General features: G+C 42.8%; 47 protein-coding genes, 1 other RNA gene and 1 pseudogene. 16 read left to right on the top strand and 33 right to left on the bottom strand.

Annotation, left to right across the window (positions count from 1 at the left end; translation table 11 throughout):
* Nucleotides 1–56 precede the first annotated feature (56 nt).
* Entirely contained in the window at nt 57–1,718 is a 1,662-nt protein-coding gene (locus JMW90_RS10460) for an ABC1 kinase family protein (protein ID WP_201563940.1), read from the top strand.
* 184 nt (nt 1,719–1,902) lie between these two features.
* Here the strand turns inward: JMW90_RS10460 and ruvB are convergent, their stop codons facing one another.
* The 5 genes from ruvB to JMW90_RS10435 all read right to left on the bottom strand — a co-directional run bounded on the left by ruvB (nt 1,903) and on the right by JMW90_RS10435 (nt 7,167).
* A complete protein-coding gene (gene ruvB / locus JMW90_RS10455; protein WP_041753397.1) occupies nt 1,903–2,883 on the bottom strand; it encodes a Holliday junction branch migration DNA helicase RuvB in 981 nt (326 codons plus the stop codon).
* A gap of 187 nt (nt 2,884–3,070) precedes the next feature.
* Complete coding sequence (gene ruvA / locus JMW90_RS10450) at nt 3,071–3,694, bottom strand: Holliday junction branch migration protein RuvA (RefSeq protein ID WP_011513034.1); 624 nt, start codon at nt 3,692–3,694, stop codon at nt 3,071–3,073.
* An 85-nt stretch (nt 3,695–3,779) separates the two neighbouring features.
* Nucleotides 3,780–4,817 carry a class II fructose-bisphosphate aldolase gene (gene fba / locus JMW90_RS10445; RefSeq protein ID WP_201563938.1) on the bottom strand — a complete coding sequence of 346 codons (1,038 nt, stop codon included), beginning with the start codon at nt 4,815–4,817 and terminating at the stop codon, nt 3,780–3,782.
* 500 nt (nt 4,818–5,317) lie between these two features.
* On the bottom strand, nt 5,318–5,704 hold the full coding sequence (locus JMW90_RS10440; protein ID WP_201563936.1) for a hypothetical protein: 387 nt from the start codon (nt 5,702–5,704) through the stop codon (nt 5,318–5,320).
* Between the two features lie 260 nt (nt 5,705–5,964).
* Entirely contained in the window at nt 5,965–7,167 is a 1,203-nt protein-coding gene (locus JMW90_RS10435; protein ID WP_201563934.1) for a phosphoglycerate kinase, read from the bottom strand.
* Between the two features lie 311 nt (nt 7,168–7,478).
* On the opposite strand from JMW90_RS10435, the gene JMW90_RS10430 reads away from it, so the two are divergent.
* Nucleotides 7,479–7,808, top strand: coding sequence for a TraR/DksA family transcriptional regulator (locus tag JMW90_RS10430; RefSeq protein WP_201563932.1), 330 nt, complete (start codon nt 7,479–7,481; stop codon nt 7,806–7,808).
* Between the two features lie 27 nt (nt 7,809–7,835).
* Here the strand turns inward: JMW90_RS10430 and JMW90_RS10425 are convergent, their stop codons facing one another.
* Together JMW90_RS10425 and JMW90_RS10420 are read right to left on the bottom strand one after the other, a co-directional pair.
* Nucleotides 7,836–8,516 carry a thiamine phosphate synthase gene (locus tag JMW90_RS10425; RefSeq protein ID WP_201563930.1) on the bottom strand — a complete coding sequence of 227 codons (681 nt, stop codon included), beginning with the start codon at nt 8,514–8,516 and terminating at the stop codon, nt 7,836–7,838.
* A gap of 112 nt (nt 8,517–8,628) precedes the next feature.
* Nucleotides 8,629–9,723, bottom strand: a complete 1,095-nt coding sequence (locus JMW90_RS10420) for a serine hydrolase (RefSeq protein WP_201563928.1) — start codon at nt 9,721–9,723, stop codon at nt 8,629–8,631.
* 416 nt (nt 9,724–10,139) lie between these two features.
* Between JMW90_RS10420 and JMW90_RS10415 the strand changes: the two genes are divergently transcribed.
* The 3 genes from JMW90_RS10415 to JMW90_RS10405 all read left to right on the top strand — a co-directional run bounded on the left by JMW90_RS10415 (nt 10,140) and on the right by JMW90_RS10405 (nt 14,581).
* A complete protein-coding gene (locus JMW90_RS10415; RefSeq protein WP_201563926.1) occupies nt 10,140–10,775 on the top strand; it encodes a response regulator in 636 nt (211 codons plus the stop codon).
* 42 nt (nt 10,776–10,817) lie between these two features.
* The gene (locus JMW90_RS10410) at nt 10,818–12,548 is read left to right on the top strand and encodes a sensor histidine kinase (protein WP_201563924.1); all 1,731 of its coding nucleotides are present in this window, start codon (nt 10,818–10,820) and stop codon (nt 12,546–12,548) included.
* 311 nt (nt 12,549–12,859) lie between these two features.
* Nucleotides 12,860–14,581, top strand: a complete 1,722-nt coding sequence (locus tag JMW90_RS10405) for a sigma 54-interacting transcriptional regulator (protein WP_201563922.1) — start codon at nt 12,860–12,862, stop codon at nt 14,579–14,581.
* Between the two features lie 163 nt (nt 14,582–14,744).
* On the opposite strand, the gene JMW90_RS10400 is transcribed toward JMW90_RS10405, so the two are convergent.
* A complete protein-coding gene (locus tag JMW90_RS10400) occupies nt 14,745–16,328 on the bottom strand; it encodes a S41 family peptidase (RefSeq protein ID WP_201563920.1) in 1,584 nt (527 codons plus the stop codon).
* A gap of 244 nt (nt 16,329–16,572) precedes the next feature.
* On the bottom strand, nt 16,573–18,231 hold the full coding sequence (gene gpmI, locus JMW90_RS10395) for a 2,3-bisphosphoglycerate-independent phosphoglycerate mutase (protein ID WP_201563918.1): 1,659 nt from the start codon (nt 18,229–18,231) through the stop codon (nt 16,573–16,575).
* A gap of 236 nt (nt 18,232–18,467) precedes the next feature.
* Here gpmI and ssrS point away from each other — a divergent pair.
* Nucleotides 18,468–18,663: non-coding RNA, 6S RNA (gene ssrS, locus JMW90_RS10390), on the top strand.
* A gap of 135 nt (nt 18,664–18,798) precedes the next feature.
* On the opposite strand, the gene JMW90_RS10385 is transcribed toward ssrS, so the two are convergent.
* Nucleotides 18,799–19,428: an FxsA family protein gene (locus JMW90_RS10385; RefSeq protein WP_201563916.1), complete on the bottom strand. Its 630-nt coding sequence runs from the start codon at nt 19,426–19,428 to the stop codon at nt 18,799–18,801.
* A gap of 153 nt (nt 19,429–19,581) precedes the next feature.
* Between JMW90_RS10385 and ruvC the strand changes: the two genes are divergently transcribed.
* Nucleotides 19,582–20,166 (top strand): crossover junction endodeoxyribonuclease RuvC, encoded by a 585-nt coding sequence (ruvC, locus tag JMW90_RS10380; RefSeq protein WP_011513021.1) that lies wholly within the window; start codon nt 19,582–19,584, stop codon nt 20,164–20,166.
* Nucleotides 20,167–20,298: 132 nt separating this feature from the next.
* Here the strand turns inward: ruvC and JMW90_RS10375 are convergent, their stop codons facing one another.
* The 5 genes from JMW90_RS10375 to JMW90_RS10355 form a co-directional block, all read right to left on the bottom strand.
* A complete protein-coding gene (locus tag JMW90_RS10375; protein WP_201563914.1) occupies nt 20,299–21,186 on the bottom strand; it encodes a DUF4377 domain-containing protein in 888 nt (295 codons plus the stop codon).
* Between the two features lie 646 nt (nt 21,187–21,832).
* The gene (locus JMW90_RS10370; RefSeq protein WP_201563912.1) at nt 21,833–22,495 is read right to left on the bottom strand and encodes a glutathione S-transferase family protein; all 663 of its coding nucleotides are present in this window, start codon (nt 22,493–22,495) and stop codon (nt 21,833–21,835) included.
* Between the two features lie 282 nt (nt 22,496–22,777).
* Complete coding sequence (locus JMW90_RS10365) at nt 22,778–23,416, bottom strand: peroxiredoxin (protein WP_201563910.1); 639 nt, start codon at nt 23,414–23,416, stop codon at nt 22,778–22,780.
* Between the two features lie 261 nt (nt 23,417–23,677).
* Nucleotides 23,678–24,433 (bottom strand): phospholipase D family protein, encoded by a 756-nt coding sequence (locus tag JMW90_RS10360; protein ID WP_201563908.1) that lies wholly within the window; start codon nt 24,431–24,433, stop codon nt 23,678–23,680.
* A 143-nt stretch (nt 24,434–24,576) separates the two neighbouring features.
* Entirely contained in the window at nt 24,577–26,316 is a 1,740-nt protein-coding gene (locus tag JMW90_RS10355) for a glutamine--tRNA ligase/YqeY domain fusion protein (RefSeq protein WP_201563906.1), read from the bottom strand.
* Nucleotides 26,317–26,712: 396 nt separating this feature from the next.
* Here JMW90_RS10355 and JMW90_RS10350 point away from each other — a divergent pair, with 396 nt between their 5' ends.
* Complete coding sequence (locus tag JMW90_RS10350) at nt 26,713–27,228, top strand: peptidylprolyl isomerase (RefSeq protein ID WP_201563904.1); 516 nt, start codon at nt 26,713–26,715, stop codon at nt 27,226–27,228.
* 61 nt (nt 27,229–27,289) lie between these two features.
* Entirely contained in the window at nt 27,290–28,138 is an 849-nt protein-coding gene (locus JMW90_RS10345; protein ID WP_201563902.1) for a UDP-2,3-diacylglucosamine diphosphatase, read from the top strand.
* A 137-nt stretch (nt 28,139–28,275) separates the two neighbouring features.
* On the opposite strand, the gene JMW90_RS10340 is transcribed toward JMW90_RS10345, so the two are convergent.
* The 3 genes from JMW90_RS10340 to surE all read right to left on the bottom strand — a co-directional run bounded on the left by JMW90_RS10340 (nt 28,276) and on the right by surE (nt 31,402).
* Nucleotides 28,276–29,580, bottom strand: a complete 1,305-nt coding sequence (locus tag JMW90_RS10340; RefSeq protein WP_201563900.1) for a lytic murein transglycosylase — start codon at nt 29,578–29,580, stop codon at nt 28,276–28,278.
* Between the two features lie 85 nt (nt 29,581–29,665).
* The gene (locus JMW90_RS10335; protein ID WP_201563898.1) at nt 29,666–30,469 is read right to left on the bottom strand and encodes a M23 family metallopeptidase; all 804 of its coding nucleotides are present in this window, start codon (nt 30,467–30,469) and stop codon (nt 29,666–29,668) included.
* 123 nt (nt 30,470–30,592) lie between these two features.
* A complete protein-coding gene (gene surE, locus JMW90_RS10330; RefSeq protein ID WP_201563896.1) occupies nt 30,593–31,402 on the bottom strand; it encodes a 5'/3'-nucleotidase SurE in 810 nt (269 codons plus the stop codon).
* 532 nt (nt 31,403–31,934) lie between these two features.
* Here surE and JMW90_RS10325 point away from each other — a divergent pair.
* Both JMW90_RS10325 and JMW90_RS10320 read left to right on the top strand, forming a co-directional pair.
* On the top strand, nt 31,935–32,369 hold the full coding sequence (locus tag JMW90_RS10325; protein ID WP_201563894.1) for an MCR_0457 family protein: 435 nt from the start codon (nt 31,935–31,937) through the stop codon (nt 32,367–32,369).
* Nucleotides 32,370–32,847: 478 nt separating this feature from the next.
* Nucleotides 32,848–34,014 (top strand): D-alanyl-D-alanine carboxypeptidase family protein, encoded by a 1,167-nt coding sequence (locus JMW90_RS10320; protein WP_201563892.1) that lies wholly within the window; start codon nt 32,848–32,850, stop codon nt 34,012–34,014.
* A 244-nt stretch (nt 34,015–34,258) separates the two neighbouring features.
* Here JMW90_RS10320 and JMW90_RS10315 read toward each other — a convergent pair whose 3' ends face one another.
* From JMW90_RS10315 to JMW90_RS10260, 12 genes are all read right to left on the bottom strand, one after another.
* Nucleotides 34,259–36,115, bottom strand: coding sequence for a sensor histidine kinase (locus JMW90_RS10315; protein ID WP_201563889.1), 1,857 nt, complete (start codon nt 36,113–36,115; stop codon nt 34,259–34,261).
* A gap of 219 nt (nt 36,116–36,334) precedes the next feature.
* Complete coding sequence (gene der / locus JMW90_RS10310; RefSeq protein ID WP_201563887.1) at nt 36,335–37,777, bottom strand: ribosome biogenesis GTPase Der; 1,443 nt, start codon at nt 37,775–37,777, stop codon at nt 36,335–36,337.
* Between the two features lie 447 nt (nt 37,778–38,224).
* Nucleotides 38,225–39,433: an outer membrane protein assembly factor BamB gene (gene bamB / locus JMW90_RS10305; protein WP_201563885.1), complete on the bottom strand. Its 1,209-nt coding sequence runs from the start codon at nt 39,431–39,433 to the stop codon at nt 38,225–38,227.
* A gap of 222 nt (nt 39,434–39,655) precedes the next feature.
* Entirely contained in the window at nt 39,656–40,450 is a 795-nt protein-coding gene (locus tag JMW90_RS10300; protein WP_201563882.1) for a YfgM family protein, read from the bottom strand.
* A gap of 51 nt (nt 40,451–40,501) precedes the next feature.
* Complete coding sequence (hisS, locus tag JMW90_RS10295; protein ID WP_201563954.1) at nt 40,502–41,806, bottom strand: histidine--tRNA ligase; 1,305 nt, start codon at nt 41,804–41,806, stop codon at nt 40,502–40,504.
* Between the two features lie 64 nt (nt 41,807–41,870).
* Nucleotides 41,871–42,986, bottom strand: coding sequence for a flavodoxin-dependent (E)-4-hydroxy-3-methylbut-2-enyl-diphosphate synthase (gene ispG, locus JMW90_RS10290; RefSeq protein WP_201563880.1), 1,116 nt, complete (start codon nt 42,984–42,986; stop codon nt 41,871–41,873).
* Between the two features lie 91 nt (nt 42,987–43,077).
* Entirely contained in the window at nt 43,078–43,893 is an 816-nt protein-coding gene (locus tag JMW90_RS10285; protein ID WP_201563877.1) for a helix-turn-helix domain-containing protein, read from the bottom strand.
* Nucleotides 43,890–44,825 carry a type IV pilus biogenesis/stability protein PilW gene (pilW, locus tag JMW90_RS10280; protein ID WP_227691937.1) on the bottom strand — a complete coding sequence of 312 codons (936 nt, stop codon included), beginning with the start codon at nt 44,823–44,825 and terminating at the stop codon, nt 43,890–43,892. Before pilW ends, JMW90_RS10285 begins: the two co-directional genes overlap by 4 nt.
* Before the next feature lie 348 nt (nt 44,826–45,173).
* The gene (rlmN, locus tag JMW90_RS10275; protein WP_201563871.1) at nt 45,174–46,403 is read right to left on the bottom strand and encodes a dual-specificity RNA methyltransferase RlmN; all 1,230 of its coding nucleotides are present in this window, start codon (nt 46,401–46,403) and stop codon (nt 45,174–45,176) included.
* Between the two features lie 417 nt (nt 46,404–46,820).
* Nucleotides 46,821–47,252, bottom strand: coding sequence for a nucleoside-diphosphate kinase (gene ndk, locus JMW90_RS10270; RefSeq protein WP_201563868.1), 432 nt, complete (start codon nt 47,250–47,252; stop codon nt 46,821–46,823).
* A 330-nt stretch (nt 47,253–47,582) separates the two neighbouring features.
* The gene (locus JMW90_RS10265) at nt 47,583–48,872 is read right to left on the bottom strand and encodes an adenylosuccinate synthase (protein ID WP_201563865.1); all 1,290 of its coding nucleotides are present in this window, start codon (nt 48,870–48,872) and stop codon (nt 47,583–47,585) included.
* A 186-nt stretch (nt 48,873–49,058) separates the two neighbouring features.
* Entirely contained in the window at nt 49,059–50,366 is a 1,308-nt protein-coding gene (locus JMW90_RS10260; RefSeq protein WP_201563863.1) for an ATP phosphoribosyltransferase regulatory subunit, read from the bottom strand.
* 511 nt (nt 50,367–50,877) lie between these two features.
* Here JMW90_RS10260 and JMW90_RS10255 point away from each other — a divergent pair.
* Both JMW90_RS10255 and corA read left to right on the top strand, forming a co-directional pair.
* Nucleotides 50,878–51,267, top strand: coding sequence for a DUF2237 family protein (locus JMW90_RS10255; RefSeq protein WP_201563860.1), 390 nt, complete (start codon nt 50,878–50,880; stop codon nt 51,265–51,267).
* A 60-nt stretch (nt 51,268–51,327) separates the two neighbouring features.
* A complete protein-coding gene (gene corA / locus JMW90_RS10250; protein WP_201563857.1) occupies nt 51,328–52,542 on the top strand; it encodes a magnesium/cobalt transporter CorA in 1,215 nt (404 codons plus the stop codon).
* A gap of 219 nt (nt 52,543–52,761) precedes the next feature.
* On the opposite strand, the gene JMW90_RS10245 is transcribed toward corA, so the two are convergent.
* From JMW90_RS10245 to JMW90_RS10235, 3 genes and pseudogenes are all read right to left on the bottom strand, one after another.
* On the bottom strand, nt 52,762–53,280 hold the full coding sequence (locus JMW90_RS10245; protein WP_201563854.1) for a phosphate-starvation-inducible protein PsiE: 519 nt from the start codon (nt 53,278–53,280) through the stop codon (nt 52,762–52,764).
* A 128-nt stretch (nt 53,281–53,408) separates the two neighbouring features.
* The gene (folD, locus tag JMW90_RS10240) at nt 53,409–54,296 is read right to left on the bottom strand and encodes a bifunctional methylenetetrahydrofolate dehydrogenase/methenyltetrahydrofolate cyclohydrolase FolD (RefSeq protein WP_201563852.1); all 888 of its coding nucleotides are present in this window, start codon (nt 54,294–54,296) and stop codon (nt 53,409–53,411) included.
* A gap of 200 nt (nt 54,297–54,496) precedes the next feature.
* Nucleotides 54,497–54,952 (bottom strand): annotated as a pseudogene (locus tag JMW90_RS10235) (IS5 family transposase); the annotation flags it as partial.
* A gap of 147 nt (nt 54,953–55,099) precedes the next feature.
* Between JMW90_RS10235 and JMW90_RS10230 the strand changes: the two are divergent.
* The 3 genes from JMW90_RS10230 to JMW90_RS10220 form a co-directional block, all read left to right on the top strand.
* On the top strand, nt 55,100–55,873 hold the full coding sequence (locus JMW90_RS10230) for an AAC(3) family N-acetyltransferase (RefSeq protein ID WP_201563848.1): 774 nt from the start codon (nt 55,100–55,102) through the stop codon (nt 55,871–55,873).
* Nucleotides 55,874–55,875: 2 nt separating this feature from the next.
* Nucleotides 55,876–57,180 (top strand): DUF4910 domain-containing protein, encoded by a 1,305-nt coding sequence (locus JMW90_RS10225; protein WP_201563846.1) that lies wholly within the window; start codon nt 55,876–55,878, stop codon nt 57,178–57,180.
* Between the two features lie 154 nt (nt 57,181–57,334).
* Nucleotides 57,335–57,671, top strand: a 337-nt coding sequence (locus JMW90_RS10220) for a helix-turn-helix domain-containing protein (protein ID WP_201563844.1), incomplete at its 3' end; no start/stop codon positions are given.

The raw sequence follows: 57,671 nt of genomic DNA, 5'->3' as shown, positions 1-57,671 counted from the left end.
GTGATTAGTCACAGCACCTACCCTATTTTCGTCTTTATCTAGAGTACTTATACCTCATGTTATTATCTCATCGCGCCCGTTTACTTGAGCTTTGGCGTATCGCCGCCACGTATCGTATTGACACGCACCTGTCTGTCGAAGAGGCGCCGCAACTACAAGCCTTGGTGCGCTTAATCCGTATGCATCCAGCGGCATGGGGTAAAAAGCATCAGCCTAATGCCATTAAGTACGCGCTTGAAGATATGGGGACGCTTTTTTTAAAGCTGGGACAATTACTCTCGACGCGTCGTGACCTTATGCCACCTGAGATTATCGCGCAACTTATTCAACTGCAAGATAAAGTCAAACCTTTTGACTCTGCGGTTGCTATGATGCAAATCGAAGATACTAAGCATGGTCTTGGGCAATCTATTGAGACTTTATTTGCGCGTTTTGATATCAAGCCTTTAGCAGCAGCATCTATTGCCCAAGTCCATACGGCAGCCCTGCATGATGGTCGTGAGGTGGTGGTCAAAGTGGTTCGCCCTGATATTCGCACGACCATCGTGGCAGATTTTGAATTGCTAAGAGAACTCGCCAATTGGGCATCGGCGCGTATTGAAGCCGCACGTGCCATACATATCATCGATATCGTCGAAGACTATCGGCAAGTCATGCTGAACGAGTTGGATTTGACCTTAGAGGCAGACAATACGACGCAGATGCGCAATAACTTTTTGGGCTCGGCCTTGATGTATGTGCCAGAAGTGTACGATGCTACCAAAAACGTCATGGTCATGGAGCGTATCCAAGGTGTTCCTATCTCGCAAATTGAGGTATTCGATCAGTTGGGCTATGACCGTGCGGCGCTGGCAGAAAAAGGCTTAACCATATTTTTTACTCAAGTATTCCGTGATAACTTTTTCCATGCTGATATGCATCCCGGCAATGTCTTTGTAGAGACGCCGCCAGTCAATACCCTAACTGCAAATATGGCAGCCGTTGACTTGGGTCATGAGCCGCGTTATATCGGTCTTGATTGCGCCATCATGGGCACCTTATCAAAAGACGATCAGCTTATCGTCGCACGAATGCTATTGTCCGTGATGAACAATAATTTTACGGCGATGGTCGATATTGTCAGCCGCGCCGGTTGGATACCGCCGAATACCGACAAGCATGCTTTGATGCGTGACATGAAACGCACTGTCGGTCCGATGCTACAAAAATCCATTAACGATATCGACTTTGCCGGTGTGTTAATGCAGATTTTAGATATCGCCCGCCGCCATCATATGAGTATTCCGCCGCAACTCATGCTACTACTTAAAACCTTGGTACACGTGGAAGGACTTGGTCGCGACTTGTATCCTAATCTTGATATCTGGTCACTTGCCAAGCCAATCCTAAGCAGCTGGATTAAAGAGCAGCTCGATCCGATGCGTAATTTGCAACAGCTACGTCAGCAATTGCCTGAGATTTTATTATCAACGACTGATATCCCAAAACTGTTAGATCAAGGGTTACAGAGCCTTGCAGCGCAAGGATCACGTCAAGACAGTCAATTGCGGGAAATTCAACAAATCCGTGCTGATATGCTAAATGACCGTCGTCGAGATTGGTTGGCGCTGGCCGGATTTGCTATTTTCATAGCCATTGCGACACAAGTGATCGGTTGGCTATCACCTATTTTTTATCTCTTAGCGATTTTGGCAGTCGTGTGGCGCATTTTAGCCTAAACCGTTAATAGCTTTGACTAGAAGACTTCTGACAATAACAAATACTTATTAAAAACAGATACGCATAAGCGTTTGGCTTGAGCCTTTACACACTATTTAATAGATACTATAAAAAATAAAACAAAGAAAATGCGCCTACATTTAATTAGAATATTAAAAGTAGGCGCATTTTCTTCGCTAGCTTTTATAGCATCTGGTCAATCGCCATCTGCGTCAATACACGACCACGTGCAGTCCGCAGTACATAGCCTTGTTGGATAAGGTATGGCTCAATTACATCCTCTAACGTACCGCGATCTTCAGCCATCGCCGCTGCCACGGCTTCAACGCCTGCAGGTCCACCATCAAAGCGTTCATGCAATATTTCGATATAACGTCTATCCAAATGATCAAGACCACGTCTATCGACTGCTAGCATATCGAGCGCACTGCCAGCTATAGCACCATTGATACTGCCATCGCCTCGAACTTGAGCATAATCACGCACACGGCGTAATAAACGGTTGGCAATCCTTGGCGTACCACGAGCGCGGCGTGCAATCTCAACAGCACCATCCTCACTCATCGGTACGCGCATCAAACGAGCAGCGCGGCTAACGATCGTAGTCAAATCTGCAATATTATAAAACTCAAGTCGCTGTACAATACCAAAGCGATCTCTCAGTGGTGACGTTAATAGCCCTGCTCGCGTAGTCGCCGCAACTAACGTAAATGGGGGTAAATCAAGCTTAATAGACCGTGCTGCCGGTCCTTCGCCGATCATGATATCCAGCTGGAAATCTTCCATCGCTGGATAAAGGATTTCTTCAATCACAGGACTTAAACGGTGAATCTCATCGATAAATAAGACATCGCCGGCTTCCAAATTGGTCAGCATGGCGGCCAAATCACCGGCGCGCTCAAGCACAGGTCCTGATGTTGAACGTAAATTACCACCCATCTCACGAGCAATAATATTAGCAAGGGTTGTTTTCCCTAAGCCTGGTGGTCCAAAGATGAGCGTATGATCCAATGCCTCATCACGCGCCCGTGCTGCTTGAATAAAGACTTCCATCTGCTCGCGTACTACCGGCTGACCGATATATTCCGCCAATAATGCTGGTCGAATATTGGCATCAGGGGCATCCGCTGCCCCTTCTAGCGGATTAATCAAACGATCTTGCATCATAGTTTTTGCCATTATATTTAAAGCATTGTTTTTAAAAGATTAGGTAACAAATAGCATAACCAAACGCTGCGCATAAGTCATGCAAAACATCATAAAGCACTGGCTAAAACGAAAATAAGCGACATCTAATGTCGCTTATTTTTAATCGCTGTTTTTTTAATTAATGTTGTGTTGAAAGATACTCTTATTTAAAACTCTGAAACTGCTGCAGCGTCGCTTTTAACAAGCTCTGTGTATCTGCAAATGTCTCGCCATTACTTTTTGCCGCCTTAATGGCTTGCTGCGCTTCTCTTTCTTTATAGCCCAAGCTAATCAACGCGCCTTCAACTTCAGCAATGATACTGCCTTCAGCGGATATTGGTGCCGGCTGCATAGCAAATTCTAAATGACTGCTGTCGACTTCAATATTTTTCAGCTTATCTTTTAGCTCAATTAATAAACGCTGAGCGGTCTTTTTACCGATACCTGGGATACGTGTCAAGGCATCTTCTGAATCTTGCTCGACATGCATTTTTAGCTCAGCGGCTGACATCGCAGATAGCATTGCTAAAGCCATTTTTGCGCCGACGCCATTGATTTTAATCAGCTGGCGAAAGACATCACGCTCTTTACGGTCAATAAAACCATAAAGCAGCTGCGCATCTTCACGCACATGGAAATGTGTCCAAATACTCGCCTGCTCATTGAGGCGCAACTGGCAGAATGACGGCAATGGCAACTCAATATCATAGCCGACGCCAGAGGTGGTCATGACACAGGCAGTCGGTGCCATCAAATACTGCACCTGTCCATTAATCAATCCAATCATAATCCACGACCTCTTATACAGACTATTATAAAAAATGAGCTAAGCCATGACCTAGACATCAAGCACTATCTTTTACCCTCTAAGCTTACGGGTAAAAATTAACCATACCTTCAAGACTGATTGGACGAATCTTATGCGCTTGACCCGCTGACCCAAAGGCTTCAAAACGATTGGCACAGATATCTGACATCGCAACCATAGAGGCTTTGAAATATTTACGTGGATCAAATTCACTCGGATTTTCTGCAAGGAATTTACGGATAGCACCCGTTGATGCCAAACGTAAATCGGTATCAATGTTTACTTTACGCACGCCATACTTAATCGCTTCAACGATTTGCTCAACGGGCACACCATAGGTCTCACCAATATTACCACCATTTTCATTGATGATTTTTAGCCACTCTTGCGGTACTGATGATGAGCCATGCATGACCAGATGCGTATTAGGAATACGCGCATGAATCTCTTTTACACGCTCAATCGATAAGATATCGCCTGTCGGTGGACGGGTAAATTTATAAGCGCCATGACTGGTACCGATAGCAATCGCTAAGGCATCAACGTTGGTGTCTTTCACAAACTGTTCAGCTTCATCAGCGCTGGTCAATAGCTGCTCATGATCCAATACGCCTTCTGCGCCAGAACCGTCTTCTTCGCCTGCCATACCCGTCTCTAAACTGCCCAAACAGCCAATCTCACCTTCGACTGAAACACCGCAAGCATGAGCCATTTTCACCACTTCACGGGTGACGCTAGCATTGTAATCATAATCCATTGGCGTTTTGCCGTCTGTACCAAGTGAGCCATCCATCATCACTGACGAGAAGCCAAGCTGAATTGAGCGCTGGCAGATAGCAGGTGACATACCATGGTCTTGATGCATCACGACTGGAATATGTGGCCACTCTTCAATAGCAGCAATAATCAGATGACGCAAAAATGCTGAGCCTGCATAACTACGTGCACCCGCACTGGCTTGTACAATCACAGGAGAGTCACAAGCGTCAGCCGCCATCATGATGGCACGCATCTGCTCTAAATTATTGACGTTATAAGCAGGGACACCGTAGCCGTGTTCAGCAGCATGATCCAAAAGTTGACGTAAAGATATTAAAGCCATAAAACGCTCTCTGGTTATATTTTAAAAACAGTATTTTAAAAATAGTATTTTGAAGATGATACGAAGACATCATTTTTAACAATACGACGCTGCGACGTTTACTTTGCAACCTAGCTTTACAATGAAGATTGTATTATAAGCCAGTAAAAAGCCCTGTTTTTCGCTCGTCATTATTACGCCGTGATTATAGCAAAAATTACTGCCGCTTCGTAGCGCTTAGCCGACTATTTGTTAGTCTGTTTGGTTTTTCTATCTGGCTTGCATAACTAGGCGATTAATTTCGTTGATAAAAAGTCATAACCCAGTTTTTATAAACGAAATCGGTTATTTTTGTCCATAAAAAAAGCCTTGGTAATCACCAAAGCTTTTGTATGTTTTAAGAACTTATAAAACAACTCGTCAGGCAATAGTCTTCCACTATTATATTAATGAATAGACTGCGCTTTATGTTGCTTAATTTTAAATGACTTAGCCTTTATACGACTTAGCATTTATACAACTTAGTACTGTTGTTCTGCATCGACAGCGACATCATTTGCGCCGTCAGCAACTGCGTCAGCACCGTCAGCAACGGCTGATGCAGTACCTTCAACGACATTGCTTGTGCCTTCAGCAATAGCATCACCAGTTTCTTCTAATGCATTAGTGGCAGCAACACCAGCAACTTCAGCGTTTTCTGCAGCTTCAGCGCCCGCTTCTTGGGCAGCGACTTCAGCAGCAGCAGCAGCGGCTTCTGTATTCGCAGCAGCTTCTTCTGTGTTAGCAGCAGCATCTTCGCCAGCAGACTCAGCAGCAGCATCGGTTTTATCTTGTGTTTCTTGGCTACATGCAGTGATTGCAAAAGTACCAGCAAGAACACTAGCAAGTAATAAATGACGTTTTAACATAATAAATCCCTCATAAATAAAGCATGTCAAATACATGGTTTGCGCTATTTTATAGAGTGCAAATTGGACATGCAATAACAATTTTCAGTATAGAAACAAATAATTACCACTTAATAATAATCGATGACAATTCGAACTTATTGCCTTGAAAACAATAAGATATGAATAGTAGCCAAAATATTATCCGTACAGCGTACCTTAGATACTGCGGCTAAGTTGTACGGCTAATGTTACTCATCTGCTGAAGTATCGTTAAAAGGTTATGCATTAATCTGTAAAGCAGCAACCGCTGGCAAGACTTTGCCTTCTACAAACTCTAAGAACGCACCGCCACCCGTTGACATATAGCTGACGCCATCCGCTACTTGATATTTATCAATTGCAGCAAGTGTATCGCCGCCGCCTGCGATAGAAAAACCTTGGCTATTTTTGACCGCTTCTGCCACTATCTGAGTCCCATGACCAAACGCATCCACTTCAAAAACGCCTACTGGACCATTCCATAAAATGGTTTTAGCATCGTTAATCGCCTCTGCCAATTTCATGGCACTCTCTGGTGCGATATCTAATATCATGTCATTATCGCCAATCGCATCAACAGACTTGATGCTAGCAACTGCCTGTTGCAGCGAGCCTGTGAAATCTGCAAAATCAATGTCATTTTTATCAGCAACGACGACATATTCAGGCAATAAAATCTCAGTTTTAGCCATGATTTTACGAGCTGTATCGAGCAGATCTGCTTCGTAAAGTGACGCACCAACGCTATGTCCATGGGCAGCTAAGAAGGTATTGGCAATCCCGCCACCAACGATAATCTGCGAGCAGAGCTCAGCCAAACTATGCAAAACTTCTAATTTGGTAGAGACTTTTGAGCCACCAACGATAGCGAGCATAGGTTGTGCTGGCGTTTCAAGTGCTAGGCTTAAAGCATCAAGCTCCGCTGCCAATAAAGGTCCAGCACAAGCCATCTTGCCAGCTTGGTGCATCGCTTGGGTCACGCCTTCTGTCGATGCTTGCGCGCGATGTGCTGTGCCAAAAGCGTCCATCACAAACACATCGCACAAATCAGCATATTTTTGTGCGAGCGCTGCATCATTCTTCTTTTCACCTTCATTAAAACGTACGTTCTCTAGCAATATAACCTCGCCCGCTTTGATAACTACGCCTTGAGTAAGGTAATCACTATTAAGCGTAACAGGCGCTGCTAATTTATCACTTAAATAGTCAGCAACGGGCGCTAATGAATAGATGGCTTCGGGCTTGCCTTCTGTCGGGCGTCCTAAATGTGAGCAGACAATGACTGCTGCGCCCTTTTCTAGCGCCATCTTAATCGTCGGCAAACTTGCTTGCAGGCGCGCGTCACTAGCCACTTTACCTGCTTTAATAGGGACATTAAGGTCTTCACGAATCAATACCACTTTATCGGTCAAACTCAGCTCGCTCATACGCAAAAAATTCATTACCTGCTCCTATATATCATCTGTTATCAATCTGTATGACGGTTTATTAGATACTCTTTAGCAAATTTGTTTCATCAAATCCTATTGCTGCTGGTTTTAGAAAACTGTCTTAGCAAGAATTTAAGGCGGTGTATTCTAACAGTTTTATAGTCCGTACTTATACGTCAACTAAGATAAATTTAGCCATAAGCAAATTTATTTTCTTATACCAATAGCAATACCATTAACATTTTGTGGTGGTACTTAGTCGTTTAGCTATCTATGATCAATAGCGTACTTGTGCCATAACAATAAATCATTAGGAGAAAAAAATGAGTATCGACTTTGAAGCTGCCAAACAAAACCTATTACAACTAAAAGAAGAGTACCAAACTCGGATTGCTGATATTGAGGATCATATCCAAAATCCGCAAGATGATCTCAATGAACACTGGGAAGATCAGGCGATTGCTTATCGACAGAATGACATGCGCAAGAACTTAATGGTTGAGGCGCAGCAAAGCTTAGGTTATGTAGACCACGCTTTAAGCCGTATCGAAAGTGGCAGCTACGGGGAATGTGAGGTATGCGCTGAGCCTATCGAAGCACAGCGCTTGCAAGCATTGCCTTATGCAACTTTATGTATGCAACACGCCGAATAAATGCGTACTTGTATTTTAAGCTGGCATTTATGCAACAGGTATATTCCACCTACTAAGTACTTGCTGCCACTGCTGACAACGTGTGGCGATTTGATGGACGGCTAAATCCATGATATCGCCAACGACTGCTATATAAGTAATAGGTAACCCTGCCAGCTCTGAGATATTTTCTGCCGTCAAACCGCCTATCACGCATATTTTTATATCTTGCTGGCAACCCTCTATCAGTTGCTGACGCGAGATGATATCAGCATTAGGCTTGGTATTTGAAGCAAAGATTGCACCCATGGCGGCATAGCTTGCACCTTCATTTTTCGCCGCTTTGATTAGCGTTACATCGCCATGACAAGTGCGACCAACGATTTGATTCGGTGCTAAAGACTGTATTGCTTCACTAACATCACCATCTTGCTGTCCTAAATGCACACCGACACCAAGCTTTGCGGCCAAAGCGATATCGTCATTGATAACAACTGGCACATTGTAAGTTTTAGCCAAATCAACGATTTGTAGCGCTTCTTTATAAAGAACAGACGCACCATCAGACAATGCCAATATCTGCTTACGGCGTATTTGTAAAAGAGCAATCAGTCCTGTCGCTAGAGCGGCTTCTAATTTTTGATATAAAAGGCTAAACTCATCATCATTGGTTAGTAGATATAGCTTAGGTATGGCATGAGAAACAGTCGAGGCTGATGGCTGAATCATATAACGCTCCTTAATATCAACACGTTTTTGACATAATAAAAAGGCTGTTATATCGCATAACAGCCTTTTTATTATAAATGTTTTTTGATACTGCTGATGTAACGCTGCAATCTTATACTGTACGGCGCGTTGCCAAGCTGTTCAAGATGTTTTTGGCATCATCCCAACGCGTTGCTGAGCTATTGGCACCCAAAATCACGATAATAGCAGGACGATTATTAATGCGTGTCTCCATGACAACACAACGCCCTGCTTCATTGATAAAACCCGTTTTTGAAATACCGATTGGATAATCGCCTGAACGTACTAGAGAGCTAGTATTATTGGCTTTGTAAGTACGGTTACCACTTGAGTAGTTAGAAACAAAAAAGTCATAGCTTTTGGTGGTAGAGAAACGACGAATCACGTCATAATTACCGGCAGCACGAACCATTTTAACCAAGTCATTTGATGAAGCAACGTTACGCTTATCAAGACCCGTTGGGTCACCAAAGAAAGCGGTGGTCATGCCAAGCTCTTGAGCTTTACGGTTCATAGCACGTATAAAGGCGCTGTAGCCACCCGGATAATTACGGGCAAGACTTTTTGCTGCAGGATTTTCTGATTTCATTAATGCCATCAATAGCATCTCAGCACGATTGAGACGATCGCCTGACTTTAGGTTAGAGCTGGCACGCTTTGGACCGACGAAATCTTCTGGATCAAGCGTGAGCTCTTCGCGCATATCTAAGCCGGCATCAAGTACCACGATAGCCGTCATAACCTTGGTGATACTAGCCATTGGACGTGCAACATCCGCATCTTTTTGATAAATTGACTCACCCGTTTCTGCATCGATGACCGCGACACTGCGCGAATCGGTGCTGATCGGAATCATATTGCTGTTGCCAAAACTGCCGCGATAAGTGGTGTTATAACTATTGCTATTATTATAACTGTTGTTCTTACTGCTACCAAAACTGGTCGTATTAGTAATATTGGTTGTGCCAGAACCGTTATCTACTTTTTTAATCGTAGAGCTGCTGCCAGACCTAGACATGATACTGCGCGCTTCAGACAAGCTATCGGCACCGCCCCAGCTCAGGCGAGCACTAGACTCAGAGCTAGCGCTACCATTAATTGTAAGTGCAGCTTGCGCGACACTGCCCAAACTCAATGAAATCATAGCAGCGATTAATTGCTGTTTGGTTAATGGTAGGTGCTTCATTCTGCCTCCTGCTTACGTGCTGCTGTCAGTTAGAGAATCAGTTACATACTAACTAACATCAACAACGTACGTAGCGTTTATAGGTGTGTTTGTAGATACTCACATAGAGTTTTTGTATTTTTAGTGTATCATGGTTTACATTTAAGTTTAATGTACTAAATCAATTAGATGGCATTTCAGTGCCAGATTCAAATTTTACTACACTTACTTGATGTTGCAGCAATATTAGTTAACATTAGAGCAATATAGTATTACATTGATGCTATTAGACGCTCTAATATATCTATTATTAAAATATGACGCTTAATATTGGCCTGTTTGTGAGTAAATGAGTTTTATTGGTCACATAGATTGATAGAGATGATTTAAATTTGGCAGTGCACCCTTTATTCTGACAGATAGAAAAGAGTATAACGATGATTCGAGTATTAGTAGTAGATGATCATGATTTGGTGCGGATGGGTATTAGCCGTATGCTGGCAGACAGTGCAGACATCGAAGTCGTCGGTGAAGCAGACAGTGGTGATATGGCGATAAAGCTGGCAAAACAGCTGCGTCCTGATGTGATATTACTGGATGTGAATATGCCTAATATCGGTGGTCTCGAAGCCACCAAACGTTTGATTCAACTGAATATGGGTATCAAGATATTGGCTGTTAGCAGTATGTCGGCTCAGCCTTATCCTTCAATGTTGATTAAAGCTGGCGTCAATGGTTATATTACTAAAGGCACACCGCTTGATGAGATGCTACGAGCTGTCAAAAAAATCTATCAAGGTGGTCGCTATTTTAGCCAAGATGTCGCTGAACAGTTAGCGGACGTACTATTATCTGATAATGCCAATTCACCCTTTGATCTGCTCAGTGATCGCGAGAAGCAAGTAGCAATGATGGTAGTCAACTGCCAAAGTCCCCAACAAATCGCAGACCAGTTGTTTGTTAGTGTAAAGACCATCAATACCTATCGTTATCGTATTTATGAAAAAGTAAATGTCGATAGTGATGTGAAATTAACGCATTTGGCGATTCGCCATGGTCTTATTCAACCCTAATTATCAAGCACCCCATTTATCAAGAACCTTAGTTATCAACCCATGAATCCTGCCAAATATGCCTCACACCTTATCGCTGTCATTACTGACTATCTAGAGCAAGATGATATTCTGCCTGTACCGCAATTACGCAAATTGGGGCTGATTTATAGCAGTTATCGCTTTATCGTCAGCTTGTTTTTTATGCTAATGGTGTATATTACGATTCGTGCTGCTAACAGCCCGTCATTGCCAAGTTTTTTGCAGCAGACCGTGCTCAGTTTTTATGTCTTGCTGAGCTTAATCTTGCTAGGATTGTTCTATACCGTTAGCAAGCATATGCGCCGACAGCTGGCTTTTGGGTTGGCGTTAGATGTTATTAGCCTGAGCTTACTGCTTTATACTGCTGGCGCACCTGATTTGCAGCTGACCATGCTATATATGGTGGTGGTAGCAGCAAGCTTTATGCTGTTACATGGCTCACAAGCACTGATTATCACCTTACTTGCCATTATCTTTGTGATTTATCAGCAGTTTTTTTATGCCATTGCCAATAGTATGAGCTTGGCAAATTTAGGCAATGCCCTACTCATGTCAGCCAGCTTTTTGGCAGTAGGCGGTCTAAGCTGGTCGATATCGCAGCGCTTGGGTCAGCTCGAAAAAGTAGCCGCTAGCCACGCCAAAGAAGTCGAGCGTTTAAATAGCATCAATCAAGAAGTCATTTCTCAAATGGTTAATGGTGTCATTGTCATTGATAACAAACAGGTGGTCTTAGCCAACCTTGCAGCTTATCAATTACTGAGCATCCCTAATCGTAATGACAACAAACCAAAATCAGTAGCCGCCTTTCAGCAGCAACTTGGCGAACAACATCTGCAATTATTTGATGCTTGCCTATCGGTAGCAGCAGGATATTCACGTACTTTTATTTATGAGCTGCCTGCTGTTGCCAACTCCTCTGTCATTGGCAAGCTGCGTGTCGATATTATTCCGCTAAGAGACGACAGTAAACTTATTATATTAGAGGATTTACGCCGTGAACAAGCCAGCGCGCAACAGTTAAAGCTCGCCTCACTTGGACAATTGACCGCCAGTATTGCTCATGAAATCAGAAACCCTTTAGCAGCTATTTCCCAAGCAAGCCAGCTATTAATAGAAGACGTTATGGAAAGCGAGATGGGCGCTGACAATACACTAAGCCCTTTCGCCAGCAATCATACAAATAGCGACATGACCGACAACCATGAGCTTTATAAAATGATATTTTCGCAAACAAAACGCGTCAATCGCATTATCGAAGACGTCTTAAAGTTGTCGCGCCAGCAAACGGCGAACCAGAAAACCATTGTCCTTGCTGATTGGATGCCCGTATTTTTAGACAATTATTTCAAAGGACATGATGTCTTTTTACATATCATGACCAAGCCTACCATCTCTTTTGATACTCATCAGTTAGAGCAGGTACTCATCAATTTAATCAATAATGGTTTACGCTATAGTAGTTACGCCCACCCTCATGCCTTTGTGGAAATCGAAATTTATTGTGCCGATAACGATGTTATAATCGATGTTTTGGATGACGGCGTTGGTGTTAATGCAGATAATTTAAGCTCTTTATTCAATCCATTTTTTACTACCGATCAATCAGGTACAGGGCTTGGGTTGTATTTGTCTCAAGCATTTTGTGAAGCCAATCAAGCACGCTTACTATATGTGCCTGATCATAAAAAAACCTGCTTTAGGCTGATTTTTCCTGCTGTGCATGATAATGTCGTTAACCCAGTATTTATCTAAAAAAGAAAAAATCAATGATAATTACTCCACTTTTAAAAGGGTACAGAATTACTGGGGTTCATTATTTACAGCCTATGTCTGCGTAGGTACAGCAAGCAAGAAAAATTAACCCCGTAGTGCTTGATAACATTTGTATTTCTTTTATTTAGGATCGACTATATCAAAAAAAATTTAGGGAAAATACAAGATAAAAGGATTTATACTGTTCATTAAAAAGAATACCTGCAACTAAGGCAGTTTTTGGCTCTGATAAATCCTTAGGTAATTATTTTTTAATACTGTTGTAGTACTTAAAAACAATGAGATGATGTATGGCAACCACCGCGCTAGTCGTTGATGACGAAGTAGATTTATGCCGTTTGATGCAAATCACCCTGACCAAAATGGGCATCAAAAGTGATGTTGCTTATACGTTGTCGCAAGCGAAATCGTACTGGCAAGACAATGACTATGATTTTTGTCTCACCGATTTAAAGCTCCCTGATGGCTCAGGATTAGAATTGGTCAAACATATCAGTGCCAGCTCCAATAAGCCTATTGCTGTAATTACGGCACATGGCAGCATGGATTTAGCGATTGAAGCGCTAAAGCTTGGGGCTTTTGATTTTGTTAATAAACCGCTTGAGCTGCCACGCTTACGGCAATTGGTTGAAAATGCGCTAAAGGTTATTGACCAAAATAACGAAGCCGAAGCCACACCTGAATCCTCTCCTGAGCAGCAAATATTAGATAGCCGCCTAATCGGTGATTCCGCCGTTATGCATCCCTTGAAAAACACTATTTTAAAATTGGCACGCTCACAAGCGCCAGTATTTTTGTCAGGTGCTTCAGGTACGGGTAAAGAAGTCGTTGCTCGGCTCATTCATGACTTAAGCCCGCGGCGTGACGGCAGTTTTGTGCCAGTCAACTGCGGGGCTATACCATCAGAGCTGATGGAATCAGAATTTTTTGGTCATAAAAAAGGCAGTTTTACCGGTGCAGTTGCCGACAAGCAAGGTCTATTTCAGCAAGCCAATGGCGGTACTTTATTTTTAGATGAAGTGGCAGATTTGCCTTTGGCGATGCAAGTCAAGTTACTGCGGGCTATTCAAGAGAAAACCGTACGCGCGATTGGTGATACCAAAGAAGTACCAGTCGATATACGAATCTTGTCAGCCACGCACAAAGATTTGAATCAGCTGGTACAAGGTGGCATGTTTCGCCAAGATTTGTATTATCGTATCAATGTGATTGAACTAAAACTGCCCACACTTAATGCACGGCGCGATGATATACCAGTATTGGCGGAGCATTTTTTGGCAATGATTGCTGAAGAATGGCAGTTGGAGTCGCAGCCTTTATTAACCGCAGAGGCTAACCTGCGCCTACAACAGCATGATTTTGCTGGTAACGTTCGTGAGCTGCGTAATGTACTTGAGCGTGCCGTTACTTTGGCTGAAACTTCAACCATTGATATAAGCCATCTCGGCTTATCTGATTTTGATGCCGATCAAGAAACTGATAAGCATCAAAAAATCAACGAAAACAGAGTCTCTGATTCAATAGAAAAAACAGATAAAAATGACGAAAAACCATCATCTATCAAAAATGACACGACGCAGCAAGTAACGGCTAATCTCCATCCTTATCGTACGATGACTCATCACTACGCTGCAGTAAAGCGGCCTTCAATATCTGGCGTCATATCTGACTCAACGCTCTCTGAGATAGATCGGCGCTCAGTAGTGTCAACAGCGTATGGTATTGAGTCAACAGACAAGGTAACGGATAAATATCCGTCAGAAACAGTGATAAAGAACGATAATGAGCGCAATCAATTTGATATCACTACAGCGTCGAATACTGTTAGTGCTGAGCTGCCCGCACAAGGGTTGGAGCTCTATCTTCAAGAGCAAGAAAAAAAGCTTATTATCACTGCACTTAAGCAAACTGGTTGGAATAAAACCCAAGCCGCTGAATTGTTAGGGACGACTTTTCGATCGTTACGCTATCGTATGACCAAACTCGATATTGCAGAAGATCAGTCTGAATAATGCGCTTTGCTTTAGGATTGCGACTATAGTCAAAATACTCTAGAAACGCTACGGTACTGCTGGTACAAATTTTTTGCAGCCTCTGTCGGCTAGCTACAGCAAGCAAGAAAAATTGATACCAGCAGTACCTAATGTGTCGATATTACTTTTCATTGACTATACATTAGGGATTTTTCTTAGATGTGGGTTTTTCAATAACATTATTTATCACCGTATTGTTCTTAATCATACTGTGTTTAGGATCCGTTTTTTTCTCGGAATAATCCGCTAATGCGGCTTTGCGTACAAATCGAACACCTGAAGTAAGCGCTTTGTTTCGTAATAAATCAAGCGCTTGCTGCTCCCACGCGCTCTCACTCCCCGATAGAGCGATATCAGGCTCTACCCCAATACCATCTATCTTCTTACCTGAAGCGGTCATATAATTGGCAACCGTGAGCTTGACTGCTTGCTCATCATTAAGCGGTATCACTGATTGTACGGAACCTTTTCCATAACTGACCTCACCTAAGACAGTAGCGCGCTTTTGTGCTTGCAAGCTGCTGGTCAACACTTCTGCCGCTGACGCCGAGTAGCGATTTTGTAGCACCACTACTGGCAATGACTCAAGTAATGCTGCACCTTTAGTCGATAGTGTGCGCGAATCAGCTTGACGACTCTTTATCTGCACCACATCCGTATCTGTCATAAATAGGCTAGCAACGCTCACAGCTGATGCCAATACGCCGCCTGGATTGTCACGCAAATCCAATAATATTCCTGTGACAGGCTTATCTAAATCAATCAAACTTTGCAGCAGTTTTTCTCGGCTGTTATTTTGAAATGCTGGCAACCGAACAACGGCCATACCGTCTACAAAACGAGTTTCAATGATTTGAGGATGGCTATTATTACGTTGTAACGTGGTGGTATGTTTACGGCGTCCTGCCTTGGACGTCACCACATCTACCTGCGTCCCTGCAATCCCTGTCAAGAGCTGCTCGATATCATTACTCTCTTCATCTTCGCCAAGCTTAAACTCATCGACTTGGTGCAAATAATCACCAACCGCGATGCCTTTTTTATCGGCAGGTGAATCATCAAGTACCTCAGTGATGACCCAATAGCCTAAAGTTGACTGATATTCAACCTTGATGCCAATATCGCCGACATCGCCTTCGGTAAAAGCGCGCAGATTTTCATAGGCTTCAGCATCCAAAAATTCAGCATGACTATCCAGCTTGGTCAACATGCCGCTCATGGCATTATTAAATAGCTCTTCATCATTGACGGTATCCACATATTCGCGGCGTACTAAGTCAACCAAAGCAACGAAAGTCTTTAGCGTTTCAGGAGAAATGGCATTTAATGACACTTGCGCCACTGCAGCAGGAATGTCGGTATTAATAACAGCCGACTCATTGTTCAGCACACTTTCATCCGCCACGCTATCAATTAAATCGTCAGATTGATCAGCAGACTCAAGCATATCAGCAATATCTGATAAATCATCCGCGCCGTTTTCTAATGGCACGTTATTGGTATTTAAATTGATCAGTTGTAAACTTGCCGTAGGACTAGCGTTGCGCCCTGGAGCAGTATCCTTGACGGCCGCTTGTGCCGGCATATGAATCACAATTAAGCCCAACAGACCCACAATAAGGGTCGGCTTTAAGATACTAGAGTGAGTAGATATCATGCTCACTAACGGCTCTACTCTTTTAGAGGTCAATGAAATGATGCAGCTGATAGGATTGATAAAATGCATAAAAATCACCTGAAAATTTGTCCAAAGTTAAGCCATCATTATTATAGGATCGTTATAGATCGTTATATGGTTACTATTGAATAATAGCCCATAAGATAGCATCAAGCGTCCTTGTAAGAATAGGAGAGTATTGCAAGTAACTTAGGTGAAATGTCAGACAAAATATAGCAACAAAAAAGAAGAGCTCATCAATAGCTCTCCTTTTTTAAAAAGTACAGTTTATCAAAGATATAACCATACCCGTTTATTGGGCGCCAACCAATAAACTTTCACCTGTCATCTCAGTGGGTGCTTCGATATCCATTAATGCCAAGATAGTAGGAGCAACATCGCTAAGCTTACCGCCGCTACGGACTTGTACTTTTTTCTCACCAACATAAATCAGCGGTACGTGCTCAGTCGTATGTTGAGTATGTACCTGACCACTGTCATAGTCTTGCATCTGCTCGCAGTTACCATGATCTGCTGTAATCAGCATATCGCCGCCTGCAGCACGTACCGCTGCCGCCACACGACCAACGCAGACATCCAAGGCTTCTACTGCTTGAACGGCAGCATCAAAGATACCGGTATGACCGACCATATCGCCATTGGCGTAATTGACGACCAACACATCATATTTGCCAGATTCAATCGCTTCCACCAATTTATCTGTCACTTCAGGGGCGCTCATCTCCGGCTGTAAGTCATAAGTGGCAACATTTGGAGATGGTACTAAGATACGTGTCTCACCTTTATATTCATCTTCACGTCCGCCACTAAAAAAAAACGTCACATGGGCATATTTTTCAGTTTCAGCGATGCGCAGCTGGGTTTTACCCTTATCTTGCAAATATTCGCCAAGAGTATTGGTCAATGAAGTTGGATAATAGGCAATGCTGGTTTTGGGATTGTCTGCTAACACATCAGAATACTTGGTCAACATCACAAACGCCGCAAGTTTTGGCTGCTTATTACGGGCAAACCCTGAAAACTCGTGATCCGGCAATATAAAAGCTTGTGCAAGCTCACGTGCACGGTCAGCACGGAAGTTCATAAAAATAAGCGCATCATTGTCATCAACAGTATAAGGCACCTCGTCACGCCCAATCACGACTGTTGGATTGATAAATTCATCGGTTTCACGGGCTTTATAGGCAGCTTGCACTGCCCCATCAGCACGAGTTGCTAAACGATCCGCTTTACCCTCAGTGATAAGCTCATAGGCTTTTTGCACGCGATCCCAGCGATTGTCACGATCCATCGCATAATAACGTCCAATAATACTGGCAATCTGTACACGACCGCCCTCATAGTGCGCATTGAGCTTTTCGATATAATCGCGCAGACGATTGATGTATTTATCCGCAGACTTAGGCGGCGTGTCACGACCATCTAAAAAGCAATGAACAAAGACGTTTTTGGCACCATGTACCAACGCTGAATGGCACATTGCTTCAATATGGTCTTGATTTGAATGAACACCACCATCTGACAGTAAGCCCATAATATGCACATTACCGCCGAGTGTATTGGCGGCTTTTACTGCATTGACCAAGGCTTCATTTTTATAAAAATCACGACTGGCGACTTCACTTGAGATGCGGGTTGAGTCTTGGTAAAGTACGCGCCCAGCACCCAAGTTCATATGCCCAACTTCTGAATTACCAAACTGCCCATCTGGCAAGCCCACATCTTCTCCTGACGCTGATATCAATCCATGCGGATATTGCTCATAAATCTTATCTAAATTTGGCATATTAGCGGCAGCAATGGCATTGTCTTTATCGTCTTCACGATGTCCAAACCCATCTAATATCATTAAAACACGCGGCACTTTTTTATTATTTTCGCCATCTTGCTGCTTACTTAATTGCGCCTGATTGTCGTCGATAGATTCTGATTGTTGCTGGGTATTGATCATGGATTACCGCTCCTCAAGTGAATGAACGCCTATAATGCTGTATTAGGATATATAAAGTCCTCTATATTAGCACACATCTTGAAATAGCTGAAAAATGAGCTTTTTAGTCAACAGTTGATTGCTTTTCTAGAAAATATGAAGGTAATATTACTCCATCGCAATAATGCAAATTATCAACGCCACGTAGCAATCTGTAATTCGTACTTGCAATCACTCAAACCATTGGTTAATATAATTATATTCTGAAGTGTTGGCTAGCAGATGTTTATTCCCTGAGCCGATAATGCTTTACCAGGATGTGGTACCTACTGCTTCATTGTGTATGCCTGCACCGCTTGCGGTGTATCAGGAAACCTGCCGAGGCAGTGACGCATCCGCCCTGAACTTCACGGTTCATGGGTCACCATCTTGCGGCGGCACTTCGGTTGTTATATTCGGTTAGTAGTTTATTTATTTATAAGCACTATATGTATAAAGAACGAATTACAGCCACTAAAAAGCCCCTTTTGTTATTGACGAAAGGGGCTTTTTAGTGGCTAAATAATTTGATAGTCAGTGGTTAATACGCTACTCATCATTGGCAGATTTGGTAATTTTTTTCACGTCTTTAGGAATGGTTTTTGCTGTCCCATCAATCGTTGTATGCTGCTTAAATACATCACCGAACGGGTTTTGTTGTTGACCAAACGGACTTTGATTGTTCATCCCACCAGCGCCGCCGAACGGGTTTTGTCCGCCCATACCCCCTGCACCACCAAATGGATTCTGTCCGCCGCCCATTTGTCCACCCATCTGCTTTGCCATCATTTCCATCATTTTTTGCTGATTGTTCATGACATACTTATTGGCAAAGTCTTTGAGCTTTTTCTGCACGGGTGGCAAGATAACCAGTAACGCCAATAAGTCACTAAGCACACCGGGAATGAGCAGCAAGATACCAGCGGCTGCCATAGCCACACTTTTGATCATGGTTGACTCTTGCGGACGCATCGATGGGTTCATCATACCGCCAGCTTTCATCTGCTGTGCCATTGGATTGAGAGCTGCCATGCCTTTGCGCAGGAGCGAGATACCGATGACAGCGGCGATAATAAACCACATAAATACCCACCAGCCACTCGTAAATTGAGCAAGCAAATACCAAAGCAGCATCTCGATAATAAACCATACGATGGCAATACCAACTATCTGACCCATAAAGTGTTGTCCTGTAAAATAAAAACCAATAAATTGAGCGCCATGCAAATTAAGATGGCTAACATATGATGTATATGGGGATTGATTGCTATACTATCAAACTTAGGGCTGATTTTTAAGCGATTAAACAAAATGTAAGCAAGACGGAACACTATGGCAATTATTATTGGGATTGATCCAGGCTCACGCATGACCGGCTATGGTATCCTCCAACAAACGGGCGATAAGCTCACCTATATTGATTCAGGTACCATTCGTACCGATACTAAAGAGATGCCTGAACGCCTAAAACGTATTTTCAATGGCTTAACACGTATCACTCAGCATCATCTAAAATATGCAGATGAGCCTATTTATACGGCCATTGAACAAGTATTTATGGCAGAAAATCCAGACTCAGCACTCAAGCTTGGGCAAGCACGCGGCGCAGCTATTGCCGCCATGGTAGCATTGGACTTAGAAGTTTCAGAATATACTGCCCGCCAAATCAAACAAGCGGTCTGTGGTTATGGCGCAGCGGCAAAAGAGCAAGTACAAGAGATGGTGTGCCGGATACTGACTTTAGACTTTGTACCACAGCAAGATGCGGCAGATGGTCTTGCCTGCGCTATCTGTCACGCGCACTCAAGCCATTCGATGAACAAACTCATATTAAACAGCGCCATGCGTGGGCGCGGTGCCTCTAAGAAAAAAGGTCGCTGGCGTTTGACAGAAGAAGACTTAGGTAATTTGCGTTAAAAAGGTAATTTGTGTTAAAAATGCTGATAAAACAAGCATAAAAAAACACGCGTCCAAATGGTGCGTGTGTTTTTTAACTTTACTATTTAATATCACTATTAAATATCGCTATTGAATAATAATTAACCACTTCTATTCTACCACTGAGCTTTCAATCACCGCATCCAAAACATAAGCGTATGCTTCGCCTTCTGCATTCTCGTCGCTATCTAACTGGTAACGCTGTAGACGTAATACTTCATCATGCTTGCCATCATGCTGATAACCATCAATTTCACCATTAAATGCAGACCACTTGCCTTCACTGACTTTAATACCTTGGTCATTATAAGTGACTGATTTCACTTGCAAGCACATCTCTGAGCTATTATCGGCGCACGCTACTTTATTAGCATTTACTGCCCAAAATACAGTCTCGCCCTTACCGTCGTACTTGGCTTGTGATGTCAGCCTACCTTTCCAAGTCAAGGTGACAGCGTTGCTCGTCACTTGCGTTAGTACTGGGTTCTCACCTTCAGTAACACTTATCTCACTAGTGCCTTGCATCAACGTGTCTAAAAGATTTTCTGCTTTATTTAGATTTTCGCATAGCATTTTAGCACTCATACTATCTTCGGTCTTGAGCATATGATCTTGCACCTCATAACTTGCACTCATAGTGTTGCAGCCTACACCATAGTTCAGGGTGTTATAACCTTGATTCTGTTTAAACAACAGTGTTACTTGGTTCTTAATATCTACAAGTGTCGTTATGACAGCGCCACCACTTTTGTCATCGATATCGAGTAGTGTCCAACGATAACGCTCAAGATTTTCAATCATTTGTTCTTCCGCACTCATCTCGCTCGCCTTAGCTAACGTCGCATTGTTATGCTCCATATCAGCATCTGCGGTGCTAACATTAGTATCGACTGACTGAATATTTACATCCGTTGAAACAGAAGCATCTTGGCAAGCACCTAATGCCAAACTTATCGCTAGCATACTGGGTAATAGGGCAGATTTAAAAGAGAGTGTCATGAAGATCATACCTTACGGTTATACTTTACAGTTACTTTTTGATTCAACCTTTTAAGTCACTCAACTGACAAAACCTAAATATCACAATGACCATTTAGATATAAATCAGACAATTTAAAAGGCATTTAGAGCTTAAAGGGCATTGAGAGCGACGTTTGTAAAAGAGTAATAGTCTGACCACTATAGCGCTCATGGCTAACATGGATGTAACGAAGTGTTTAATTTTATAGATTCATAGTAAATTTCACATATAGTCAAAATACTCTAAAAACGCTACGGTACTGCTGGTGCAAATTTTTTGCAGCCTTTGTCTGCATGGGCACAGCAAGCAAGCAAGAAAAATTGATACCAGCAGTAGATAATGTGTCGATATTACTTTCCACTGACTATACATGCTATCTTTATTTTGGTGGTGTATCAAAAAGTATGCTGATTAAAATTTAAACAATTCTTGAAGCCTTGAAAGCCCTGTAGGATCAGAGAACGTAGCATAGATTTCTTATTGACTTTTATCGCCAGCATACTTTTTAAAACACCACCTTTATTTTTAATGTTAGCCATAACAAAACAGCCTTGCGTCGTTAGGAGTTATCTCCATGACGCAAGGCTGTTGCTACTTATCGTTAAGTTTTAAAATCTTAGCGCGCTAGTCCTCTTCATGAACAGGTTTGGCTTTTGCCATGTTTTTAATACTAAAACGCGCGTTCATCATCTGATAAAAACGGGCAAGATTGTCACCCTGCTCATTGGGATTAACTTGAAGGACTTTGCCAAAATCCAGCCCCAAATACAGCACAATATCAGCAAAGCTCAGCTGGTCACCGACCAGATACTCATGACCGTCTAACATGGTTTCAAAATATGCCAAGGCTTTGACAGCACGTGCGATAGATGGCGCAACAAACTCTGGTACTTGCTTAACACGCTGGGCTTTGGACGGGTGACTGTGCTGAAAAGCGAGCATAAAGTTATAGAGCACCTCAAACTCAGCGATGCGGCGCATAGAGCACACTTGCGCACGCTGTACCACATCATTGCCCATCACCGAACGCTCACCATAAACACGGTCGAGATACTCACAAACTGCTTGCGAGTCATTGAGTACGGTACCGTCATCTAATGTCAAAACGGGCACTGTCTGCATGGGGTTAATCTTAGTAAATTCTTCTGAAAATTGCTCTCTAGCAGCAAAATCAATGTCTATCACATCGATATCATCCATATCATCGACATCGATACCTTTTGAGGCGAGCAAAATAAGGGCTTTACGGGGGTTGGGTGCGGTACGGGTGATATATAATTTTTTCATAAAAACTCCTTGTAAGGTGGACTTAAAAGCGACTCAGCGATGCTGTACTTTATTATGATTGTCGTGTCATCAAGTATTAAATGCATTATTTAAGTATTAACGATAACGATTCATATCGCAATCATGCACACTTGATTTAACAGTTATAACGTACTCTGCTCATCATAGCAAAGCCTTATTTAGCTGATGGTTGATACCAAGCTGAATAGCAAAAAGCCCCACAACTTTACATTATGGGACTTTTTGAATCATATCTTAGTCAAGCTCATATGCTCCAGCTTACTATTTATTAGGTGCAGGAGTGGTACGTAGATACGGCTTAATTTCTGTGTGACCTTTTGGATATTTGGCAGCGATATCTTCATTTTTGACACTTGGCGGAATGATTACATCATCACCATCTTTCCAGTCTACAGGTGTTGCGACGTTGTATTCATCAGACAATTGCAGCGCGTCAATCACGCGGATAATTTCGTCAAAGTTACGACCACAGCTGGCAGGATAGGTCAGCGTTAGGCGAATTTTTTTATTTGGATCAATGATAAAGACGCTACGTACCGTATGGGTGCTGTCTGCATTTGGATGCATCATGTCATACAGCTCAGCGACTTCTTTATTAGGGTCAGCGATGATTGGGAAGTTTAGCTCAGTACCCTGAGTCTCGCCGATGTCTTTTGCCCACGCATGGTGATCATCGATACCATCAACAGAGATACAAATCGGCTTTACGCCGCGCTTTTGGAACTCGCCATTTAGCGCAGCAGCGCGGCCAAGCTCAGTGGTACATACTGGCGTAAAATCGGATGGATGTGAGAAGAAAACCACCCAGTTATCGCCCGCCCACTCATGGAAATTGATATCACCCTCAGTGGTGGTCGCGTCAAAATTTGGTGCAGTATCGCCTAAACGTAAATGTGCCATGCTTAATTCCTTATTTATGATTGTGACGAGCGCTATTATCGAATCCTATCCATACGCTCTATTATTATCAAAGACATACTCGGTGGTTAAAATACCTACCAAGCATCTTAGCAAAAAACTCACTTTATCTTAACAAACTGGTTATGAATGTCTTGTGACGGATTGTAATGCGGTTATTCCCTTTATTACTAACACGAATGTAGCAAAACTATTCTTTGAAAACAAAGTAATGAGCTAAAAAGTGAGAAGTTAAGTAGACGTTTATATCACCATACCTGAATCCCACAAGCAAAACTCGCCAAACTTTCCGCGCTTACTGGTGCCACCTGCGGCACGTCCAGCATCGGTCAATATCAGCTCCCCTTCTTGCTCTTGTAGATAACCAGCTGCCAGCAATTTCTCGTTTAATTCTTGCGTCTTAAATCCAAGTTCTTTAGCAAACTTCGCCGTTGTCAGCTTAGAATAGTTAGAAGTCGCTACTTCTGTAGGTTTAGCAGAATTAGTTTCAGTAGGGACTTGAGAAGCACTCTCAGAACTAAGGTTGTTATCAACACTATTACTAGGCTCAATTATTTTTTCAAGTGACATTCTCACTTCATCACTAATACGAATGATACGCTGCGATTCTTCATAAGTATCGGCATAGAGCTTCGCATCTTCGTTACGGTAAATCAGCACACCCATTTCATTATTATTTACTTGGCTAAATTCATAAAGGTTTAAGCTAGTAATGATGCACTCATTTTCGTTCAGGTAGCATTTCGCATGTAGATTTTTGCAAAAGCTGGTGCGAATAAAAGTCAGATTTTTGAGCCAGTTTATTTCTTCTGGGTGTAAGTCATTTTTACCATAAACAATACGGATATCAATTTTAAGGCGATTGCGGTCTTCTAACAGCTCTTTAATACGCTCATTCAGCTTTAGATAGGGGCTAATAATAATCAATCTGTCGGACGCATTTTTAATCAACTCTTCTAAATGATAAGTCGTACCACTACTGTTTAAAAATTTTGCCATTTTACTGCCCTCATCATCTATGATTAAAATTTGTGCTTATTCACAAAAAAGCCCATCCCTAGCGTACTAGAAATGGGCAAGCTTGCAAACCACTATTGTTCAGTATTTTCTGACAAATAAATATTAATTGCGCTAATGATAACTTAAGCAGGTTTATAACTATCACGTAAGCTCACGATTTGGTTAAAGACCGGCTTATCACTGCTATGATCTTCGCTATCAGAGATAAAGTAACCTTCACGCTCAAACTGGAAGCGCGTGCCAGCATCTGCATTGACCAATGATGGCTCAACCACGGCATTTAGCTCAGTCAATGAATTAGGATTCAATGCTTGATGGACGTCAACGACGTTACTTGGGTCTTCAACACTAAATAGCTGCTCATACATGCGTACTGTCGCTGGAACGCCTTGACTCGCTGATACCCAATGAATAACGCCCTTCACCTTACGACCTTCAGGATTGTTGCCCAAAGTAGCCGGATCAATCGTTGCTTTAAGTTCAACCACATTACCGTTATCATCTAAAATATGCTCAGTCACCGCCAACACATAAGTATTACGCAGACGAATCTCATTCTTCTCCGGTGATAAACGTTTATAACCTGCTGGCGGCTCAATCTCATAATCACCTTGATCAATATAAATGGTCTTAGTAAATGGGATTTCACGCTCGCCCATATCGACATTAGGATGATTTGGCTGAGTTAGCCATAGCGTTTGCGAGGCATCGTCAAAGCGCGCATGAACGCTATCCGCCTTTTGCGACTCCCAACTGCTAACCGCATCGCTAAAGTTAGTAATGGTCACTTTTAATGGTTTGAGCACTGCCATGCCACGTGCAGTCGTTGTCTCTAACGACTGACGAATACTAAATTCTAATAAGCGAAAGTCTACAACACTGTCCACTTTGGTCACGCCAACACGCTCACAGAAGTCACGTAAGCCTTCTGGCGTATAACCACGGCGACGCATGCCAGCGATAGTCGGCATACGTGGATCATCCCAACCGCTGACGATATTTTCATCAACCAGCTGCTTTAATTTGCGTTTACTGGTCAAGGTATGGTCAACATTTAGGCGGCTAAACTCATATTGATGCGGCGGTTGCTCAAAGCCAACTTTTTCTATTGCCCAGTCATAAAATGGACGATGGTCTTCAAATTCTAGCGTACATAATGAATGGGTAATGCCTTCGAGCGCATCAGAGAGTGGATGAGCAAAGTCATACATCGGATAAATGCACCATTTATCCCCCGTTTGGTGATGCGCTTGATGCATGATGCGATAAATAACAGGATCGCGCATGTTCATATTGGGGCTTGCCATATCAATCTTGGCACGCAACACGGCTTTACCTTCTGCAAACTTACCCTCTTTCATGTCATCAAAGAGTTGCAAGTTTTCTTCGATACTGGCATCACGATGTGGTGACGCTGTGCCTGCCTCATTGAAAGAGCCACGATTTTCTTTGATTTGCTCAGGCGATTGCAAATCTACATAAGCATCACCTTGTTTAATCAACTGCACTGCCCAAGCATACAACTGGTCAAAGTATCCTGAGGCATGGTGTGCTTGCCCTGCCCACTCAAAGCCCAGCCATTTTACATCGTTCTCGATGTTATCAATAAAGTCTTGCTTCTCTGCCGTTGGGTTGGTGTCATCAAAGCGCAAATTACAAATACCATCGAACTCTTTTGCCACACCAAAGTTTAGGCAGATGGATTTTACATGGCCCAAATGCAAGTAACCATTTGGCTCAGGTGGGAAACGGGTGACAATCTGTTGGTACTTTTGCGCATTAACATCATCACGAATGATATTACGAATAAAGTCGTTTTTTTGTTCGTCTTTTTGTACAGGGTTGCTTGAGTGCTCACTCATCGGGCATTGCTCCTAACGCAAATGGTCCATTCATGCGACGTGCCATCACGCCTCATAGAAAATTCAAAATATGGGGTAAAATAAAACAAGCTATTAAAACTAGAATAAGCCATTAAAATCGTACTGGTTTATAAGAACTCGACTTGTAAAGATATGAGTCATAAAACAGTGAGTGATAAAAATTTAGCTATTTAGAATGCATGATTAAAAGTGACTGCAAGTAATTGGAAATCAGTAAAGTTGCGTTATTCTATCAGCTTTTGCGAACCCATTAACAGCCTGATACATGACACGGGATAAAAAAGCCGTTAGACTAGCCATAACTTTTTAACCACCAGCTTTTTAACCACCACTTAACAGCGTCATTTTAGGCGCTGCAATCAAAAGGAATATCACATGGTAGACATGCCACCAGTAGTAGAACTTGACACCAATATGGGTGCGATCGTTATCGAACTCAATGAAGAAAAAGCGCCAAAAACGGTCGAAAATTTTTTAAATTATGTAAAATCTGGTCATTATGACGGCACCATTTTCCACCGCATCATTGATGGTTTTATGATTCAAGGCGGTGGAATGGACGCTGACATGAATGAAAAAGCCACCAACAAGCCAGTAGAAAATGAAGCAGACAATGGTCTAAAGAACGACGCTGGTACGATTGCGATGGCACGTACGCAAGATCCACATTCAGCGACTAGCCAGTTTTTCGTTAACGTCAAAGACAACGATTTCTTAAACCATTCTGGCAAAAATATGCAAGGTTGGGGTTATACCGTCTTTGGTAAAGTAACAAGCGGTATGGATGTCATCGAAAAAATGCGCGGCGTACCAACCGGTCGTTTCGGCATGCACGCTGATGTACCAAAAGAGCCAGTGGTCATCAACTCAGCAACTATTATTTCTGAATAACAGTTACTCAGTAAAAGCGTATGACAAATCACTATTTATTAAGTGATGAGGATAAAGATAAATGCAAAATTTTAATCATCTTATAACGACCCGCCCTCATGAGGTGCGGCAAGTTTTGATTAGCGATTTGCATTTATCGCCTGAAGAGCCTGCCTTAGTGCAGGCTTTTTTGGCGCTGCTTGATGATTGTTTAGCCTTGCCAGAGCTTAAATGCTTGTTTATTTTGGGCGATTGGTTTGAAGTTTGGCTCGGTGATGATTTTTATTTGTCTTTATCCGACGAGGAACGACAAATACATTGGCTCACTCCACTTATCGTTAAGTTAAAAAGACTGCGTGTTGCTGGCTGCGAGATTTTGGTCATGCATGGTAACCGTGACTTTTTGTTAGGTCAGCCATTTTGCAATCTATTCGGTGGTGAGCTGATTTACGAGCCATATACCTTAACGGTTGGACAGCAAAACTATCGCTTAGAGCATGGCGACGCATTGTGCATTGATGATAAAAAATATCAGTTTTTTCGCAAAATCATGCGTAACCGTTTGACCCAGTGGTATCTGCTTAATAAATCGTTAGAGAAACGCTTGGCAATCGCTGATAATATGCGGCAAAAAAGCCAGCAGAATAATGCCAATAAGGCGGCTTACATCATGGATGTTAATGAAAGTGCGGTGATACAGGCAGTGAAAGATAGTGATGCTTTGCTACACGGGCACACTCATCGCCCCGATATTCATCCGATTAGCAATGATAAGATACGCTATGTACTCGGTGATTGGCGGCTGTTAAATAGCGGCACACGCCAGCCAAAAGTAAGTGCAGTGATTGGGGCCGTCACAGCAAATGTAGGTGAAGATATTATTGCTGATAGTGCAGAGTTTGGACTATTTGAATTTAAAATACTTGTCTAAATATCTAAACTGCTACCGTCAATTCCCATATAATAAAAAACTCCGCTATTAACGGAGTTTTTTTATTTATTAACATCGTTATTTTTAAACAACCACTGCAAATAGCGGTTGTCCAAAAATAGTGACTTCAGTCTATCTCACCATGACGCTAGTGAAGACGCGCTACGCTGAGTAATAAAACCATCTGGGGTCTGACCATTGTCTGCTTGCCAGCGCTGGAACGCATTGCGAGTATTGGTACCTACGATACCATCAGAGCCTTTTGTATCGTAGCCTGAGCTTGTCAAACGCTGTTGTAAATTGCGTACTTGCGACGTTGACAACGGACGCTCATAACGCGGCCATGACTTTTGTAATCCGCTTTGACCGGCAAGCGCTTTACCCAATAAGCTGACACCAAGCGCATAGCTTGATGAATTGTTATAGACTTTTATAACATCAAAGTTTGGACTGAGTAGCAGCACTGGACCGTCTTTACCTGCTGGCAGCCACAACTCCATTTGAGTGTTACCGTCCAAGGACACATCGACTATGGTATCGACGCCCATCGACGCCCATCTAGCAGCAGGCTGCTTGGTGCCAACCAGTGTGTAATCAAATGATGAGGGAATGGTTGCTTCGTAAAAAGGTGCCAAACCACGTACCCAACCTGAATTGCTCAGATAATTGGCAGTAGATGCCAAAGCGTCGCCCGTCGACCATGGATTGCGGTGTCCATTACCATCGCCATCAACGCCATGTTTAAGCCACGTATCAGGAATAAACTGCGTCTGTCCCATACCGCCTGCCCAAGAGCCATCGAGCTGTGACCAAGAGACATCGCCGCGCTGTAATAGTGTCGCTAATGATAACAACTGCGTTTCAGCGAATTCTTGACGGCGACCATCATAAGCAAGGCTGGCAAGCGAGCTTGGAATACTACTATTACCCGTTACCACGCCGTATGACGACTCCATGCCCCAAATCGCTGCAATGATCTCTGCATTAACCCCATACTGCGACTGTAACTGCGATAAATATGTGCGTTGTTCAGTAAACTTACCCTTACCAGTACTGACGCGACCATCTGATACCGCAGAATCAACATACTCCCATGGCATTTTTGAAAACTCTGGCTGACCTGAGTCAAGTGAGATGACTTGCTGATTTAAGTACGCAGAATCGAGCAGACGACGAACCGTAGCAGCATCATGACCGGACGAAATCGCGCGCATAGAAAAGTCAGACTTCCAATCAGAAAAGCTATTGTAGTTTGGCTTTGCAGCGGGCGTCGGTTTAATGACTGGTGCTGTGGTCGGCTTCACTTGAATGGTTTGGGTCTGGGTAATTTGCACATTACCTTGACGAACCGGCTTATTAGGTTGCTGCATCGCCTGCTGACTGGTACAGCCGACCATAACTAGCGCGGGAAAAAAGGCAAGGTAGTGTTTGTTTAATCGCATAAGAGGTCTCAAGTATCCGTAAGTAAGGTGGCAATGCTGCAATATGGCTTAGATAATTCCATTTAATAGCCAAACAATAAGAAATTTAACGCCCTAGTACCGCTCGTGGATCGATAGGGTTACCATTTAAGCGTACTTGAAACTCCAAACCCACTTGATTGGTCTGACCACTATTACCCATATTTGCGATACGTTGACCGCGCTGAACGCTATCGCCTTCTTTAACCAACAGCTGGCTGTTATGCGCATAGGCAGTGATATAGTTATCACTATGACGAATCATAATCAAGTTGCCATACTCTGGCAGCCCGTTCCCCGAATAAAGAACCGTACCTGATTGGCTCGCCTGCACCGAATCGCCAGCGTTACCGGCAAACCACATGCCCATCGTGCCAGATGCGGCGTCAAAATTACGCGTTATTTGATTGCGAGTCGGATATTCATAGCCTGACGTTGCATTGGCAGTCACTTCATAGACAGGCGGTTGTGAATAGTTAGGGGTGCTTGTCATAGGCGGCGTATAGGTTGGTTGTACTGGTACAGATTGAGTATTGTAGCGATTATTATTGCTATCGCGCGCCGGTTCTCCTTGCCACAGTTTTAGCCACTGACCACTATAAATGGTGTATTTACTGTCTAAGCCATTCAGTGCACCAATTTGGCGGAAATTAAGATTATAACGCGCCGCCACTTGACTGACCGTATCGCCGCGCTGTACACGATGATAGTTAGGAACCCCTTGATTATTGGTGATAATCTTCGGTCCCGCTTGGCTAGCTGATTGATAAGTTGGCTTGGTAGCACAGCCTACCATCGTTACTGTGGCAGCAGCCACCGTGCCCAGCAATGCCACTGTGATAAATCGCGATCCAGCAATAAGCTTCTTCATACAAGATTTCCTATTCTTTATGTTACGTACAAACTCCTTGTGTGACTCACAAGCATTTTGCTAACTGTTATACCGTTTAAGTGTTTAGCTATCTTAGCTGCCATCATCAATATTCGATTCATCTTACAGCATTAACGCTGATAGCATATCGAGTGCAGCGGCTGGGGTATGATGCAGGCGCACAGGTGATAGACTGATGTAACCTGCGGCAACCGCTTGATCATCGGTCATAATAATGCCAGACGAATCACGATCAGTACTGTCTGCCAATGTATCCTGACGCTTGCGTAGTGACAACCAATATGCATCTCGCCCACGTGGATCAACCACATGATGGACAGGACGCGCTATTTGCCTATGCCCCAAAGTTGTCATTTTGCGACCGTTGATCTCACTAGCATTACTCACATCAGGAATATTAACGTTTAATACGTGATAGGGCAAATTTTTGCAAATATCCAATATTGGCGTATCTGTCAATAACTTAACAATCTCATCTGCTGCTGTTCGATAATGAGTGGTACATTCTTGTTCACTGCCTTTTGCTCCGCCGCCCACCAATGAGGTTGCGATAGCGGGTATGCCAAAAATCTGAGCAGTCAATGCCGCCCCAAAGGTACCAGAAAATAAAACATCCTGACCGAGATTAGCGCCTGAATTGATCCCTGTAATGACACAATCGAAATCTGTCTCAGGATACAACTCATGCAATGCCAAATAAATACAGTCAGCCGGTGTGCCATTGACAGCAATAAAACCAGAAGGCAATTGGTGCGTATATAAGGGTGTGGTGATACTCAAGGCACTGGCGCAGCCACTTTGCTCACTATTTGGCGCAACCACCATGACCTCGGCAATAGTAGATAATGCCTCGTATAACGCCAGCAAACCTGGTGCATAAACTCCATCGTCATTGCTCATTAAAATCTTCATATTTACTCAATCTATTTATGAATGACCGTTCATCCGCTTATCTACGTTATTCACGTAAAGTTGCTATAATCATCGCTATTGATATTAAAAGTACTGTATTTAAAAGCACTGTATTTAAAAGCATAATAATCAAAGCTGTATTTGCTGTTAATATTGACCGATTATATTTACTGAAATATGATATAGCGCTGATTATTTCGGGCGATTATACCCTAATAGTACCTAGACACGAACCCGCTCTTTATACACAATCTGCATAACACTTCATTTTAACAAGTGATTTATCCATAGTAAGACCCCTAGTTTTCAGCATTAAAAACCCACTCTGAGGTTACAGTAGGCTACAACCCACAACAATTACAGCTTATACTTTTATGTTGAAGTAACTTACCGATTTATAATACGGATATGTTGCTGAATACTTGATTTGGCTCACAATATCTCTACACATAAAGCAATATTTTATGTGACATTTGTTTTTTTACCCATTAACATAGCACCATTAAATAAAGATAAGCGAGTGTGATACTGAATGAAAAATCAATCGATATTATCTACGGCTTCTTTGGTGGCAAAGAGTGCCTCAAAAGTCGGACTGGCAGCACTGATAACGTCTATTGCTATGCTGTCTCAAGCAACGAATGCTGCGCCTAATGCTGCGACAACCATACCTCTAGATTTATCTGGTATCAATATCACCAAACATGAAATTGCGGTGATGCAAGTGCTATCAGAGATATGCCCGCCCATGCTAAATGGTAAGCAAAAACAGCGTTTTTATAAGTCTTATAACGTGCAGCTTCATGAGTTGATGCCGTCATTAGAAGACCCAAAAGCGGCTATCCAGTACTTGTCTACTCAGCAAGATTACCGTCAAATTCTGCAAGGTATTCGTAGCTGGACAATGGGCTTTGCTAAGCAAGAAAACAAAGCCTTGTGTGAAGATTTAGCAGACGCTGAATATTAGTAGTCATATTTTATGGCCAAGCGACGTCAACTAACGGATATTAAGTAGATGACGATCTTTATCATTAACGACAATCATCCAATGGCATCTTTATTTAAACTCCCTGTAAACATACTGAATTAGTATGGTCGTAAGATGATTTTAAGCCCTTATTCGTTCAAGTCACCTGCTATAAAAGCTTGCTGTTATCCTTGTTAAATCATAGGAATAACAGCAAGCTTTTTTGTGAGCAAATTTTACAAAATTACTCACTCTATTTTAGTCCAGTCTTATTTTATTGTATTTATCGTTTCCCCATCGGGCGGCATTTTGCTAAGATAAGGCGTTAATTTTATGTCCGTTGCTTTAGTCTCCTCTACTCTCAAAAAATCCATGGTTTAACCTGAGATTTAAGACAGTCTGCCAAAGATTGTTTAAAGATGTGGTGTTGGGTATAAGTGACAGATACATTTGTTTTTATGATGCGGTGTAACAATCTATGACAGTAAAGCGTGTGAAAAAACAGCTGGTGCAGCTGGTAGTGGGTGTCAGTGTTTCTATGGCTGCAGTGATGGCAAGTGCAGCCATACAGTCGCCTGAGATGGAGAATACTGCCTATGTATTAATGGACTATAACACGGGTGAAATTTTGGCTCAGAAAAATGCCAATCAAGCCCTACCGCCAGCGTCTTTGACGAAAATGATGACCAGTTACATCATTGAGCAGCGCTTAGCATCAGGTGACCTCAAAGAAACCGATCAGGTATTGATGAGTCAAAACGCTTGGTGCCGCGGCAGTAGTAGCCAGTCGTGCATGTATGTACCGGTGAATAAAAGCGCCAGTGTCATCGATATGCTACGCGGCATTATTATCCAATCAGGTAATGATGCCTCAAAAGCGATGGCGGAGCATATCGCTGGTAGTGAAGCGTCATTTGCTATCTTGATGAATGAGCAAGCGCAAAAGATTGGTATGAAGAATAGTCATTTCGTCAACTCTACTGGTATGCCTGATGAGGGTCACCAAGCATCTGCTCTAGATTTGGCCAAACTGTCACGCGCTATTATCAAAAACAGCGGCGACTATTACGGCATTTATTCAGAAAAAGAATTCACTTACAATGGTATCACCCAAGGTAACCGTAACGCTTTATTGGCAACCGATCCGACAGTTGATGGTCTAAAAACAGGACATACGGATGCAGCCGGTTATTGCTTGGCAGCTTCAAGCAAGCGTGAAGGTATGCGTCTAATCTCTGTTATCATGGGCACTGACAGTCAGCAAGCACGTGCCGATCAGTCACGTGAATTACTTAACTGGGGTTTTGGTCACTTCACAACCGTTACTCAAGCACCTGCTGGGCAATTTGTCGGCAAAATTCCTGTCTGGTTTGGTGAAGCAAAAGAGATAGAAGTGGCGACGGCTGATAATTTACAGATTCTAACCACTAAGACGCAAAAGAATAAAATCACTACGGTGGTCGATATTCCTGAAAGCTTAGAAGCACCTATCAAAAAGGGCCAAGAAATCGGTAAAATGATGGCTGTTATCGATGGCAAAGCAGTTGCTTCTGTACCTGTAATTGCGACAAGCGATATTGAGCAATCAGGCTTTATGAGCCGTATCTGGCAACGTTTCTCGCGTTGGGCACAGAACTTATTTTAAGCAAAATGAGGGTGTTTTGAAATAATACTTCAATTATGACATCGATATAAAAAAGACGCCCCATATCGAGGCGTCTTTTTTATGTTTAAAACTTTCTATTTTAAATATAGTCAGAGAAAAGCAATATCGATACATCAAGTACTGCTGATATTAATTTTTCTTGCTTGCTGTGCCTATGCAGACAGAGGCTGCAAAAAATTTATACCAGCAGCACTGTAGCGTTTTTGAGATATTTTAAATATTTTTATGACCATGACAACCAGCTTTTTAACAAATCACTCAGCGCTTTGCCCTTGTATTTGGCCACTTCGCAATAGTCTATACCTGCCGTTTTTAAAACAAACTCAAAATCGGCTAAATGTTGTGCTTGCTGTTGTGGATACCAAAATACTAGTAACGTTCGAGACTCTGTCTCGGCGGCACGAATACGACTCGCTAATGACGCCGCCTTTCTGGGGAACACATCTTCTGCAAACATCAGTATGTCAAATTGCTTTGCATGTATCTCATCGATAACCAGTTGCTCATGTTGATAGCACACAACATCAGCACCTAAATGCTGTAATTCATCTACCAACAACCCTTTTTCATGGTAGTAATAATAAATAATTTTTAAGCCACGCAGATGGTGCTGCTGTTGAGAGTGGGGTTTATGGGACAGAGGAATAGTAATCGTAAAATTCGTGCCAATACCTAACGTACTATCCACTTCAACGCTGGCATCCATCAACTGAGCCATTTGCTTAACCACTGGCAGACCAATTCCCGACCCTTCGTACTGACGAGTTTGCGATGAATCTACCTGAAAAAACGGATTGAAAATATCTTCGATAAAATTACTATCAATCCCGATACCGGTGTCTTTCACGCTAATTTGCCAGCGACTGCTCTTATCAAAATGGGTCAGTTGCGAAGTAATGGTGATTTGACCTGCTGGTGTGAACTTCACCGCATTACTGACCAGTATCGCCAAAATTTGCTGTATTCTTTCGGCATCGCCTTCGAGAATATAATCAATATGATGAATACGACTGATTAACGTTAAGCCTTTATTGTTAATAGCTGGCTCAAAATCCGCTAATAGATCAGCGATTAATTGTAATGGATTAAATTCGTGTACATGCAGGCTAATCTGACCTTTTTGCAGTTGATTTAACTGAATGATTTGATCCAAGGTCAAGACCAATTTGTCACTACCTTCTCGGATAATATCGACCGCGTCTTTTTGCTCGTGATCTAACTTCTTATCATCCAATAGCTGCAAGCCGCCAACGATCGCATTTAGTGAAGTTTTTAGCTCATGGGTAATCATACTTTGGAAATTATGTAGCTGTGCATCAAGCGACACGTCTTTGTGATGTATTTGTTGCTCAAAAACCGCCAGCGCCTGATAGTCTTGCTTTGCAATTTGCAGACGATCAAATAGGATAATAAAAGCCTGTTTAATCTGTGCCAATTCCTGAAACTCAAAACGCTGCGGAATAAGAGGTAACTGATTAAGCTCTGAATTTTTTATGACCATATCGCACGCCGCAGTCAAACTGGCGATATCTTTCGACGGCCAATTCAGCTTACGCAGGATAAATAATGCCCAAATAATCGCCAATAGCGTTGTCATAAGCCATAGCAGTAGGTTCTTTTTAATCCAATTCTCGCGCAGCGTTGCTACATCTAAGGTGATATTAAGATAACCAACCAAAGCATCTTCTTTAGCTGAAAGAATTTTGTTAGTAGGATCGCCAACGACTGGATAATTGAAGCTGACTGTATTAGCAAATAACGCATTTTTCCAATCATCTCTTGATTGATTGGCGTCAACAATAGGCTGAGAGGTGGTATAAAACAAAATACTCTCGATGCCTTGCTCTTTTTCTAACAAAAAATGTATTTGTTCATCAACGATATCGGTGGAATCTGCTACCGATGCACTGATGGTCAGTAAAGTCGCCAAATCCTGAATGTGCTGACGCGTGTCTTTGTAATAGTGAACAAAGCCATAGATAAAAGATACTAAAAGACCTGCCAATACAGCCAAAACCATGGTCTGCATGATAGAGTGCCAAATAAGCGTAGGAAGTGTTTGAGGCGGACGGTTGTTCATATCACTCAACTGAGTTAAGACAACTTCTGATTATAGTACAGGTATTCTATAGCAGTAGTGAAAATTGATATTTTAAAGCAATTAACGAATAGTGCCTAAAATTGTAAAATGCCATGACAACTGATACAGCCGTCACGACAAAGCACATTTAAAAAGCATGATAGAGATAGTATCAAAGGGTTTTTATCTGCTCACTACTAAAGCACTAATATGATTACATTAACGCTTTTTATCTTTGTTGGTAAATCTCGGCTTATCTTTGGTGGTAAATTTCTGCGTACGATTACGTTCACGTTGACGCAGCTGTTGGGTTTTTGCTTTGGTTGGCGTATCGCTTTTGTTAGCGTACGGGTTCTCATTAAGTTTAAAGACCACGTTTAGTGGCGTGCCTTCTAACTTAAATACCTGACGGAATTGATTTTCAAGATAGCGTTGATAGCTCTTAGGTAACGAGCCAGTCTGATTGCCATGAATCACGATAACGGGCGGATTGTGTCCACCAATATGCGCGTAACGCAACTTAATACGGCGACCAGCGACCGTTGGCGGTGGATTGGCAGTAACGGCATCTTGCAAAATCTGCGTCAAACGGTTGGTTGATACCTCAAACATAGATGATTGATAAGCGCGCAAAATAGACGGGTATAAATTACCCACGCCCGTACCATGCAAGGCTGAGATTTGATGGACTTTTACATAAGGGATAAAGTTGAAACGGCGATCCATCTCAATCTTAATATAGTTCTTTTGATCGGCAGTCAGACCATCCCACTTATTAATCGCGACGACCAAAGCACGACCTGCGTCCAACGCATAGCCAATCATATGCAAGTCTTGATCGACGATACCTTCATGAGCATCAATGACAATAACGGTCACGTTAGAATCTTCAATGGCTTGCAAAGTCTTAATAACTGAGAATTTCTCTACTTTTTCATCGATTTTACCACGGCGACGAACACCAGCTGTGTCAATCAATACGTAATCTTTACCCTCACGCTTATACGGGATATAGATACTATCACGAGTGGTGCCTGGCATATCAAAGACGACAACGCGGTCTTCACCAAGCAAACGGTTAACAAGAGTCGATTTGCCAACGTTTGGACGACCGATAATGGCAAGTTTCAAACCTCTTGGCTCTATGATATTTTCTTGATTGGGCATATCAGCGGTCAATACTTCAAGCAGGTTGCCGACACCGCGGCCGTGACTTGCCGCCATTGGATAGGGTTCGCCTAGACCTAATGCATAAAATTCAGCAGGCGCCGAATCATGCACGCCATCAACTTTATTGGCAACGACATAAACCGGTTTGCCAAGAGTATGCAAAAACTTACCAATCTCAGCGTCAGCACCAATCATACCAGCACGCGCGTCGACCACAAACACAATGATGTCGGCTTCATGAATGGCAGTATACGACTGCTCAGACATATAGTCATCAATATCGCCTCTGCCATCGTCCGCTTCACCAATACCACCGGTATCAACGACAATAAAAGCTTTGTCTTCGTAGGTCGCATCACCATATTGACGATCACGAGTCAATCCTGACAAATCAGCAACCAATGCCTGCCGACTTTTAGTGAACTGATTAAATAAGGTGGATTTACCGACGTTTGGACGACCAATTAAGGCGACCACAGGCTTGATACTCATGGGTTACTCTCAGTGAAAGGCACAATGACGGACAGTGCGACCACTTAGGTAAAATCTCTTTTACAAAGCTGCTATTATGACAAAGTACCAAATAGTGATAATAAAACAGCGAATAGTGGCAGTTGACCGTAAATTTAAATGAATGATAAGATAAAACGATAGACAGAAAATAGTTCTTGGCTATCTTACAATGAATAAATGATATTCAGAAGATTGCATCATATATGGACATTATCTGTCACTATTATATATAGATAATGTCAACAATGCACCGGTCGCATAGCGTACGCGAAAGCTGATATGTAAACAAGCAATTTTAAAAGGCATTAAACGCTGACTATGCAGCGTTTTCTGTTCATTTTGCTATTAGCTAACTTACTATTAGGTGACCTGTTTAATGAGCAACATTAAAAAATGCTCATTAAATAGGACTGCAAGTCATTAAGATTAGCGTGCTAACTGCCAAATCGCTACTTGACCTGAGGTGCTTTGGGTCATTAAGCGGCTGCCTTGTACTTGCAAATTGGTTAATGCGCCTTTGGTCTGGACACGGCTGACAATCTTACCTGTGGCTGGGTCAAATAAATGCACTACCCCATCAAAGTCGCCTACTGCAATATAATTGCCAACCATCATAGGATTGGTCAAATGACGATAGGCCAATTCTTCACTTTCCCATAAGACAGCGCCATTGCTGCGGTTATAAGCAACCACTTTACCGTCTAAGCTCGTCGCAACCACTTGCTGATTGTTGACTGCAAGGGCTTTTAAACTGGCAAGCTCATTAACAAACATCACTTGGCGCGATGCCAAATCAATACCGAGCAACTGACCACTATAGCTGATAGCAAATAACTGATTGTTATCTACAATCGGCATGCCATCAACATCACTCATGCGCTCAACTTCGCTGCTACCTGTACCCACACCAACGCGTCTTGACCATAATGGCAAACCATTATCTACTGTAACAGCATGCAAACGTCCATCGGCAGTCGCTAGCAATGCGGTTTTGGCATCCAGTAACGTCGGTACAGCGCTACCGCGTACACTAATCGCAGGAACTTGGGTAGCAAACTTCCAGACTGACTGACCGGTCTGTAGTGACAAACCATGCAAAAAGCCATCATTGGCTGACAGGATAACGCGGTTATTGCTGATCAGTGCTGGCGTTAGCACTGATCCGGTGAGCTGTTGCTGCCAACGTTTTGCACCTGTTGTGCTATCAAATGCCATAACCAGACCGCCGCGAGTACTGATAATAGCAGTTTGGCTTAGCTCGTCTATCGCAACACCACCTGTAATCTGATCACCAACATTCACCGACCATAAACGTTGACCAGCTTTATCAAAACCAACCAGATCACCACCGCGCGAAGCAGTAACGATTTGCGAATTGGCATAGCCAACTTGCAAAGTAAGCGGGTCTTTTTTACTGACGTTTTTATTACCGAGGTCGGTGCTAAAGACCGGCTGCAACACACTAATAGGTTGCGCGATTTGTACCAATTTTACCGGGTCGTTGACGACTGGCTTGATACCTCGATTACACCCAATGACCGCAGTTGCCATCACTGCAATTACGGCTACATGCATGGCCGTTGAGCGCATGGTTTTGGCCTTTGTGGTTTTGTTTGAGCGGATAGCTTGAGTCATTATAGGTCTCACTACAAATAAATTAATCATTAATAAATTAGCGTTCAATCAGAGATAAAAACAATAATAACCTCGTACAAATAATTGTCGGCTATCATTATCCTTTTTACTGATGATGCTACTTCCTTTGTAGAACGGTTTGAGATATTACTATATCTATCGAAATCAGCACTAAACTTGCTAGTGCTCAGTCTTTAGTAGCAAATCTTTATTACTAAAATTTTATGCACCAGCACCGGTATTAGCTGCTACTGAATCTTTACTCACTGGTGCTTGAGATATTGCCGTAGATTCTTGAATAAGGTTGGTTTGCTCCGCGATAGGCTCAGCAATGATACCCAAACTTTCCATTTTTAATGCCAATACGGCACGCGTTTCTTGACGCTCGCGTAATAAACTCCAAGCATTATTATAGGATTTAATCGCTGAGTCTGTATTGTCTTGTGCCAAATAAATATCACCAAGTAATTCTTGCTGACTCGCTTCAAACGAGCTTGGCATATCACGACTGGCTTCTGTCAATGCCGCTTTTTCATCACCAGCTGCCAAAAGCGTGGTCGCATAACGCAAACGGGTAATCGCCTCTAGACCTGCGTCACCCAAATCAATCGCTAATGCTTTTTTAAAGGTCTCGCCTGCTGCTTTAAAATCATCACTGTCCACTTGCTGACGCGCTTTAATCATTAGAGCCTGCCAAGCATAGATCGATTCTCCATGAGTACCAACTAAGCTATCGATATTCTTATTTAGCTGAGTACTACTCTTCTCTAACGATGCTTTTGCCTCCGCTTCTAGATCCGGATTTTGCGATGCCAAGCTCACTTCTTCATTAAGACGTTGAATATCCGCATATTGATCGGCTGCAACGGTATCGACACGTGCATGATTGTCTTGCCAATAAGTCCAGCCAAAGTAGGCGGCTAACGCCAATAAAATTGCGGTGACAATATAGCTGCCATACTGCTTTAACGCTTGCATTGAGTTGTCTGCATTCGGCGAATTAGGGGTCAGAGCCATATACTTTTACCTGATAAGATTGTTATTAAATTACTAATGCTAAACCCAATGCTACTTACGGCGCGAGAAATTCTCTTTATCTGCCAGCCAATCTTGCGCCGCTGTTTTTTGTTCGCCGGTCTGCATATCTTTGATGCTAATGGTTTTATCGTCAATCTCTTGCTGGGCGATAATGACGGTCAATGCAGCACCCGACTTATCCGCCTTTTTCATTTGAGCTTTTAAGCTCGTGGCACTTGCCATTTTCACGCGCAAATCTGGGCGGCTATAACGCAGGTTTTGCGCGTAACCAATACCGGCACTATAAACCTCAGGATGGGCGACCACAAAGACATCACAAGCCGGCATATCAGCAATAGGCGCAACGACTTCCATAAGAAGTAATAAGCGCTCAAGTCCCATGGCAAAACCAACTGCAGGCTCAGATTTAACCGGTTTATTATCGCCTTTGGTGTCACGGTTATCAGCAGATTTTAGCTGTCCAACCAAGCCATCATAACGACCGCCGGCACAGACAGTTGCTTGACTGCCAAGCTTATCAGTAACCCATTCAAATACGGTTTTATTATAATAATCAAGACCACGTACCAGGTGCGGATTGATTTCAAAGTTAATACCAAGCTCCGTTAAATACCCTTGTACTTGCTCAAAATGCGCCACGCTTTCTTCGCCCAAAAAGTCAGCAAGCTTTGGTGCATCAATTAATAGCGCTTGGGTGCTGGCTTCTTTGCTGTCTAAAATGCGTAACGGATTCGTCGTTAGGCGACGCTTACTATCCTCATCTAACTGCTCTTGCTTATCAGTCAGATAGGTGACCAGCGCTTCACGATAAGCATGACGCTCATCAATTTCGCCTAGACTGTTCAGTTGCAGACGCATCTCATCTTTTAGACCCAGCTCTTGCCACATTAGATGCGTCATCGCAATCAGCTCTGCATCGGCATCTGGTAAGGCACTACCAAAGCTTTCAACACCTATTTGATGAAATTGACGATAGCGCCCTTTTTGTGGACGCTCATAGCGGAACATTGGACCGATATACCAAAGCTTAGGCGTATCGCCGCGTAGTAGATTGTGCTCGTTCACCGCTCGTACTGCCCCAGCCGTGCCTTCAGGACGTAAGGTAAGCGGCGTTGGTGGATCAGATTTATCCGTAAAACTATACATCTCTTTTTCAACGATATCCGTGGCACCGCCAATTGCACGAGCGAACAAATCGGTTTGCTCAACGATGGGCAAGCGAATATGCTCATAACCGTATCTGCCTAGCACGTCGGCCAATATCGACTCTAAGTACAGCCATTTTGCAGACTGTGCAGGCAAAATATCATTAAACCCTTTAATCGCTTTAATCATGGTACGGTCGCGTCCTTTAATTTTTAACAAACAACTCTATAATTTTTATTGATAAAACGCTTCCTTATCTAACGCGAATAATCTCATTTTCACGTTTTTTTGCCAACGCTTCAGCATGGGCACGTACCATGCCTTCTATCTCATCAACCAAATTTTCGGTATCAATCAGATGGCTTTTTTCACCCATACGGTAGACCAGAGACTTTGGTGCGGCGCCAACGATACCGATATCGGCTTCTTTCGCTTCGCCCGGACCATTTACCTTACAGCCAATCACTGACAAATTCATCGGCTCACGAATATCTTCTAAGCGCGACTCTAACGCGGTCATCACTCTAATCACATCGAATTCTTGACGGGAGCAGCTTGGGCAAGCAATAAAATTGACGCCGTTAGAGCGAATATTTAGTGATTTTAAAATATCAAAACCGATTTTAATCTCTTCTTCTGGCTCGGCAGCCAATGAGATACGAATCGTATCACCAATACCGTCCAACAATAAACCACCGAGCGCAATGGCAGATTTGACCGAACCAGTCCGATAAACACCCGCTTCGGTGACGCCTAAATGCAATGGATTATCAATTTGTGCTGAGATCAGGCGATAGGCATCCATGGTCAAAAATACGTTGCTTGCTTTGACCGATACTTTATATTGATCAAAATTAAGACGCTCTAATATATCAATATGACGCATTGCCGATTCAAGCATCGCCGCGCCATTTGGCTCCGTATATTTACGCTGAATATCCTTTTCTAAAGAGCCGGCATTCACACCGATACGAATAGGGATATTGTAGTGCTTGGCACAGGCAACCACTTCACGTACTTTGGCGTCGCTACCGATATTGCCTGGGTTAATACGTAGACAATCTGCGCCAGCTGCGGCAACCGCTAAAGCAATTTTGTGATCAAAATGCACATCCGCTATTAAGGGTACGCTGACCAACTTACGAATTTCACCAAATGCTTTAACGGTATCCATCGTCGGGGTAGAGACTCGCATCAAATCAGCGCCAGCTTCTACACAGCGCTCAATTTGGGCAACAGTCGCTGCCACATCACAGGTATCAGTATTGGTCATACTTTGCACACTAATCGGCGCATCACCACCAATCGCGACATCACCGACATATATTTTCTTCGTAAGACGACGGTTAATAGGCGCTGACGTTGACATAGGCAAACCCTTTCATGAAAGCAGTAAGAACGAGAATAACAATAAAAAAAAGGTAATAATATTTACTTCAAAAATTGAACCAATTAATAAATTAAGGTGCCAATTCAAAACTGGCTTGGCTACCATTCGCGTAGCTGTCTAAAGCAACAGATTGCTGATTGAGCATCAAGCGCACGTTATTGATGTTATCAATTTGCACATTAAACGGTGGCATACCTGATAATTGATAATCACCCGCATTCTGTGATCCCGCTATCAAGCTGCTACCGGTAGCATCCGTAATAGTGACGACAGCAGCGTCCGTCAGCTTAACATCCAAAGTAGCAGGAGCAACGTCGTCGCCACCTAAGTTTAGCGCTGAACCTGAAGCACTAACGCCTGTAACATCAGTATTAATAGCTGCGCCTTGGGCTTGTTCTACTGCTGAGATATCTTCAGCGCTAGATACAGGCTGCTCGATATTTTCCTTGCTCGCATTACTGACCATACGGAATAGGAATATCGCTAAAATAATGACACCGATAACTGCGATGATAAGCAGCGGATTAAAGCGAATACGATTGTGTGTATCGCGCTGTAGCGTACCCATAGGCTGCAGTGGCGACTGAGTATTATTAGCCGAACGCGATTTTAGCTCATTTGGGTAAGCGGCATCAAAGCTACTGGCTATTCTGACTGGGTCGAGACCCAAGTATTTGGCATAGTTGATCGCAAACCCGCGCGCAAACGCTACTTGCGGCAAGTCAGAAAAATCTTCATTTTCTAATGCTTGCAGGTGACGTTTTAAAATAAACAATTCATTTGCTACATCGTCCAAGCTTACTTGCTTAGCTTTGCGAGCTTGCTGCAGCATGGCACCAAATGATCCCTGAGCGTTAGAGTGAGTGTTTGATGATGGGGTGGTCATTTCCATGGTGCCTCTGGATTGTTAAGCCAAGTCTTTAGTTGTTTTGCTTCATCACTCAATGGATAAGCAGATAAAAGTTGCTGTGCCAATTGTTGGCGTGTCTTTATATTTTTTTGCGCTGCCGCCAATTTGATGCCTTGTAGTAGCAAGCGCGGACTAACACCCTGTCCTTGCACCAGTATTAAGGTTTCATCATAGAGCCTTTGTGCTTGTTGAACCCGCTGCTGCTCAAGTAATAAATCAACCAGCTCGATATGAGCAATGATGCTGTTTCGATTGCCATCTAAAGCCCGTAAAAAAGCCTTTGCCGCGGCAGGATGGTCATTAAGTTGAAGGTAGGTACGACCTAAGTTTTCTAACGCACCAATACGACCTTCATATCCAAGGGCAGCACCCGCTATTTCAAACTGCTCAGCGGCTTCTTTATAACGCTTCATCTGCGACAAATAGACGCCATAATTATTGTGTGCTTGATCAAAATCTTTATCAAGCGCAATGGCTTTTTTAAAGTATTGATCCGCTTTTTCAAGATTGAGGCGGCTGCCTTCTTGCTGCAACAAAACGCCCATCATATCATAGGCGGGCGCATGACGGCTATCGGCAGCAAAGGCTTTTTCGAGCTGTCTTTGGGCCGCATCAAGCTCGTTTTTGCGGATATATTGTGCAGCAAGTGTCGTTCGAACGCGAGCAATTTCTTGCTGATCCAATTTACGATTGTCATTGGGTTGCGTTGAGGTTTGATAAGGCGTGCCCGTTATTAGATCATTGGTTGGCGTGCTTTGACAACCAGAAATCAATAAAGCGCTTAGCGCGCCGGCAAGCAATACACAGTGAGCGCTTTTTCTAACAAAAACCGTAGCGCCCAAATGTCTCGCTGCATAAGAAAAAGAGGTTTGATATTTGAACTGACAAGAATTTTTAGAAGTCATCATGGTCGCCATCATAAAACTGTGATTCAATGCGTTCGATCATCGAGGCATCAGTTTAATGGATTTGGCCTCCATAAGTACAATTTAGTTGTCATTAATTGGCTGATTTTTTGTCATTGTCTATGACGACTACATTTCATTACCATTGTGATGCAAAAAAGACAGCTAAACATAGTCTGTTTGAAATAATATTATAGTAACGCGCTACTGCTATGAGTTTTTCTTGCTTGCTGCTAACTACGTGACAGAGGCTGCAAAAAATTCATTGCAGTAACGCTGTATTTTTCCTTCAATCACTCGACTATCGCTACATTACATAAGGTAGCGATAACAGTCATGTTTACTATCTTATCAACTATTTTCGCGGTCTTTAATACTTTGCTGCCAAGCGGCTGAGCGACGTGTTCTATCGGCTACCCGCCCAACCAATTGCCCACAAGCGGCGTCAATATCATCGCCGCGCGTTTGACGAATGGTACACACAAAACCTGCGTCAATTAATATATTGCTAAAAGCATGAATACGATTATTACTCGACTTGTCATAGTCTGCATGTGGAAACGGGTTAAACGGTATCAGGTTAATTTTACTTGGTAAATCACCCAATAATGTGACCAGTTGCTCAGCATGTTCATTACTATCATTGACACCATCTAACATGACATATTCAATCGTCACGTGCTTTTTATGGCGCGGGTTAACGTCAAAAACATAATTTCTCGCTGCTGCCATCAACTGCTCCAATGGGTATTTCTTATTAATTGGCACCAACTCATTGCGCAGTTCATCATTTGGCGCGTGTAATGAAATGGCTAAAGCCACGTCAAGCTCTTTTGCCAACTCATACATTTTTGGCACCACACCTGAGGTGGATAGCGTGACACGGCGCTTTGATAAACCATAAGCGTGGTCACTAAGCATCAATTCCATCGAGCTGACAACGGGACGATAGTTTAATAACGGCTCGCCCATGCCCATCATGACCACATTGGTCACGTTATTTGCCCATAAGCTATGGTCAACGTTATCTAAGCTGTCGTTTTCATCGGTCATATAAGAGGCATTGGCCACCCATAATTGTCCGAGAATCTCAGCCGCTGTTAAATCGCGCTCAAAGCCTTGCTTGCCGGTACTACAAAAGCTGCAATCCAACGCGCAGCCGACTTGCGAGGAAATACATAAAGTTTTGCGCCCGTTTAGCTTACTGTCATCAGCCGGAATCAATACCGTCTCAACCAATGAGCCGCCAGTCACTTCAAATACCCATTTGCGCGTACCATCATCGCTATATTGACGATGGATAACCTTTGGCGGTATTACACAAGCGTTGGCTGACAATTTATCTCGCAATGACTTACTCAAATTTGTCATTTGCTCAAAATCTGTCACACCCTGCTGATATATCCATCTAATGACTTGCGTCGAGCGAAACGCCTTTTCGCCGATACTCTTAAAGTACTCCGCCAATTGCGCTTGTGTCATACCTAATAGATTGGTTTTCGCCTGCGACTCGTCTACCAATTTTATACTCTTAGCAGGCTTGGCTGGGACATATTGGACAGGCGTTTGAGATGTCGACATAATAAATAACCTTTTTGCATCGACTGATATAAGCGATGCAATTATTGAGATGGGCGTTGCTAGGCATACCCAATATATGAGTGCATGAGCAATCCGTTATGAGCGCATTTTTTATCGCTGTATTTATAAATATCTGAGCGTAATATGCTGATAAGGGATTGATAACGCTTAATAAATATAATAATGAGGGAGAATGGTTAAAGTTTCAATGCATCTTTAGACTATATAATAGCTAAAACGGCTTATACCAAAAGATATAAGCCGTCTCGCCACACTAATTATTAACAATTAGCTTTGTAAATAATAGCTGCATAGTGAATCAAATATAGAGCTGGTACAAGGAAGACGAGCGCAAATTGTACATTGAGTACATTAAGCGAGTCTGACGCCGTAACAGCCTATATTTGGTTTACTATATTAACGCGTACGTGCACAAACTTCATCTTCACTAAAGAAGTAGCTGATTTCACGTGCTGCTGATTCAGCTGAATCTGAACCATGAACGGCGTTTTCGTCGATGCTGCTAGCGAAATCAGCACGGATGGTGCCTTCAGCGGCGTCTTTTGGGTTAGTAGCGCCCATGATATCACGATGCTTAGCGATAGCGTTTTCGCCTTCTAGTACTGATACCAATACTGGACCTGACATCATAAATGACACTAGATCATTATAAAATGGACGTTCAGCGTGCTCAGCGTAAAAACCACCTGCTTTTTCATCATCAAGTTGCATCATTTTGGCTGCAACAATTTTTAGACCTGATTTTTCAAAACGGTCATAGATAGCGCCGATGTTATTGCCAGCGACTGCGTCAGGTTTGATGATAGACAAAGTACGTTCGTTAGCCATGAAAAGCTCCTAATAAATGAAAAAAACGATAAATTCAATAAGAAATGAAATAGTAAAAGGGTTATTTTATCTCTGACCACAATGTTGACTTAGGCTACTTTAAACCACTCATTGCTTATCAATACGAAAACATGAGCGCCAACACCAGATTGCTGCCTATTATAATGATTAGCGCTATAAATGATAGGGTTAATTTATGACCGCATCTTGCATAAAAGTGAATTTGGCAGGCTTTTACTGCTCATCAATCTTCTTATTTACCAAAAACAAAACCCCAATGTTTGGCATTAGGGTTTTGTGAATGAACCATACAATATAACTATTAACCAATTAAGCATCATACGGATCACGTAGGACGATGGTCTCTTCGCGATCAGGACCGGTTGAGATGATATCAACTGGGCAACCAATCAAGGCTTCGATACGCTTGATGTATATTTTAGCGTTTTCTGGCAAGTCGTCATAATTGGTGACACCAACGGTTGACTCGCTCCAGCCTTGTAGCGTTTCGTATTTAGGCGTCACTGCTTCATAGAATTCTGCATCATGCGCGCCAGCAAACTCAGTGTCTGGCACGTCATAGCCTACCCCAATTAACAGCTCTTCAAGTCCATCTAACACGTCAAGCTTGGTTAGGCAAATACCTGATAGCGAGTTCAGTACGACTGCACGGCGTAATGCTTCAGCATCGAACCAACCACAGCGACGCGCGCGACCAGTCGTGGCACCAAACTCATGACCGACTTTGGCCAAATGCGCGCCAACGTCATCAAACAGCTCAGTTGGAAATGGACCGCTACCAACGCGGGTGGTATAGGCTTTGGTGATACCAAGGACATAATCCAAATATAATGGACCGATACCTGTACCAGTAGATACGCCGCCTGCGGTTACACTTGAGCTGGTCACAAACGGATACGTACCATGGTCGATATCAAGTAATGTACCTTGCGCACCTTCAAACATGAGATTCTTGCCAGCCAGACGCAATTGGTTTAAATCTTCAGTGACATCAGTCACCATGCCTCTGATTTCCTCGCGCCACTCTTTACAAAGCTTAAGCGTCTCATCAAAATCAATCGCCTCAACTTTATAATACTGAGTCAATTGGAAGTTATGATATTCGATTAGGTTACGTAATTTTTCTTCTAAATCATCTCGGAACAAATCAGCAAGCTTGATCGCACGGCGGGCAACTTTGTCCTCATAAGCAGGTCCAATACCGCGACCGGTCGTACCGATTTTACCAGTGCCGCGCTTGGCTTCACGTGCTTGGTCAAGGGCGACATGATATGGCATGATAAGCGGGCAGTTAGGAGAAATACGTAGACGCTCACGTACGGGTACGTTATTGTCTTCTAGATTTTTCATCTCTTTTAGTAATGCGTCAGGTGCTAGTACCACACCATTACCGATAAAACAGGTCACGCCTTTACGTAAGATACCTGATGGAATCAGATGCAAGATGGTGGTTTTGCCATCAACGACTAAAGTGTGACCAGCATTGTGACCGCCTTGAAAGCGAGCGACTGCTGAAGCTTTTTCGGTCAGTAAATCAACGATTTTACCCTTACCTTCATCGCCCCATTGGCTACCCAAAACTACGACATTCTTACCCATGATGAATCCTTACCTTAATATATTGAGGTGTGTGCAATAAGTGTTTAAAACCAACCTATCAAAACTGAAGTAATGCTAAAAACGATACTTTGATAACTGCATATCTTTAGCGATTTAATAACCAAATATTTTTATGTAGAGCAGATATTTATTTAGTGCGTTTATAAACGTAAAGTGTTTTTAAGTTTAAACCGCATCTAGCTGCCATTGATTATCATCGACAAGGCTTAAACGATGGGTCATCCCCACTGGCATATCTTTTGCCGTTAATGGCATGGTGACGCGATAGCCTTGCTGACGTAAGCTTGCCACTTGCTGTAATAGGAGCTGCAGCTGCTCACTGTCCAAACTGTTGAAAGCGTCATAATCGACCAGCACGATAAAAGGTGCATCAAGCTGAGTATGGGCGAGCAGTCGGCTGACATCCATACTAAAGCCAGTCGCTTGACGCGGCTGATTCGTGGCCAGTTGATTACTTTTCATCCCATCAAAGCGCCCGCCACGTACCAGTGGCTGGGACTCACTATTGATATAGCCATTGAACACGATACCCGTATGATAATGATAGCCTGATAGCTCGGTCACATCGATACTGACCGCACACTGCCACTGTACTTGCAAGTGTGCTTTTAGACGTTGCAGCTCATCGATGGCGGTGACGATTTGCATATCTTGTTGCGCATTCTCTGACAATCTTCCAAGCAGATTTGCAATGTCATGACCAAAGCGTGCCAAGGTATAAAAATCGCTACCCAGCGGTAGCGCTTGGCAGACTTGCTTTAGTTCTGGCAAGTTTTTATTGGCATAAAGCTGCATCAATTGCTCAGTATCACTATCCGGCAATGCCGCCAATTCTGCCAAACGCTTAAATATCGCTACATGACCCAAATCGATGTGTAATGCTGCGCTCATATCTAGGCTATTGAGCATGCTAAATAGGACATCTATCAGCTCAATATCTGCAGTAATTGACTCACAGCCAAATATCTCAGCGCCCAATTGCAAAGGTGTACGTGAACCAAAAAGCCCCGATGGCAAAGTATGAATCACATCGCCGGCATAGCAATAACGCGCGATTCCATCGCCGCCGTGGTGTGCATCTATACGCAGAATCTGCGGCGTGATATCCGCGCGTATGCCCATCAGTCGACCGGTTAGCTGATCGATAATCTTAAAGGTTTGACGCTTTAAATCCTCTGAGGCACCGCTCAAGAGCGATTCGGTGAACTCAATCATCGGCGGGGATACCAACTGATAGCCGTGTGTAATCAGTTGCTGCGTCAATTGATGTCTAAGCACTTCTTGCTTATGAGCCTCTTCAAATAACACATCGACCACCCCATCAGGCAGCAACCAGCTGTTGGCAACATCGCTGGCAAGATGGCTAAAATAAGGTAAACGGTTGGGTGCGGCGGTATTATCAGCGGGCTGAGTAGCCGCTTGCTTGATGGCATTTGGCAGGGCAGGTTTTGCAGAATCAGAACTGGCAGACACAATAAATCCTTGTTTGGCGTATCGCTTACCAAAAAGCGCGGTAAAGATGCGGTACTTAAAGGTTATATTTCCAATTGCACAGATATCAGGCGCTTTTTATTTTTCACGCGCAACATCACTGACCCAATTATTGATAAGCAAACTGGGTAACCACAAAAGGGTGAGCAATAGTATAAGTTGGAATGATAAGACGAGTATCTTTATGCGCTAAAATTGTGCGCTAAAAAACTATGATAAATAATCAAGGCACTTTATGCTTTAGTTTAGCATAGCAGCCAAGCTTCGCCTAGTGACAATTAACGGCAATCGCCATCTAATTTATGCTGATAACAGTAAAAAGTATCTTTTGTATGGTAGATTTATCCTCATGAATACCGTATTTCTATAAAGAAAATATCGCGTTAGCGAGGCAATATTTTGTTTAACTATTATCTATAGGTATCTATCGTTGAATAACGTCTTAGATGTACACTCATGCTACACTAGCCTATATTTTTATTTTGGAAGCCTTATGTCGTCTGATTATCACCCAAACCCAGCTATTAACCAAACCAATGTGCTTGGCACTGCCCTAGCCAGCTGTTGTTTTGATCCGCTTACCGGCTATTATCGCAATGGCTTTTGTCACACAGGCAACCATGATGTCGGTCAACATACCGTTTGCGCCAAAATGACCAGCGAGTTTTTAAACTTTTCAGCCAGTCGCGGCAATGATTTAATCACCCCGTTGCCTGAGTACGGTTTTGCCGGTCTACAACCGGGTGACTACTGGTGTATTTGCGCACTACGCTGGGTTGAAGCTTTAGATTTAGGCATGGCACCACAAATAAAACTAGAAGCCTGTCATGAGAGCTTATTAAGCTTAGTTGATATTGATACGTTAAAGCGCTTTGCCTTGTAACCGATATTAGTTGCAGAAGTTATTTTTATATTATTTCCCACTTAGACGAAAGGAGCAGGTATGAAGCAAGATGATGACCTGATTGTCGAAACGGCAACGCGTATCACACCTGAGTCTAATGTCAGTCTTATTGACACCGCTGTCATAGCCGAGCACTCCTATTTAGACAATTATGACAGCTATATCTATGGCGATTCTGATGCGACGGTCGAGGACAGCATCGAGACCATGACCGTCTATGACCCAGACTCTGAGCGTTATGAAGATATCGAAAATAGCAGCACAGATGAAGTGGTCAGCTGTTACTCCTACTCACGTAAAACCGGTGAGAAACTCGATCAAGTAGCGCTGAATGATGTCAATCGCTGTTTGAGCAATAACGGTCAATTTATTTGGCTGGGTCTTTATGATCCCAGTTTAGAAACCATGATCAAAGTTCAACAAGCTTTTGGCTTACATGAGCTGGCGATTGAAGATGCTTTTGCCGACCATCAGCGCGCCAAAGTTGAAAACTACGACAACGATATGGTATTTGTGGTGTTGCGTACGGCGAAACTCGAAGACAACGTCATTCGCTACGGCACGACAGCGATATTTATGGGTAAAAATTACCTGATTACGATTCGTAATGGTCCTTCTAACTCCTATGCGCCAGTGCGCGAGCACTGTAATCGTCGTCCTGAAAAACTGCGTATGGGACCGATATTTGTACTGCATGCTATTCTCGATTTTATCGTGGATAACTATATGCCGATTACCGATCGTTTGGGTCGCTACTTGCGCGAGCAGGAACGCTATGTATTTACCTATGAGTTCGATAAAAGCACCTTAAAAAACCTTTATGAGCTCAAGTCGCAGCTGGTACATATGCGCGCCATTATTTTACCAGTGCAAGACATCTGTAGCTTTTTTATCAATCACAAAAAAAGCGAGTTAATCTCAGGGTTTTCGCAAGCGGCTAAGCCTTACTTTCGCGACGTCAATGATCATCTATTGCACTCTTTAGATGCTATTAATGGTCTTAATGAAATGCTCAGCGTGGTGATGAATACCTATATGGCGATGGTCAATATGGGACAGAACGAAGTCGTGCGTAAGCTTGCAGCGTGGGCTGGTATCTTAGCCGTGCCTACAGCCATCGCTGGTATCTACGGAATGAACTTCGACTTTATGCCCGAGCTGCACTGGAAATACGCTTACTTTGTCATTATGGCAGTGATCATCACTTTATGTAGTTACTTGTATTACAACTTTAAGAGATTAAAGTGGCTGTAATATATAGTCAGGGAAAAGTAATATCGATACATCAAGTACTGCTGATATTAATTTTTCTTGCTTGCTGTGCCTACGCAGACAGAGGCTGCAAAAAATTTATATCAGTAGCACTGTAGCGTTTTTGAGATATTTTAACTATACAATAGAAAGTATAAAAAAGGGCTGCCATTGGCAACCCTTTTTTTATGCTCATTCTACGTCAATTAGGTGTAATGGATATTATTCACGGCGATGCTTGGTATGACTATCAGGGGCCTGAGCGTTATCAGGAAGAAGCGCCTTGATAGCCAAGTTGGCATACTTCCGATCAAGATTGTCTTCTGGACGACCAAACGTTTTTGCCGTCCACGTTAGCACCACAATAGAGGCACTCAGTACCATAATAGCCACAGAAATCGTCGCCAGTAACCACAGATGGAAGTAGTCTGATACTGCCTGCACATCGACCACCAAATGTCGTGACAAAGCCGTAATGGCAATAAATATCAAAAACTGCACCGGCAGACGATGGGTCTTAAAGTAAATACCAATCATGGCTAGCAGTTCAAGATAAATAAACAACATCAAGATATCTTTTAAGTCCGCTGAGCCTTTTTGGATAATCCCAATAAACTCTTTACCCGCGGTCCAAACCACCACCACACTGATTAAAAATAAGATTATGTAATGAGAGACATCGACGAACTCTCTACCAATACCTTGTAATCGCTCATGAATACCCACGTTATTTTTAGCCATGTTAGATCCTATCAACGGTAAAGGGGTTGATTTAGCCTGAGTCTTTGTACTGTCTACTGTGGAGGCTCAGGCTCCTTATCTATCGGCAATCCGTGCTCTTATGATTAACTCATTGACTCATTAATTTATTAACGTTTATCTAAACCGGCAGCTTTTTCAGCAGCATCAACGGTCTGGCGAATAAGGGTATTAATCGTCATTGGACCGACGCCACCTGGTACAGGCGTATAAGCACTGGCGATGTTTTCCACACCCTGCATCTCAATATCGCCGACGCCGCCATTATCGGTCGGATGAAAGCCTGCATCGATAACCACCGCGCCCGCTTTAATCCAATCGGCTTTGATCAATTCAGGCACGCCCACTGCTCCAACCACGATATCAGCGCGCTGAATATGAGTAGCCAAATCCTGCGTTCTTGAATGGCAAATCGTTACCGTACAGTTGGCATTCAATAGCATCATTGCCATGGGTTTACCCAATATTGCACTACGCCCGACGACGACCGCCTCCAAACCTGCCAGCTCAATACCATGATGCGCTAATAAATGCATAATGCCTTGCGGAGTACATGAGCCATAGGCCGATTGCTGCATCGCCATACGACCAAAACCAAGACAAGTCACGCCATCGCCATCTTTTGCCAAGTCAATCTGCTCAAAGCAAGCGCGCTCATCGATATGCTCAGGTACCGGATGCTGTAGCAAAATACCGTGTACATCTGGATTGCTATTGAGCTCATCTATCTTAGCCAACAGCTGCTCTGTCGTCGTCACACTTGGCATCTCAACGCGTATAGAATCCATGCCAACACGCTTACAAGCATTGCCCTTCATACGCACGTAAGTCGCAGAAGCTGGATCGTCACCGACCAATATCGTCGCTAAGCTTGGCGTACGTCCAGTTTTATCCTTGATGGCATCCACGCGCGTGCGCAGTTGCTGTTCTATTTGTATAGCAAGTGCTTTGCCGTCCAAAATCGTGGCGGGCTCTTGGGCAGTAGACGCAATAGACATAGGAACTCCAATAGAGGGTGCGATAAAAAAATAAAGACAGCGCCTGCAATGTTTTTGCATGCCTGTCTTATGCTTGGTCAATTCTTTTTGACCGTCAATTGAGACTGATATTGTACCTGTCTACGCTAAAAAATCCTAGTGTAGGATAAAACTTGCTTAAGTGCTCATATACACCGTTTTTTGGATTTTCTTGTCACATGAGCCACTGTCTTAGTCTCTTTTTTAATGGTACTTTGAATTAGAGCGTTAGCCATTTTAGAATCGTGTACTTGCACTCTTGTCAGCTCAACATGCACAGGGTTACCATAAGCATCAACCGCGAGATATAACTTACTGCTATTACCAGTAACGTTGGTACCGATGGCTTCATCACAACAACTAGCGGCGCCTGTACTGTGCTGATGTGCCTTTACCACGCTACCATATATAAATAACCATTTGCTAGCATAGTTTGCGGTCACTATGGCCATCAGTTGCTGCCATTTACCTTTTTTACGCCAATAGCGGTATTGGTGGTATATACTCGACCCGTTGCCAAAGCAGGGCGGTAAGTCACGCCATGGACAGCCGACACGGATGCAGTACAGCATCGCTTCGACGGTTCGTCTTAGATTGGGCTTGTTATATATGTTGAGTTGTCGCAATATATATAACAGCTTTTACCAATGGTCTACTGTGAGCATGGTACGAGCCATAAGTGAGGCCTTCTTTCTCTATTGTGGTAAACAAGAGTGTAAGGCGTTGCTTATTTTTTTCAACTATTTCCCAATTCTATACAGCCCCTAAACAAAAGGAAGTTTTTTATGGAAGAATTAGCACTTGAATGGAGAAAATCTGGGGTGAAAGAAGGTGACACCTTACTTATTCACAGCAGTATAAAAGGCGTTTTTAAGAAATATCTAAAGTTAGGAATTAGATTGAGTGCGGAGGATATTCTTGACTCTTTCATAAGTGCTGTTGGTGAGTCGGGAACTTTATTGTTTCCTACATTTAACTATGATTTTACTAAAGGGGTAGCTTTTGATATTAACACTACACCTTCACATATGGGAGCTCTAACTGAAGCAGCTAGAAATCATCCTAATGCAATAAGGACTGGTCATCCTATACATTCTTTCGTTGTTATTGGAGCACAGTCTAATAAGTTTAAAGATGTAAATAATTTCAGTAGTTTTGGTGCAGATTCTCCACTTGGATTATTGCATGAAATGGGCGGTAAAATTGCAGTGCTGAATATGCCAGAAAAGGGTAGTATGACCTTCTATCATTATATAGAAGAGATGTGCGAGGTAGATTATCGCTATCATAAAGTATTTACTGGAAGCTATATTGATTCGTTAGGAGTCATTGAGCTCAGAGACTACGGAATGTATGTTCGTTACCTTGACCGAGGTATTAAACACAATTCGAACCCTGCAGGTGAGCTTATGTGGAGCGAAGGTTTATATTATGGATCTAGACCCTATGAAGGTTTTGGACTAAGAGTCGTCTCAGCTACAGATGCCTATGATTTTATATCAAACATTATAAAAACTCGTGGAGCTCATAATATTATTTATGAGCTTGAAGGAGAATGATATTGAAAAACTCTAATACGGAAAATATTGGCCTAGATATGTACCAGCTTTGCGAAAAGCTTTTTCCCATCTGTCGAAGTATAACTGGAGAAGGTTTTCGTAGATCTCTAAATATTTTAAAAAATGACTTAGAGCTAACAAATTTACAGGCATTTGAAGTACCTACAGGCACTAAGTGTTTCGATTGGGAAGTGCCAAAAGAGTGGAATATTAGCGATGCCTATATTATTGATCCTAATGGTAATAGAATATGCGACTTTAAAGTTTCCAACTTACATGTTGTAGGCTATTCTACGCCCGTAGATAAAGAGATTTCTCTAGAGGATCTACAAGAGCATCTTTACTCACTCCCAGAACAACCTACTGCTATTCCGTACATAACCTCTTATTATAAAGAACGATGGGGCTTTTGTATTTCTCAAATTGAAAGAGAAAAGTTAATCGCTGGTACCTACAAGGTTTATATAGACAGTGAGCTAAAAGACGGTAGCTTGACTTATGGCGAACTGATTATTCCTGGTGAGACTGAACAAGAAATATTTATATCCAGCTATCTATGTCATCCGTCAATGGCAAATAATGAGCTTTCAGGTCCTGTAGTGACCCTGAGCCTTGCAAAATGGTTATTATCTTTAGAATCTAGAAAATATACCTATCGAATTATTATTATTCCAGAGACTATTGGCTCTATTACTTATCTTAGTCGTAACTATAAAACCATGAAAGAGAATGTCGTAGCAGGCTTTAATGTCTCCTGCGTTGGTGATGATAGAGCTTATTCCTATCTGCCCTCTAAAGAGGGCAATACTCTGGCCGATACAGTCGCCACTCATGTGTTAAAGCACTCTCATCCAGACTTTGTCAGCTACTCTTTTTTAGACAGACAAAGTGATGAGCGCCAATATTGTAGTAGTGGTATAGACTTGCCTTTATGCTCAATAATGCGCACGAAGTACGGCTGCTATCCTGAGTATCATACTTCCTTAGATGATTTAACGCTGGTAACCCCCACGGGTTTATTTGGTGCTTATAAAGTATTGAAGCGCTCAATTGAATGCCTTGAAGCGAATGAAACACTGTGTACTACGGTTCTTTGTGAGCCGCAGCTTGGTAAGCGCGGTTTATATCCGACCATCAGTACTAAAGAGAGCAGTTCAATAGTAAAGAACATGATGAACTTTTTAGTTTATTGTGATGGCAACCATACCAATCTTGAAATCGCAGAAAAAATTAACGCCCCACTATGGGAGCTTGAAGAAGTTATTAGCAATTTAAAAGCTGCAGATTTACTACGTGTTGTTGTCTAAGAAAGCTTTTCGTTTTATGATTAAAAAGACCACAAAGCCAAGTCATTTGTATTACTTGGCTTTGTGGTCTTTATTTCTAAATGAATATTAGACCTCTTGCAAAAGTAGCAGAGGGAATTAAAATAGCTAATACACTCACAACTGGCTAGGAACCATGCCAAACATAGATAAGCTACTCAAACAAAGTGACGCTGGTTTTAAACGCTATACTGGCATCCATAAAGCCACTTTTCATGAAATGCTGGATGCTATGCAAGAGCATGAAGTATCTAAGACCAAATCAGGTAGACCCAGTGCGCTTAGTCTTGAGGAAAAGATATTACTGGCCCTTACTTATTGGCGTGAATACCGAACGCTATACCATATCAGTATGGACTTTGGTATTCATGAGTCTTCTGCCAGCCGCATTATTCGTAAAGTAGAAGACGTACTGGTTGATTCTGGCAAGTTTGAACTGCCCAAAAAGCTGCCCTGTCGCGTCGATGACGATA

Origin of the sequence: Psychrobacter glacincola, from assembly GCF_904846215.1 — a bacterium.
Taxonomy (GTDB): Bacteria; Pseudomonadota; Gammaproteobacteria; order Pseudomonadales; family Moraxellaceae; genus Psychrobacter; species Psychrobacter glacincola.
The sequence above is the reverse complement of the archived record's forward strand: the minus strand, read 5'-3'. Positions and strand labels throughout refer to the sequence as shown.

Excerpts from the sequence above, each read along its gene's own strand:
- JMW90_RS10460 (WP_201563940.1), top strand. The coding sequence starts at position 57 with ATGTTATTATCTCATCGCGCCCGTTTACTTGAGCTTTGGCGTATCGCC.
- ruvB (WP_041753397.1), bottom strand. The coding sequence starts at position 2,883 with ATGCAAGATCGTTTGATTAATCCGCTAGAAGGGGCAGCGGATGCCCCT.
- ruvA (WP_011513034.1), bottom strand. The coding sequence starts at position 3,694 with ATGATTGGATTGATTAATGGACAGGTGCAGTATTTGATGGCACCGACT.
- fba (WP_201563938.1), bottom strand. The coding sequence starts at position 4,817 with ATGGCTTTAATATCTTTACGTCAACTTTTGGATCATGCTGCTGAACAC.
- JMW90_RS10440 (WP_201563936.1), bottom strand. The coding sequence starts at position 5,704 with ATGTTAAAACGTCATTTATTACTTGCTAGTGTTCTTGCTGGTACTTTT.
- JMW90_RS10435 (WP_201563934.1), bottom strand. The coding sequence starts at position 7,167 with ATGAATTTTTTGCGTATGAGCGAGCTGAGTTTGACCGATAAAGTGGTA.
- JMW90_RS10430 (WP_201563932.1), top strand. The coding sequence starts at position 7,479 with ATGAGTATCGACTTTGAAGCTGCCAAACAAAACCTATTACAACTAAAA.
- JMW90_RS10425 (WP_201563930.1), bottom strand. The coding sequence starts at position 8,516 with ATGATTCAGCCATCAGCCTCGACTGTTTCTCATGCCATACCTAAGCTA.
- JMW90_RS10420 (WP_201563928.1), bottom strand. The coding sequence starts at position 9,723 with ATGAAGCACCTACCATTAACCAAACAGCAATTAATCGCTGCTATGATT.
- JMW90_RS10415 (WP_201563926.1), top strand. The coding sequence starts at position 10,140 with ATGATTCGAGTATTAGTAGTAGATGATCATGATTTGGTGCGGATGGGT.
- JMW90_RS10410 (WP_201563924.1), top strand. The coding sequence starts at position 10,818 with ATGAATCCTGCCAAATATGCCTCACACCTTATCGCTGTCATTACTGAC.
- JMW90_RS10405 (WP_201563922.1), top strand. The coding sequence starts at position 12,860 with ATGGCAACCACCGCGCTAGTCGTTGATGACGAAGTAGATTTATGCCGT.
- JMW90_RS10400 (WP_201563920.1), bottom strand. The coding sequence starts at position 16,328 with ATGCATTTTATCAATCCTATCAGCTGCATCATTTCATTGACCTCTAAA.
- gpmI (WP_201563918.1), bottom strand. The coding sequence starts at position 18,231 with ATGATCAATACCCAGCAACAATCAGAATCTATCGACGACAATCAGGCG.
- JMW90_RS10385 (WP_201563916.1), bottom strand. The coding sequence starts at position 19,428 with ATGGGTCAGATAGTTGGTATTGCCATCGTATGGTTTATTATCGAGATG.
- ruvC (WP_011513021.1), top strand. The coding sequence starts at position 19,582 with ATGGCAATTATTATTGGGATTGATCCAGGCTCACGCATGACCGGCTAT.
- JMW90_RS10375 (WP_201563914.1), bottom strand. The coding sequence starts at position 21,186 with ATGACACTCTCTTTTAAATCTGCCCTATTACCCAGTATGCTAGCGATA.
- JMW90_RS10370 (WP_201563912.1), bottom strand. The coding sequence starts at position 22,495 with ATGAAAAAATTATATATCACCCGTACCGCACCCAACCCCCGTAAAGCC.
- JMW90_RS10365 (WP_201563910.1), bottom strand. The coding sequence starts at position 23,416 with ATGGCACATTTACGTTTAGGCGATACTGCACCAAATTTTGACGCGACC.
- JMW90_RS10360 (WP_201563908.1), bottom strand. The coding sequence starts at position 24,433 with ATGGCAAAATTTTTAAACAGTAGTGGTACGACTTATCATTTAGAAGAG.
- JMW90_RS10355 (WP_201563906.1), bottom strand. The coding sequence starts at position 26,316 with ATGAGTGAGCACTCAAGCAACCCTGTACAAAAAGACGAACAAAAAAAC.
- JMW90_RS10350 (WP_201563904.1), top strand. The coding sequence starts at position 26,713 with ATGGTAGACATGCCACCAGTAGTAGAACTTGACACCAATATGGGTGCG.
- JMW90_RS10345 (WP_201563902.1), top strand. The coding sequence starts at position 27,290 with ATGCAAAATTTTAATCATCTTATAACGACCCGCCCTCATGAGGTGCGG.
- JMW90_RS10340 (WP_201563900.1), bottom strand. The coding sequence starts at position 29,580 with ATGCGATTAAACAAACACTACCTTGCCTTTTTTCCCGCGCTAGTTATG.
- JMW90_RS10335 (WP_201563898.1), bottom strand. The coding sequence starts at position 30,469 with ATGAAGAAGCTTATTGCTGGATCGCGATTTATCACAGTGGCATTGCTG.
- surE (WP_201563896.1), bottom strand. The coding sequence starts at position 31,402 with ATGAAGATTTTAATGAGCAATGACGATGGAGTTTATGCACCAGGTTTG.
- JMW90_RS10325 (WP_201563894.1), top strand. The coding sequence starts at position 31,935 with ATGAAAAATCAATCGATATTATCTACGGCTTCTTTGGTGGCAAAGAGT.
- JMW90_RS10320 (WP_201563892.1), top strand. The coding sequence starts at position 32,848 with ATGACAGTAAAGCGTGTGAAAAAACAGCTGGTGCAGCTGGTAGTGGGT.
- JMW90_RS10315 (WP_201563889.1), bottom strand. The coding sequence starts at position 36,115 with ATGAACAACCGTCCGCCTCAAACACTTCCTACGCTTATTTGGCACTCT.
- der (WP_201563887.1), bottom strand. The coding sequence starts at position 37,777 with ATGAGTATCAAGCCTGTGGTCGCCTTAATTGGTCGTCCAAACGTCGGT.
- bamB (WP_201563885.1), bottom strand. The coding sequence starts at position 39,433 with ATGACTCAAGCTATCCGCTCAAACAAAACCACAAAGGCCAAAACCATG.
- JMW90_RS10300 (WP_201563882.1), bottom strand. The coding sequence starts at position 40,450 with ATGGCTCTGACCCCTAATTCGCCGAATGCAGACAACTCAATGCAAGCG.
- hisS (WP_201563954.1), bottom strand. The coding sequence starts at position 41,806 with ATGATTAAAGCGATTAAAGGGTTTAATGATATTTTGCCTGCACAGTCT.
- ispG (WP_201563880.1), bottom strand. The coding sequence starts at position 42,986 with ATGTCAACGTCAGCGCCTATTAACCGTCGTCTTACGAAGAAAATATAT.
- JMW90_RS10285 (WP_201563877.1), bottom strand. The coding sequence starts at position 43,893 with ATGACCACCCCATCATCAAACACTCACTCTAACGCTCAGGGATCATTT.
- pilW (WP_227691937.1), bottom strand. The coding sequence starts at position 44,825 with ATGATGACTTCTAAAAATTCTTGTCAGTTCAAATATCAAACCTCTTTT.
- rlmN (WP_201563871.1), bottom strand. The coding sequence starts at position 46,403 with ATGTCGACATCTCAAACGCCTGTCCAATATGTCCCAGCCAAGCCTGCT.
- ndk (WP_201563868.1), bottom strand. The coding sequence starts at position 47,252 with ATGGCTAACGAACGTACTTTGTCTATCATCAAACCTGACGCAGTCGCT.
- JMW90_RS10265 (WP_201563865.1), bottom strand. The coding sequence starts at position 48,872 with ATGGGTAAGAATGTCGTAGTTTTGGGTAGCCAATGGGGCGATGAAGGT.
- JMW90_RS10255 (WP_201563860.1), top strand. The coding sequence starts at position 50,878 with ATGTCGTCTGATTATCACCCAAACCCAGCTATTAACCAAACCAATGTG.
- corA (WP_201563857.1), top strand. The coding sequence starts at position 51,328 with ATGAAGCAAGATGATGACCTGATTGTCGAAACGGCAACGCGTATCACA.
- JMW90_RS10245 (WP_201563854.1), bottom strand. The coding sequence starts at position 53,280 with ATGGCTAAAAATAACGTGGGTATTCATGAGCGATTACAAGGTATTGGT.
- folD (WP_201563852.1), bottom strand. The coding sequence starts at position 54,296 with ATGTCTATTGCGTCTACTGCCCAAGAGCCCGCCACGATTTTGGACGGC.
- JMW90_RS10230 (WP_201563848.1), top strand. The coding sequence starts at position 55,100 with ATGGAAGAATTAGCACTTGAATGGAGAAAATCTGGGGTGAAAGAAGGT.